We start from the raw sequence: 56549 nt of genomic DNA, 5'->3' as shown, positions 1-56549 counted from the left end.
GCTCTCGCCGATGAGGCCGTGCACGAGCCCCGCTGCAAGCGGGGAGACGCCGAGGATGCAGGCGCTGCCGGAGCCCGCCGACTCCCCTGCCACGGTGACTCGGCCAGGATCGCCGCCGAAGGCGGCGATGTTGTCCTGCACCCAGTGCAGAGCGGCGATCTGATCGCGGAGGCCCTGGTTGCCGCCCTCGTCACCCAGCTCCTCATCCGCGAAGAAGCCGAACACGCCGAGACGGTAGTTGATGGTGATGACGATGGCCTCGCCGCGAGCAGCCAGCGCGGCACCGTCGTAGGCGGGAAGCGCCCCAGACCCACCGGTGAATGAGCCACCGTGCACGAACACCAGCACCGGGAGTCGCTGTTCGGGCTGCGCCGAACTGCTGCGCCAGATGTTGAGCCGCAGCGCATCCTCGTCCGTGGCGTAGCCGCCGAGCAGGGTGTTCTCGAGCGGCACATCCATCACCTGCGTCGCCGCGCGGAGGAAGAACGTCGGCTCGGATTGGACAGCAGAAGGGCCGAAATCGTCCGCGATCAGGGTCTCAGCGTGAGGAGGCGCGGGCTGCGGCGCCGCCCACCGCAAGTCGCCGACGGGAGGGGCCGCGTACGGTATGCCGGCGAATGCCTCGACCCCGGCTTCATCGTCGCGCACCCCGACCACTGCTCCCTGCTCCGTCGTCACGGCGGCAGTATGCGGACCATCGATGGTCCGGGTCACGCTCGGCGGACCAGCCACGATCGCGATCGCTGCAACGAGGGCGGCAGACACACACCACGCCGGCACCTGCACGAACCATCGACGGGAGCCCCATGTGCGTGTCGCGATCGCAACGAGCAGCACGCTGGCACCCACCAGTAGCCATGCCCACCAGAGCCCCTGGTTGAGCCAGACCAGAACCCCGCCGAGAGCCGAGACCAGCACAAGCGGCACCCACCACCGGGCTCCGGACTTCGGAGTTCGCGGAGCGCTCATGATCTCTCGGGGATGATCGGGGCCCCGAGACGCTCTTCGACCTGCATCCAGACTCGTCGGCCGAGCTCTGGACTGAGGCTCGTCGGCACCGGCGTTGCGAGGATCGGCGCCCCGGTCGCTCCCGTGCGCGGTCCGAAATATGCGTCAGCTGGAACCACGGGCGCAGTCATCGCCGCGATCGTTGGTTGCGCAGCCACATCCTTGCCCTGCGCGACCTTCGAGAACACGGGACCCATGAACGTGGCGAGTGCCCGGACGACCGTGGGTCGTTGATGCAGAGGTGGCCGATCCGGCGTCAACGCGTCGATGGCGGAGCCGGGGTGGCTGACGATCGATCTGACCGGAGAACCGCTCCCGCGGAGATGCCTGTCGAGCTCAAAACCCAAGATCTCTGCAGCATGCTTGGAGGCTGCGTAGGCGACTCGAGGGCGATAGGAGTCCGGAGCATGCCAATCCTCTGCATCGAAGGGGATCTTCTTCGTGAGGAAACTGCCTGTGCTGACGATCCGCGCCGCAGGAGCGCGCATGAGCGCGGGGAAGCTCAACCGCAGGAACTCGAGGTGGGCGAGGACGTTCACCCCGACGGTGGACTCCACCCCGAAGGGCCCTTCAACGTAGCTCGGGTGGGCGGCGATGACTCCCGCGTTCATCACGAAGCCATGGACCGGCTGGCCGACGCCGACGCGCGATCCGGCCGCGCGAACGGATGCGAGGTCCAAGAGATTGAGTTCGAGGTGACGGTGGCGGCCGGGTTCTGGTAGGAGCGCAATCGCGGTCTGCGCCCGTTCCGCGGACCGGGCTGCCACGATAATCTGCGCGCCGAGGCGTGCGAGCCCTTCGGCGATGAAGAATCCGATGCCGCTCGTGGCACCGGTAACGACGACCGACTGGCCCTCGAGTCGTGATGTGTTCACAGGTCCGGCTCTCTGTTAGGGCGCATGGGCGAGGCGTTGATTCCTTCAAGTTCTGAAGTTACCCTAGCAGAAACTTCAAGTCTTGTAGCAAGTGCTAGTGTGTGCACATGCAGGACGAACGCGCGCAGAAGCTGTCCGAGGCCCTCTTCGCCGTGTACGACGTCGTCGCGCGCACCAACGACGCCCTCGAACCAGCAATCCAGGAGTTCGCGCTGACCGCTGTCACTGCTCATCTCCTCTGGGTGATCGACCCCGATGCGCCCGCACCATCGATGAGCACAGCCGCCGAACGAACGCACTGCACCCCACAGAACGTGACCTTCATGTGCCACCAGCTCGAGGCCAAGGGGCTCGTGACCCGAAAACCGTCCCCCACCGATCTTCGACAGCGCGTCATCGAGCTGACCACGGAGGGACGCGTGGCCCGCGACGCGATCGTCAAGCTCGCCTCGACCAGCTCACCGTTCGCCGGCGTCGACGAGTCCGACCTGACGAAGATCACGGAGCTCCTCGGAAGCACCCCTTCGCGCCAGGACTGACCCGCCCACACGGAAAGGTACGAACATGCCCCTCCCCTCGCCCCTGGACACGTTCAAGCGCATCGCCGTCGCGCCCATGGCTGGCGGTCCGAGCACTCCCGGCCTCGTCATCGCGGCCGCAAACGCAGGACACTTCGCGCAGCTCGCTGGCGGGTACAAGACAGCGGCGGCCCTGGAGGCGCAGATCGCTGAGGTGACCGAGGCAGGGGTGCCGGTCTTCGGTGTCAATCTCTTCGTCCCCAACCCACACCCCATCGATGAAGCGGGGTACGCCGCGTACTGGGAGCGCATCCGGCAGCACGCGTCCACGCACGACGACGCCGCGACCATGGCGCCCAGGCTGGAAGACGACGACGAATGGGCGGAGAAGCTGGACGCTGTCATCCGCAGTCAAACCCCGGTGGTGAGCTTCACGTTCGGGCTCCCCTCACCGGACGTCTTTCGCAGGCTCCGGACGGCTGGGATCCTCATGATCCAGACGGTGACGTCCGTCGACGAGGCGCGACGGGCTGCAGCAGCCGGCGCCGATGCTGTCACCGTTCAGGGGTACGACGCCGGCGGTCACAGCGGCGTCTGGGATGCAGACATCTACCCGGAGAACGTCCCGCTCGCGACGCTCGTCGAGCGCGTGCGCACGGTCACGGACCTGCCGCTGATCGCGTCCGGTGGCATCACTCGCCGCTACCAGGTGCGCGAAGTGCTCGACACGGGCGCAGACCTGGTCGCGGTCGGAACCGCGGTGCTCCGGTCCGACGAGAGCGGAGCATCCGCAACGCACAAGGCCGCGCTCGTCGACGAGCGCTACACGGAGACGACCCTCACGCGCGCCTTCACCGGCCGCCCCGCTCGGGCGCTCGTGAACGCCTTCGTCGAAAGCCACGCCGATGCGCCCGTCGGGTACCCGGCGCTCCACCACCTGACCCGCGCGATGCGGGCGAACGCGACGGCCGCGGGCGACAGCACGCTCGTCAACCTCTGGGCAGGCCAAGGGTGGCGCGACACCAAGGAAGGCCCGATCGTCCCGATCCTCGACGCCCTGGGGCCATGAGGCGCCACTGAGTCTGACGACCCACAGGAGAAGTCGCTGAGACTACCAGCCGCGCGAGGGGCATCGATCCGACGCGTCGTCACGAGGTGTAGAAGGTGACCTTCGACCAGTAGCGGCCCTTCGCGGCGTCGTATGCGCAGGGCGTGTACAGCGCCGCCCGGTACCCGAAGGACCAGTTTCGGATGTACGACCTCGCCGCCTGAGTGCACGAACCCGGAGTGGAACCCCACACATATTGATAGGAGGTCGCCGCTTCTGCGGCGTGAACACGCCGGTTACTGGAGCCCTGCTGGGTCAGTAGAGCTCGTTAGCCAGTTCCTGCGCCAGCTCCATGCTTCGCCAACGCGCGGGGGAGAAGTCGTACGGCATCATCTGCACGGCCTCGACAAGGCTCGTCGACCCGCGCGTCGCCCCGCCGACGGGAGCTGGATGCGACTCCTCCCAGGCGTCGAACCGGTCGTTGTCGGCCTGCGCCAGGCCGGAGCTCTCGATGACCCCGTTGAGCTTGGCCTCGAATGCGGCCCGCTTGGCGGCCACCTCTGCCACGCGGGGGTCGTCGACGGCGACCGTGTCGTCGAGCGCCTCTTCGGCGGCGTCGACCCGGTCACACTCGTCCCGCAGATCCGGGTGAGTGGCGAGGGCCATGAAGCGTGAGGCCTGGACGGATGCGCCGAGCTCGCCGAAGATCCGCTCGGTGACGAGCAAGGCGTCCAGGTCGTCCTGCCGCAGAGCCCCGTCCGGCAGGTCAGCGAGGCGGTCGCTCACGACATCGGAGAGCAGCCCCAACCTGCTTCCCTGCGCGCGCATGCGCTGCACGGCCATCCGCTGCCGCTCGAGATCGGCCTGCCGGACGACGAGGGACTCCTCCAGTCGCTCCAGGATGCGCGCGACGTCATCGCCGTCGCCGTCGCCGCCGCCGCTGTCGGCGGAGTCGGCCGAGCCCGCGAAGGCGTCCCGGATGTCATCGAGGGCGATGCCGGCCTCAGCCATCCGGCGGATCCACAGCAGCTGGATCATCTCGTCGTAGCCGTAGCGGCGGCGGTCGTCGCTCCCCCGCTCGGGCTCCGAGACCAGGCCGATCTGGTGATAGTGGCGGATCGCGCGCGGAGTGGTGCCGACGAACTCGGCGGCGCCCCCGATCGTGACCTGGCGCGGCGGGATGAACGACGAGAACATGTGCGGCCTTCCTCTGGGTGGGCGGGATTGCATCCACTGCACCACATGACGCTACGGAAGCAGCAAGTCCGCGACTTGCGCGACCCGACGCGGGCGCCTGTCGATTGCGGTTTCCACGAACCACGAGCCGACCGAGCGATATCGTGAACGCATGACAGGCAGCACCCTGCGATGGGCGACCGAAGCGGATGCGCGCAGTGTCGCGGTCGCGCATCTCGACTCGTGGCGGGCCGCGTGCGTGGGCCTTATCCCTCGGACGTGCTGGCTGTGGTCTGAGCGTCGTTCAACGCAGACCGGGGCCGTCGCTGGTGGGACCCGCGCCGGTTAGCTCCACCCCCGCCGCTTGACTGGGATCCTTGCTCGGAATTGTGAGCCCTGCCACGAGGGTCGCCTGGCCCCTCGTGCCGACCGAGCAAGGAGCCGGCCTTGCAGTCGCCCGAAGCGAAACTCACCCCAAGCAGCTAGGTCGCGGTTCGCCGGACGACCAAGGGAGACGGGTGGTTGAGCCGCCGCGGCACGGGCTGAGCGATGCTCGTGACCGGGAGGTGACGAGCATGCTCGGGAGGCTCGAGGGTATCCGGCCGCAAGACATGCCGTGAGCTCGCAGGCGGCAACCGCTTCTTCGGCCGGCCACCCAGTCCCGCCGGGGGGAACATCGAAGGCGGACAGCCCGGCCCGCCGTTCTACGCGCTTCGATCGCTGGTCCGGAGCCAGCCCCTGATGGTGCCAGCGACCTCATCCAGATGAGACTCAAGCAGGAAGTGTCCGCCATCGAAGAGTTCGACGCGAGCGTGCGGAGCGTCGCGGGTGAACGCCTCGGCACCGGCGGCGTCGAAGATCTCATCGTTGCGCCCCCAGACGACAAGAACCGGCACCTGCGACGTGCGGAGCCAGGCGTGCACCGCGGGGTACAGGTCACGGTTGGTGGTGTAGTCACGGAAGAGCGCCAGCTGCACGTCATCCTGTCCAGGCCGGGCGAGGAGCGCGAGGTCATGCTCCCACGCGTCGGGGTCGACGGTCGTCGTGTCCGGCACGCCGTGGGTGTACTGCCATTCGACGGCTTCCCGCCCGAGGGCAGGACGGAGCGCGTCGCGCGTCTCGGCGGTCCGTTCGGCGGCGTCGGCCCAGATCGGGTCCCAGAATCCAGGCACGAAGCCCTCCTCGTACGCGTTGCCGTTCTGGGAGATGACCCCGACCACCGCAGCGGGGTCGGCGAGAGCGAGGCGCCAGCCGACCGGGGCACCGTAGTCCTGGACATACATCGTGTAGTGCGCCACCCCGATGGTCGAGAGGAACCGGCCGGTCACCCGCGCGAGGGCCGCAAAGGTGTACTCGAACTCGTCGACCGAAGGCGCAGCGGAACGGCCGAAGCCGATGTGGTCCGGAGCGATGACGCGGTACCGATCGGCCAGCGCGGGGATGAGGTGCCGGAACATGTGGGAGCTGCTCGGGTACCCGTGCAGAAGCAGGAGCACGGGAGCGCTTGCAGAGCCGGCTTCGCGGTAGAAGACGTCGAACCCATCGACGGAGACGGCGCGGTGGTGGACAGTGACCATGACTAACCTCTTTAACTTGTTTTACTGGTTAGCTGGACGCTAGCATGTCTCCATCGCATCGGAAGGTGCGGGAAAGCGAGGAGAGGTGTTTCGCAACGAGGAACTGCTGCTGAGCCTGCTGAACAGCGCACCGGTCATCGAGGGCACCCCGACCGACAGCCTCGAGGGCGCAACGGGGCGAGACGTCGCTCGCAGCTGGGGCGGGACAGGATCCGCCAACGAGTTGTCGCGCCTCCGACGCGTGCGACAGGCACTGCAGGCCATCATCCGCAGAGAGGACCGAGGCGCGATCGGAGAGCTTGCGGGTACCCTCGACGAAGTCGTGCAGATGCCCCACGTCACCCCGAATGGTGTGGCCTGGGAGCTTCAGGTTCCCGACGACGACCGTCTTGCGGCGGGGGTCGTGCTGGCGTGGTCGAGCGTGATCACGGAGTTCCCCGGGCGCCTCCGCGCCTGCGCGAATGACAAATGCACCCAGTTCCTCGTCGACCACAGTCGCCCTGGTACTGCCAGGTGGTGCTCGATGGCGGTCTGTGGCAACCGGATGAAGGCGCGCGCGCACGCACGCCGCTCCAAGGCTGATGGAGGCTGGCCTGGCGCGATGAGCTGAGAGCACTGAAGAGATGCTGCAGCCGCGCGATGGCGTGGGACGAGCCGATCAGCCTAGGAGATCACCTGCGGTTGAGCTCGAGACGATGCCTGCGATCAGGGCGATGATGTTCTCGCGGTTGCCTTCCAGCCATGAGTCGACGACGTCTTCGCCGGCGGACTTCGACTTGGATGCGGACCAGGCGGTGTTCTCTGCCGTAGGAATGGAGTACTTGATGAACTCGACCGTGGAGAGGACTGGTTCCTTGCCGACGGGCAGCTTGACGGTGCCGTCGTCGCTGCGCACCGCCGCCGCGAGGTGAGCGGCCGTCGCCTCGTCGGTGACGCGCTTGCGGGTCACGACCAGCTCGGGCGCGTGCTCGAGCAGCAGCGCCATCGCCTCGTGGATGCGCTCGGCGTCGATCTCCTGGTACTCCTCGACGCTGTCGGCGTCGTTCTCGAGCGCCCAGGTCAGGTGGCCGGCAGCGTCGTCGATGGACGCCTTCGCGGTGCCCGGGGACTTGTACGAGAGGCCGCCGAGCGGTGTCTCGAGGGTGCTGGCTTCCTTGAGGGCCTTGTTGTACGCCGTCTTCGTCTTGTAATCGGACTCGACGATGCGGGACCGGCGCAGGCGCATGGCCAGCAGCGCCTTACTGCGGTCGGCCGCGATCGGCCCCTGGAGGAGCTTGACGAGCGTCTCCTGGACGGTGACGCGGCGTGCCGCCTCGAGGCCGTCTTGGATGGCGACTTCCGTGGCGCGGGCGACCTCGATGGGGTTGGGTGCCGGTGCGGTGGTGACGGTGGTGGATTCTGTGGTGGCCGTAGCCTCTGCTGTGCTCATGCGGCATCTATGCGGGGACCGCTCCCCGGCACCTACGCGACCCGCTCCAGGGCACCCTTCCCGAGCGGATTCGAGAGCACCGGCGCGGACCAGTGCGGCGTGATGAGGTACTCGGCCCCGACCTTCCCGTGATGCGCGGAGTGCGGGATCTCGAACCGGTCGATGCGATGGCCTCGGTAGAGCTCGGCGACGTCCGGATGCTCGTCGTACGTCAGCGCCCACGGCGCCGGGCACCGATCGAGCGCCGTCGCGAGTCGCTGGTGCAGGCCCGCGTCCATGCCTTCCGCGTAGAGCCGGTTTCCGACGCCGACGTACGGCGGATCCGCGAACACGAACACCTCGTGCTCGATACCGGACCCGGGCAGCTCCTCGATCCGGGAGATGCCGTCATGGCCCCGCAAGATGAGCCGGCGCGAGCGTCCAAGCCCCGCGATCACACGGAGTCGGTCGGCGAGACGGTCGGGGCGCGCGAACCGCGCGTCCACAAGCCACTTCCCGGTCTGCGCTTTCCCGCCCATGGGGCCGACGTTGCCGAGCACCATGCCGCAGCGCGAGCACCGGTTCAGCACGAACGCGGCATACCCGCGCTCGTCGACGGGGATTTGCTCGCCGGCCAGCGATGCGGCGACGAGGTCGCGGCTACGCCAGAACAGGTCGAGCGTCGCCGTCGTCCGTTCGACGCGGTCAGCGAGGGCGTCGCTATCGAGCGCGCACGTCCAGAACGCGTGCAGGGCGGGGTTGAGCTCGCACGCCCACACTTCCGGGATGTCGTGGTCGAGCAGCGCCGTCAGCGCGGCCCCGAGGCCTCCGCCGAACGGTTCGATCCAGACCTCGATGTCGAGCATGGATGGGCTTGAGAGCATCCGATCGGCGAGCCACGACGTCATGCGGGCTTTGCCGCCGGGGTAGCGGAGCGGGCTCGCGTATCGCGTGGTCATGCCCCAGCTATGCGGGGGCTGTCGGATGCCGACCACGGGATACGCCCCACCCACGCATCACCGGGGATGCGCGGGTGGGGCGTTCCGGATCAGGTCCAGGAGATACGGATGAGTCCGGCGTTCAGCCCGGCCGTGCCGGTCCCGACGAGGGTCGTTGCGACTCCAGCGCCGCCGGTGTAGGACGAGCCGCCTCCGCCGCCAGTCGTGTATGTGTGCACGAAGCCACTCGCGGTGTGACGCGCGATCGCGCCGCCGCCACCTCCTCCGCCGGCGTAACCTCCGCCGCCTGCACCGGTGACACCCTGGATCGCGCCCGAGGTCATGAGGAATCCGGCGCCTCCGTTGCCACCGCCATTGGATCCCGTTCCGAAGTTGCCGCCCGCGCCGCCAGTGACCGGCGAAACCGCGGTGAACTCCGTCGGGAAGTTGTTGTACGCGAGTCCTGCGCCCCCGGCGCCGCCAGTACCAGCATTTGCTGCCCTGCCAGGCTGTCCACCAGCGACGTTCGTTCGGGTGAGCGTCGTTCCCTCGTAGAAGTTGGCGGTGCGCCCGCGCCCGTTGCCAGGGGTGGGGCCACCGTTGGAGTTGCCGTACGGCGCGCCGTTCAGAGGGCTTGTCGTCGCCCCATATCCGCCCCAGGTGGGGCCGGATGGGTTGCCGTTGGCGTTGGTCGTGGGGGTTCCGCCGGCTCCACCCGCGACGACGTACGGGGTCGTGCCGATGAGGATGGCCGACCCACCGCCGCCTGCTGAGCTGCCTCGTGCGCTGGGCTGAGCAGAGCCGCCCGCGCCATAGCCTGCGCCGCCGACGGCGCCGACCGTGGTGCTGGACGAGAAACCGCCGTTTGCGCCGACAACGAGTCGCAGCGTCACGCCCCGGCTCGGCAGTGCGAGCGTTCCCTGGATCAGCCCGGCGGCTGCACCCGTGGCTCCGCCGCCGACGACCTCGAAGGTGACGGAGGAGACGCAGTCTGGGAGCGTGAGGTCGTAGACGCCGGGCGCGTAGAGCTCGTTCCCGGGCGTGCCGCAGGACGCCGAAGCGAACGGGGTGGCCGTGGCGACGGCGATGACCGGAATCGACCAGGCGGCTCCGTTCACGAGCGAGCGTCGCGAGACTCCGCGTTTGGCGTGTTCGTTGTTCGTCACGAGTGGCATGTCCTCCAGAAGATTCCCCATCACGGGGAGGCGGCCAGATGTTGGCCACCGAGCGTCGTCGGTTCACTGTTCGAGAGGTCACGTGGGCCCGACGGTGATGAACACTCGCCGATCTGCGGCGACAACGACAACAGGCTATGCGGGGGCCAGAAACGGCTGGTCTTCCCAACCGCGATACGCAATACCCAGGTCGTTTCCCGCAATCGGGCATTCACCAGCACGCACAGTCGACCCCGCCGCTCGAAAGGCGCGTCGGTGAATCACGAGCTGCGCCGCGCGTCCCCGCATAGGGAAGGTGTCAGCTCGTCCTAGCCTGGAAGGCACGCATGTCTCTCTTCTCCACCCTCCGCACCGCCACTGCCGGCGCGTTCCTCGCCCTGACCGCCTCAACCGCCGTCGCCTCCCCCGCGTTCGCCGCACCGGCCGCGACGCAGGCGCCGATCACGCTGGACGTGGCCAAGAGCAACGTCGCGCCGCTGATCGACGCCGGGTTCGCATCTCAGGTCGACGGCGCCTGGTACGTGGACGGTGCCGCGGTCGCAGCTGCCGCTGAGGGGCTGCGGACCGTGAACTCGTCTGCGACGGGATACGACCGCGACCTGTTCAAGCACTGGGCTGACCCGGACGGCAACGGGTGCGACGCCCGCAACGACATGCTCCAGCGCGACCTCACGAACGTCGTCCTCCGCGACGGGAGCGACTGCATCGTCGAACGCGGGACCCTCCAGGACCCGTACACGGGCGAGGCGATCCCCTTCACCCGCGGCGTCGCGACGTCCGGTGCTGTCCAGATCGACCACATCATCCCGCTCGCCGCCGCATGGACCGGTGGCGCGAACGAGTGGGATGCCACCAAGCGTGAAGCACTCGCCAACGACCCGATGAACCTGCAGGCGGTCGAGGGGCGTGCGAACTCGGCGAAAGGCATGCGCCTCGCGTCCGAATGGATGCCGACCAACACCGCCTTCCACTGCACATACCTGGCGCAGTTGACGAGCGTTCTCAAGGTGTACGACCTCGCTGTCACGCCCATCGACCAGGACGCGATCATCAACGGCGGCATCATCAACGGCGTCTCCTTCGCGGGTGTGAGCTCGTGCGCGCTCCCGGCCGGCGCAGTCGTGACGGACCCGAGCGTCACGCCGTCGACCACGCCCATCGAGACGGTGGAGGTTACCCCCGCCCCGGAAGCAACCAGTACACCTGCTCCGGTCGAGTCTGAGACGCATGCTGCCGCCGTGGCGCCCGCCGAGGCCGGGCACGAGGCTGAGACTGGCTCCTCCGTCCTCGCAACCACCGGCGACGCGGCGCTGCCCTGGACGCTGGGGCTGGCAGGTGCAGCGCTCGTCGCGCTGACCGCTCTCGTGCTCCAGCATCGCCGCAAGGCCTAGCGCGCCCAGATCAGTAGGACCTCGAACCCCGTCATGCACCGCGTGCGGCGGGGTTCGTCGTCACTGCCCGCATAGGAGAGGACACCCCCATCCAAACCATGGAGCCTCACATGACCACCACGACGCACCCCCTCCCCGCAGCTTCCTCTCCAATCGAACTCATCCCGATCATCGAGCGCGGACCCGGCGCCGATCGCGGCTACTCCGAGTCAGTGAAGTCCATGCGTGGAATCCTCATCGGGCTGGCTATCGCTGTCCGGTTTTGGAGCGCTGTGCTCGCAGGGGCAACGATCCTCGTCCGCTGACCGCCTTCCCACCAAGCCGCCCCGCACAGAGATGCATCGGGGCGGCTTCGTCGTTGTGCGACGTCACTCGGGGAGCTCGTTCTCAGCATGCTGCTCCGCGACCGTGAACGACCCTCCATCGGCCGGGTCGAAGACGAGGCCGTGCTCTGTAGTGAGCGCCTCCACCTCGCGCTGAGCGGCGACCACATCGACCGACGCGACCGCACGCGTGCTCCAGGACCCATCAGCGGTTTCTCGCAATCTCAGCACGGCGGCCTGCCACTGGGAGACTCGGCTGTTCACCTCATCGCGATCAGACCGGTCGAGCTGGTCGAGGACCTGGCCGCGGTACTTGTCGAGGTGCTGGTGCGCGTATCGCTGCTCCGATGGGAGGTCTTCGAAGTCGCTGTCGCGGTGGATCGCGGCTGTCTTGACGGTCCAGTTGGAGGGGCCCGAGGATGCTGGGTTGAACACGTCGATCTTGGTCGCCTCGAGCTCGTTCAAGTCGGCCTAGCCGTACTCGCCGTCGCCGTGCCCGACGATGCAGGCGTACCCGAACACCTGGCGGGTCTCGGGGTCGTATTCGCAGACCCAGTAGTCGTAGCCGGGGCCGGAGTAGTGCGCGACGAACTGCTTCCCGCCGAGTCCTGACCCTTGCCCTTCGGTGCCGTAGAGGCCGGGCCAGTCGGCGGCGCTGGCGGGCACGAAGTCGTGGTCGCGCACGTTCCGGTTCGTTCCCGGCCATGCCACTGAAGGCGCGGCCGCGGGCGGCGTGTGGTCCTGGAAGCCGAACTGGCCTCCGGTCGTGCCGTTGCCGCGGGCGGATTCGCGGCGTGATTCTGCTGCAGTCGTCATGACGAGCTACTCCTCTTATTTCCGTGGAACTTCGGCGAGTGTGGTCAGCGGGTTCGGGCGGCGATGTTGTCGGGGTGCCAGCGGTGCGCTCGCCACGCCTTCCTGTGCGCGGGCATCCGCACCAGCACCTGGTTGTGCCAGAGCTTCGGGATCAGCACCTACGGCTCCGTCTTCTCTCCCATCTCGCACATCGGGGCCCGGTCGCAGACCTTGCACCCGCCCAGGCCGCCGTGTCGTCAGCTCCTTCCGAGCTCAGCGGCGATCTGCGCGGATCGCAGCAGCGCGGCACGGAACTCCGGCTGCCGGTGCAGATGCCGCACGACCTGGTCGCCGCCGTCGGCGAGACCCGCGAGGTAGCCGGCAGCGTATGCGTCCACGGTCGACGGGTGGTCGCGGTCGGCTTCTTCACGTCGAATGTCGGGGAGCTGGTCGAGGGAGGACTGCGAGGTGGTGGTCATGGTCGATCTATGCGGGTGTAAGGGCCACAGCCGACACTGGGGCCGGTGAAATGTCAAGGGGTGAGAGGGGACTTCCGCCTCCGCGAGCAACGCGCATAGGGTGAGTGCGTCGCGGCTCGCCCCCAAGCGCTGCGACGCCGGGCCTCGCACCTGTTCCCCCGCTGGTGCGAGACCCCTTTCGCGCGCCACGGGAAACCGCTCCCGGCGAGCTTCTACGGCAGATACGCTTCGATGCGCGACGAGATGAGGCGACGCGTCGGGGGACACGGCGCCAGAAATTTCGTCGCCAGCGCCCCTGCATCGTGAGTGACTCCGAGCGGGGGCGCTTTTCTGCTCGGCACCGGGATGGCAGTCTCGCAATCCCTGCCGAAGCCCGCAGGGTCTCGCACGACAAGCATCAGCGATGGCCCGCGGCTCCTACCGTCCAGGTTCCCGGCCGTTCGCCGCCCGCGATGCGCGCCGTCGTCGAAGGTGCACCTGACGTGCATGAAAGCACTCGCGATCGAGGTCGGTCGGGTGCGGCTGCAGCATGGTGCGTGTTGGCCTATACGACAGGATCACAGCCAGCGAATGTGCTTGATCAATACGAAATCCTGCATCTACTCGTCGACATTGCGGGTGGCGCAGCTGCTTCTAGTCCTCGTCTCGGGGCTCGATGCCCGCAAAAGCTGAAGGTGTGCTGCCCACAGCGCCGCGGTGTGCCGACCCCGAACGGATGATCTTCGTGTTCGCGTTCCGCCGGTCTCGCCTGGGACGGCTCGCCCGCGTCTTCTGCGGCGAAACCGACCGGGCAGAGCGCATCGCCGGACAGGTGCCGACGCTACTCCGGACTCGGTCCCGCAGCTCCCGCATGATCGCCGAAAATCGAACCGACCCTGTTGGGCTCGACAAGCACGACGTCTACTGCCCGGACTTGGCGGACGTGCAGTAAGACTGTCCAGGGCGCCGCGTTCGCCGTTATCGGCGCCATACCGGTGCGAAGCCGATGCCTCTACGGCCGGTCCCCTGCCGCCGTCATGAGCGCCTGCAAGGCTCGGTTGAGGAGCACCGCATCTTGCGGCTGAAGTCGCTCCCCCGCAGTGAGCCTGCCGATCACGTAGAGACCGGCGATGGCTTCCTCGCGGACGTACCGATCCTTGATTGTCCCGAACGCGCGCACGGAGGTGCTTCCCACGTTGACGACCAGGCGCGGGCCCCGCGCGGCAGTCGACTCAGCTGGCGTCACGAGATCGCTGAGGAAGTTGCCCCACGCGTCATCACCGTCATCTTCGTCGTCGCCGACTGCATCAAATTCAGGGTCCCCGGAGGCGCCGACGAAGAGCACCGGCACGGTCACGGGTGAGAATTCTCTGAGGTCGAGTGCAACCCCAAGTCGGTGAAGCACCGGACGTGCCTGCTCCTCAAGTAACCGAGCCGCGGTGTCCCCGGGAAGTGGGAGCGGTAGCTCATCAATGAAGCGCCCAGCGTCGAAGGCTCGCAATCGTGCCCCTCGAAGCGGACGGTCGACCAGCCGACGCAGGATTTCGCGTCCGTACACGTAGGAAGCGTTCACGAGGGGCGTGCCGCGCGCGGCGAGAATCGGTGCAAAAGCGGTGAAGTCTGTCATCGAGGTCGTGTAGAGCACCGCCTCTGCGCGCCGCCGCATCTGCGCCAGCGTCTGGTCTCCCTCGTTCGTCTCCCACTTCACGCTCTGCGACACGAGCTCAAGCATGTCGTCGTCGCTGACCGCCATTGCCATCAAGCCCTTGGCATGGACGTCTAGGAACTTGGAGAAAGCGGCTGGATCGTTCGCCGCGAACCGCTCGATGCCTTCCCGAATCTGCGTGCCTATCTGTTCTTTGACGGCGTCGATCGTGATTGAATCTTGGAGTGCTTCCCGTGACGCCGTGAGCGGCAGGTCACCGGCTTCCACGGCGAGGCGCACGAAGTATGCCCACGACGGAACCAGTTGCACGCTGCTGTCCGTGACGAACATGCCCCTCGAGTAGACAGTGTCACCTCGACGCGTGCCTACCTGCCCCGGGCTATCAGCGATGAACGCGAGCCCACGCACTCCGGCACCTGGCACAGCGATCGAGAGGATTGCGAGCGGCCGGAATCCCAACTCCTGGTACGCCCAGTCCTCCATTTCCTGTCCGGTGCCCCGCCAGGGCTGTGTTCGCTGGCTGACGATCTCAGCGGGCAGGAGTGGTCCTCGATGGAGTGCCACTGGCAGGTCGAGAAGTCCCGCGAAGCGCTCGGCCAGCAGTCGCACACGATGCGGTTGCGTCCATTCCCGCTCGTCGGGTCGGGCCTGAAAACGCACCTCCGTGCCCGGCTCGGCGAGGGATTCAGCGGCGGGGCTGATGGTAAACGTGCCGTCCGCACTACCGACCCAGCTGATCGTTGGTGCATTTGCGGTGCGGGCACTCCGGGAGCGTACCTCGATGCGGTCCGCGATCAAGAAGCAGGACAACAGCCCAATACCGAACTGTCCGAGGTACTTGCGCCGGGTCTGAGCGAAGTCGTCTCGTTTGCTCGACGCACCGATTGTCGCCAGTACTTCCCGCATCTCCTGTTCGGTGAGTCCGATGCCCTGGTCTCGGACGGTAACGGCTCCGGAGCTCTCATCGACCGTAATGCTGATTTGCTCAGGTGACTCCGGGTCGATCTCGTGGCGTGCAACCACTGCATCCCGCGCGTTCTGTATGAGTTCACGCAGATACACCCTCGGGCTGGAGTACAAATGGTGGGACAGGATGTCGACGAGTCCGCGGAGGTCGACGAGGAAGCGCTCATCGCTCATGCTCGTGCTCCAAAGACCCGGCCCTTGTCCAGCCAGCGGTCTTGAAGGTGCGTGCTCCACGCGTGATTGCCGTTGCGCTCGTCGAGACCGCGGGCAATCTGTTCCACGTCCTCCCTCAGTTTCGCTCCGCGGGGGTCGTTCGGGGCCCGATCCTGCAGCACCCGGCTCGCGGCTGCGAAGAGCTCGACTTCCGTGCAGTCACCTTCGATCGTCTCCTTGAGAAGCGCATCCACGACCGAGACGAGATCGAGATCCGCGTCTGACAAGGCTTCGAGGAGCGCCCAGCCAGGCAACTGCTCGATCTCGTCAGTCGCACCTCCGACGGACTCGAGGAGCGCAGCGAGTTCGGTTCCGCCGGACCGGTCCCCGTCGCGTGCCCGTATCCAGCACAACCAACCGGCCGCACCGCGCCGCTGCAGTTCGTTGCCTACTTCTGCGACGCGTATCGCCGCTTTCTCGGCGATGTCCGGGAGGGTCAGCGCCGTCTGCCGGACAGCGACGAGGTCGAGAATGCCCCGATCAAAGGGCTCCTCATCAGCAGCGAGGCTGGCAAACATGCGGTCCGTCCGATCGCGCAGCTCCACCAGGTCACCGTGGTGGGCGGCGATCTCCGCTCGCGCGAAGTGAATTCGAGCGTCGGAGCCGCCTGTCCACGGGCGTAGCTGGTCCTCGGCTTCGATGACTTCCTCGATCTGCGACCACGGGACGCTTGGCGTGGACACTCCGTCCAGGAGCGCGAGCAGGAAGGCCGAGGGCGCGTACCCGCGGTATGTCGCGTTCACCGCCGTTGGGTCGGTCACCAGGGAGCGCTGCGCGCGCTGGTAGAGGTCAACGACCTTTCCGTTGGCGCCGAGCATCGACGACTGCATCGAGTGGAAAAGCGGCACACAGAAGCGTGTGGTTGCACAGTGAAGGAGCTCTCCCTCGGCCTCCAGCTCAGCTGCCAGCGCATCCGTTTCTTCCACACTTGTTGTTGCCATGAGCTCACGGAATCGGTCGAAGAGCGCCGTGTATCTGTCCCACAGGGACAAGGGGATGCGGTCTTCGCGTACCGAGCCTTCTCTCGCTAACCACCCAGCGGAGAGGATAAGCAGCGCACGGCCACTCGGGGTGCCCCAGGTCTGCTCGTCCTCGACCACACTCGGCGTGGGGCGGGACTCGACACCCGCCCACCAGAAGTCCTCAAGCTCACGAACGTGTACATCGGTCGCACCGCGCCGGTCAAGGGCGGCTGCAGCCTGATGCGCGAGAACTCGCAGCAGTTGCCCCTCGGTCCCGTCAGGGGCGGCGAGGAGCCGATTGCGTGCCACCGCGGCCAACGTCTCCGCATCGCTCTCATTCATAGACAGATTGCGCAGGACGTCATCGACCACGAAAAGCGCCACGTCAGGACGATGTTCCAATATGGGGATGAGCTGGCTGGCTGCAGCCTCGCGGACAAGGACCTCGATGCCGACGCCGTCGACCAATTGGTCGGCGATCGCTCTAGCCTCGTCGACGTTACCGGAGCGGAGGTGGAAGAAGGCGAGCATGGCGAGCACTGGCATTGCCTCGGTGCGCTGCTGAAGGTCGAGTCGGTCACGGTCGATGCCAACCATCCGCAATCGTTGCTCGAGCGTCTCGGTCGCACGCGGCAAGTCGAAACTTGCGATGAGCGGCAGCTCGATTTGGATCACTCCGAGATCATCTGCTCGCCATTCCTCACTCGCCTCGGAACGCCACCGCTCGATCCAGTTGGCCGTCTCGCGCCCATCACCGCGGGCCGAGGCAACTGCCGCCCTGGCGACGAGTACACCGACTGGGTCGGTACCGCGGGCGCGCACTTGAGCTTCTACCAGATCGATGACTCGGGTGAGTTGCTCGAGTGGCACTGTCGGGTCGTTCAACATGGTGAGGGTACTCGTGGCCACTGCGTTGAGCATGCGGGTGACGTTGCTCGGGTGAACGAGGTCACCATGGCGGTCGAGCAGACGCATGAGTCGAGCGAAGGCCGTCAGTGCTTCGCGGGTGAGACCGCCGTCCCCGTAGGTCATGTGCAGGTTGAAGAGCGCACTGGCGATGAGGGGCGGCAGCTGCGCGCGTTCGCAGTCACCGATGAACTCCTCAATGGCGTCGATTTTGCCCATATCGTCCGGGAGCGCCCAGAGACGGTGGCTGCGATCGTAGAGCGCCTGAATGCGCTCGCGCTGCTCCCCCTGAAGATCCTGCAGGTCCGCGTAACCGATCATGTGGTCCTCCGAGTACGTGTACGTTCCGACGCGTTCGTTGAGTCGAATGAGATTCTTCGAATCAACGTAGTCGTTGTCGACGAGGCCACTCACCATCCGAAACGGTTTGGCCGATCCCCTCGAATCATCGAGCGTTCACGCGAACTCCAGGGCCCACCAACTCCGTCGGGGCGCCGCTCTGCTGTCAGGCACGCTCGTGGCTTGCCGGCGCCGACGTGGCCACTGCCGTGGGGGCGCTCGGCGTTTGTCGAAAGAAGCAACCCCGGGGCTCGAGTTCCGTCGGTTGGCCACGCTGCAAACGGACGATTCCCGGGAGGAACTGAGTTCCTCGGCACCTCACCGGCAGCAGCACATCGACCCAGGACGCGACATGCAGGGGCGGTCGCGGGTCATCTTGGGCGGGCCACGTGCCGGCGGACCCCGGCCACTAGGAGCCGTGATTCGAAAGTCACCTTGGGCGGGCGAGTCTCCCACTGGTCGGCAAGGGCGTGCAACGTCCGTGCAGTGTCCAGCCGAGCACCTCGCGGAGGACGCTCGTCGAGGCGCCAGTCGCCGATGACTTCGCGGTTCGCTACGACGACCCTGAAGAGGCTGTGCAGGTCGATCGCGTCTTTCGTTGCGAGCCGCCCTGCCCAAGCGTAGGACTTGAGGATGACTGCGCCTTCGACAGCGGGGAGCGTTACCCCGAGTTCGAGCTCGCTCTTATTGGAGAGGGTCACGTTCAAGTCCACAGTGAGCGGCCGAGCAAGCGCGAGGTCGAGGCCGGGCATGCTGTCGAACGCTCGCCCGTCGATGCTCTTGCTCGCGAACTTGGAGGAATGGGTGGGCACGAGGAGATCGACCGTCCTGACCGCTCCGTTCTCCTCGACCAGCTCGTAGCGGTTCCCGTCGATGGCTTCGTAGCCCGCGGCGAGGAGGCGTTCGTGCGGAGCTCCGGTGGCGGCGAAGGCCGCTGGCACTCCCCCGTCCGCGTCATTGGTCCGGCGCTCTACCGTCCCCGGGCTCGGAAATCGCGCGCAGAGGATCGAGACCATGTGTCCACCCACGACGCCAGCATTTTCCTCACCATCGAGGGCTTGCGTGAGATCGGCGAGAGCTCGGAACGACGCGTCCTCCGCCGCGGTCCCCGAGACGAGATAGGCGTCAGCCATCAGCGCCCCCTTGGGCTCGGCGGACCACGAGCTCGCGCAGCTTCTCAACCGCCTCGTCGCCGTCACCCGTCGTGGCTGTGCGCTGAACGTCGAAGGCTGTGATCAGCGGGTCCGCGATGTCGGGCTCGCCCCAAGCTTCAGCGGTGGCCCAGAGCGTGGGGTCTTGCGGCACGATCACCATTGCCGTGTAGTCACTCTCGGTGGCGAGCACGAAGCCATCACGACTGAGGTCAATCGGAGCCCGCGCGTAACTGACGGCGCGCTCGGACAGTCGCCACGGCGCCAGCACGTCTGCGGCGAAGTCACCCGAGGTGAGTGTGCCATGGGACCGGAGGACGTCCGCTTGCTCGCGGATGGGACGGTCGCTCCACCAATAGAAGGTCTGCCCGCCTGGCCCGGGATATGTCCGCAGGAGCATGTCGAACCGTTCTGCGGGAGCTGCCGAAGCATCGGTTGCACGGAGCGCCGTCGACACCGAGCCTTGCGTGACCCCTGCGAGTTCGGCGAGGTGATTCTGATCGGTCTTGGATGCGCCGGAGAGCAGCGCTCGGGAGACCGCGTACCGGGCGTACGGTCGCGGACCACGCTTAGGCACGGGAGCCAACGGTGTCTCTTCGAGTGGGAATACCTGGCCTTGGTGGAGCACGAGGGCATCGAGCACCAGCGTCACCAGGTCCGGGCGCCCCAGCACCCACTCCCTCGCAGCTGCCGAAGCTCGCGGTGCGACAACGATCAGCAGCGTGTTGTCCTGGAGCGCTGCCACTTCTGCTGCAGCACGCTCGAGGAGCACAAGCTCAGGAAGGCGCTTTCGCCCAAACAGGAGCCTGGTCGGTCGACCGTCGACCGCGATCACACCATCACGCAGCTCTGCGTGCGCTCCAGCCGAGCGCAGACGACGCAGGAGCGCACTCGCGTCCATGAGGCCTCCGTATTAGATAAAGCAGGGATGCTGCTTATTCTAATACGGCATTCGGAGCCGGCGCCAGAAGACACCACCTGCCCCAGCGCATCGATGCAGAACGCGACGTGCTGGAGCCGGCGGTGAGTGGGGTGGCTAGTGCCCCATCCTGGCCGAGGTCCGAGCGAACCTGTCAAGGATGGCGATCAATTCCGGAACCGCCCACGTTGCCCCGAGAGCTCCATCTCCACCTTCTGCACGGAAGATACCGGCCTCCGTGAGCCGCTCAAGATGGCGATAGGTGGCGGCGCGATTCGTTCCCAGCTCATCGGCGACGATCTTGGCGTCCAGTACCGGGTGCTGGAGAGCTAGGCGCAGGAGCCCCTTGGCCGCCGAGTCTCCGCGGACCCTAAGGTTCACTGTCCAGGTGGGCTTATAGGACAGAACGTGTGTATCGGATCTTGATCTAGGCCCGCCGTTGCAGGCGTGTCGAGGGGTGGTCTTAGTCCGGGACCCTTAGTCGTGGGAAACGACGCCAACACGACGACTTGTTTGGTATGCGGGCAACGGCTCGTGAAGAACGGGAAGACTCCCGCGCGGACGCAACGGTGGCGGTGCTTGAACAGCGGGTCCTCGTCCGTCAGGAAGCGCGCTGACCTCGCTCGCCGCAACGAGCTACGGGAGTTCCTGCAGTGGCTGCTCGGGAAGCACTCCCAGAACGAGCTCGGCGGGCCGAGCGCGCCCGACAACTGAGACGCCGGACAGCGTGGTGCTGGGCGATCGAGCCGACACTCGGCCCGGTCGAGACGCGCCATCGTGTTGTCCTGGTCGATCGGATCTATGTCGGTTCGTGGTGTCTGCTGATCGCGGTCACGGAGGACCTGCAGGTACTGGCATGGCAGTGGTGCGCCCGCGAGTCGGCGGCCGCTTGGACGGCGCTCCTGACACGGATCCCCGCTCCTCTGGTGGTGGTCTGCGACGGCGGAGCCGGGTTCGCTTCGGCGGCTCGCTCCTGCTGGCCGGACACGAAGACCCAGCGGTGCATGTTTCACGTTCAGATGAACGTGCGTCGTCACCGCACGCTGCGCCCGAGAACCCGCGCCGGTCGAGACTTGCTGAAGCTCTCGAGAGCCCTCTCACGCGTCGAGGACACAGACTCCGCGATCGCCTGGCAGATGGGGTTCCACGCCTGGTGGACTCAACACGGGCACCTCACGAAGCAGCGTTCCACGGACGGCTGGTCGAAGTGGTGGACCCACGACAAGCTCCGGAAAGCTTGGCTGCTGCTCAGCCGCCTCTCCGCCAACGGGCACCTGTTCACGTTCGTGACCCACGGCAATGCGCGCACCACGAGCCCGCTCGAGGGCGGCATCAACAACGGCATCCGCACCACGCTCCGCAACCACCGCGGGATGAGCGAGGCACACATGAAACGCGCCGCGGAATGGTTCCTCTACACGCGCGAGCTCACCATCGAGCACGCCTACGCGCTCATCCCGACGACGCTCACGACAGCGACCCTCGAGTCGAGCGCCGCACTTGACGAGACCGACGACTTGGCCCCTCTCGTCGCGTTCCACGACACCACCCTCAGCGCCGAGGAAGGCCTCTGGAGCCGCTCAGGCTGGGCAGGCAGGCCATGACACGCACGAGCTCATACACACGTTTTGTCCTATAAGCCCCTGATTCGGCGTGTTCTGAGCATAAAAGAAACCCCCGTACTTCGGCGGAAGTACGGGGGTTTGACAGCTCCCTGAGATGGACTCGAACCATCAACCTGCCGGTTAACAGCCGGCTGCTCTGCCAATTGAGCTATCAGGGATTGGCAACTCGAAGAGAATAGCAACACCTTCGCCCGAATGCGAAATCGAGTGGCTGGCGTGTCGCGCGGGCCCTGCGCAGGCCGTCCCAGAGCGCGCTTCAGTAGCCTTTGATCGGGTCCGCGACACCCACGAAACGGCCCGTGGACACGAACGCTTCGATGTTCCGGCGCACGCGTTCCTGCAGCAGGGGCCGCACCATCTGAGGGGTATCTGCCGTGTGCGGCGTGATGATGAGGCGCGGCGTGGTCCACAGGGGGTGGCCGTCGGGCAATGGTTCCGGCGAAGTCACATCGATGCCCGCTCCGGCGATCCACGAGCCCTCCAGAGCCGCCTGGAGGGCCGCAGGGTCCACAAGCGGCCCCCTAGCGATGTTGACAAGTACGGCCGACTCCTTCATGGCACGAAGGCGCTCCTCATTGATGAGGCCGCGCGTTTGGGCAGTCGCGGCCGCGGCCAGGACCACGACATCCGCCTGCGGGAGCACTTCGTCGAAACGATCTGCCGTAACGGTGCGGTCCGCGCCGTCGACCGGTCGGTCGCTTGCCCGAACGATGGTCGTCGTCACACGGAAGGGGCTGAGTAGGTCAAGGAGCTCAAGAGCGATACCGCCCGCCCCCACGATCACGACGTGCCTGCCGTACAGCGAGGTGCCCGAGCTCTTCTCCCATGTGCGAGCGGCAAGCCGTCGCGGGAACTCGCGGAGGAGCGCGAGCGTCAACGCAAGCGCGTGCTCGGCAACTGGCTCGGCGTATGCACCCTTCGCCGAGGTGAAGACCACGCCACGCTCGGCGTAGGGCCTGAGTTTGGCGGCGAAGTTGTCGATTCCAGCGAACGGCAGCTGAACCCACGTGACCTGCGGGTTTGCTTCCAACGCGTCGATGAGCCCCTGGACCTTGGATGCAGACAGGTAGACGATCCCGCGCGTCTCCGGCCCGAGCTCCACAAGCGTGCCACCGCTCGAAACCACTGCTTCTTCGAACGGCTGGGCAAGGTCGGCAGGCAAGAGCGTCACGGCGCCCGGCTCGGGCCGCGCCTCCCCCACCAACAGCGTCGATTCCTCCGCCAGCCTCGCCTGGTGCTGAACCTGTTCGCTGCTTGCGCTCATCCGCTGCTACTCCTTCTCGCTGCCGTCTTCGTCAGTCTGGAAGCGCGCGAACTCCGCACGCTGGGAGACGAGCTGCTCGCGCGCAGAACGCTCGGCCTCGGCGTCGAGCCGATCCAGATCAGGGTCGCCGAATAGACCGTCGGCAACAAGGTCCATGGCGGCGAGCGTCTCACGTTCGACAAGGCCAGGCAGCGGCGTGAGCGCATACTCTCGCGCCTCGCGCATCCGCTTCAGGTAAGCGTGGTGCGGATCGGCGAGGACCTCGTCGATGGTGCCGCGCGCGAGCACGAAGCCTCGGTCGAGGACCAGCACATTGTTCGTGAGGCGCTCGATGGCGCGAAGGTCATGACTCAGGAGGATCATCGTGCAGTTGCGAGCGACGTTAATGCGCTCCAGCAGACTGAACAGCGCGGGCCTCGCGATGATGTCGACGCCCTGGGCGGGCTCGTCGACCACAAGAACGCTCGGCTCGACGATGAGGGCCTGAGCGAAAGCGACTCGCTGTCGCTGACCGCGGGAGAGCTCGAACGGGAACTTGCCGAGCATGCCGAGCTCGAGATCAACCGCGTCAATGAGCATCGCGGCGGCCCGCCCGAGTCGCTTCCTGTCGAACGTGCGGTCACGCGACAGGATGGGCTCCGCGATGTTCTCTGCGACGGTCAGGTCGTTGCGAAGCTGGTCACCGGAGTCCTGAGCCAGGTAGCCGATGTCGAGGTCGATGCGACGGCGGTCGAGCCGCGACGGGTGGCGCAGGTCCATGCCGACCACTTCGAGCGTGCCACCCGTGATGAACGGCCACTCCCCCTTACCAGGCCTGCGGCGACCTGAGAGGATGCGCCCCAGGGCAGACTTGCCCGACCCCGCGGTGCCGACGACCCCGAGGATCTCACCCGGCTCGAGCTCGAAGGAGATGCCGCTGACGGCCTCGTGCTTGCGATTCGACCCGTGCTCGATATAGGAGATCGACAGGTCGTCGGCGACGACGGCCCGCTGATGATCTGCACTGGTTGCCATGCCTGGTCTCCCCTTTGTTCTCTGAGCCCACCGGAACGTTCGCGAAGTTCATCCCCCGCAGTTCCGAGCCCACCGTGCGAGCCTAGCCTTCGCGCAGCTCGCGCTTCTGATTCTCGATCGACATGAGCTGCTCGTTGAGGGAGCGGAACCGGTCAGGTTCCGTCCTCCCGTCTGTGCGCTGCAGTGCCCCGAGCAGCTCGGCCTTCCTGCGCAGCAGGTCACGCTCGACCAGCGAGGCGCTCAGCGATCGAACGTAGAGATCGATCTGCTCGTCCTTGCTGCCCGCCGGGATGGACGCCATCGCCAGCTCGGTGACAAGCGTCGTGAACGCCTGGGGGACCTCCTCGCCGATGCGAGTGAGCCACTCCATCGACCCGAGGGAATCACGCGTCGCGACGATGCCGTCACGCACGGTGGAGAGGGACGCGTTCGTGAACCCGGCGGCCATGACCTGCTGGAAGCGCTCGTCCGAGAGACGGCGTGGATGCTGGAGGACCGCCATGAGCGTGTCTCGCTCGAGCCTGGTCACCGGGTCGTTCGGCAGATCGCTCATGCGAACCGAACGCACGGCCCCGCCGCCGAAGTCACTGGTGTCCGGCGGGAAGTCGTACCCCTCCCCGTCCGGGAACGGCGGTTCCTCCTCAAAGTGACCTCTCGCGGGTGTCTGCCCCGCGGGGACTCGGGAACGCTGATCTGGGACTCGAGCGGGCTGGCGCGTCTCCGGCTGCCGCCTCGGCGCGTTCTTACTGGTGCCCCGTGCCGCCCGAACCGCCTGCTCAACCTGCACGAGGTCGATGCCGAGCATCCCGGCGAGTCGCCTCGAGTAACCGGGCCTCATGGCGGGGTCGCGAATGCCGGCGACGACGGGGGCCGCCTGGCGAAGTGCCGCGACCCGACCCTCCACCGTGTCGAGGTCATGCCCGAGGAGCTGCTGGGAGATGACGAACTCATACATGGGCGTTGGGTGGTCGATGAGATCGCGCACCGCAGCGTCTCCGCGTGCCAGGCGGAGGTCGCAGGGATCGAGTCCGTCGCGCGCGACGGCGACAAACGTCTGGGCGACGAAGCGCTGCTCTTCGGCAAACGCACGCATGGCCGCTTTCTTACCGGCTTCGTCCGGGTCGAAGGTGAAGATGACCTGTCCCCCGGCGGATTCGTCGTCCATGATGCGGCGCAGCACCTTGATGTGGTCCACGCCGAACGAGGTTCCGCACGTCGCCACGGCCGTCTGCACCCCGGCAAGGTGGGCGGCCATCACGTCGGTGTATCCCTCGACCACGACGACCTTGTGCTGCTTCGCGATCTCGCGCTTCGCGACATCGAGCCCGTAGAGCACCTGGGCCTTATGGTAGATCGGCGACTCGGGCGTGTTGAGGTACTTCGGCCCCTTGTCGTCGTCATAGAGCTTGCGAGCGCCGAATCCGATCGTCTGACCCGAGGTGTCCCGAATTGGCCACATCACGCGACCGCGGAAACGGTCGTAGCTTGACCCGCGTTCGTTCGTCGAGAGGAGACCTGACTCCTTGAGCTCCGGCATCGTGAAGCCCAACCCGGTGAGATGCTTCGAGAGCGAGTCCCACCCTTGCGGGGCGTAGCCAACGCCGAACATCGCCGCGGCATTCGGATCGAACCCCCGGCCACCGAGGAACTCACGAGCAGCCTCCGCTCCTGGCGCCTGCAGCTGTTCGCGGTAGTAGGTCTCCGCGGCGGTGTGCGCCTGCAGCAGCCTGAGGCGCTTCGAATGGTCCGGGGCGTGGCCGCCGTCCTCGTACGTGAGGGCGAACCCGAGGCGACCGGCCAGCCGCTCGACGGCCTCCGAGAACGTGACGTGGTCGATCTTCTGCAGGAACGTGAACACGTCGCCCGACTCACCGCACCCGAAGCAGTGGTAATAGCCCAGCTGAGGGCGCACATGGAAGCTCGGCGTACGCTCGTCGTGGAACGGGCAGAGCCCCTTCTTCGACCCGATCCCCGCGTTCTTGAGGGTGACATGGTCGCTGACGATCTCGGAGATGTCTGTGCGAGAGCGAACCTCCTCGATATCGCTCTTGCGGATCAGTGCCATGAAGCCACCCTAGACGGCACCTCCGACGCTGCAGCGAGCCGGTCGTGCCAGACGAGAGCGCCCTTGTCGGTGAGGTTCGCGACCTGGTCGACGACGACGCGCTTACGCGCGGTGTCATCGTTCGCGGCACGGAAGTCTGCCGCGAACGCGGCGTCGAGGTGCTGGTCACCCGTCTGCCAGAACATGTCGGAGAGCTCGACCAGGATCTTGCGCTGATGCTCGTAGATCGGCCGTCGAGCGTCGAGCGACATGACGAAGCCAGCGACGATGCCCTTCAACAGGGCGATCTCTGCGCGGATCTCACGCGGCACCACAAGCGAAGCACGGTAGCGGATGAGCGACTCGCCAGGCTGCGCAGCCCAAGTCGCGGCCGTCGCGGCCTTGGCGAACCGCCCGATGAGCTGCGATGTGAGGTTCTTGAGTCCAGCTTGGGCGACTCTCGATCCGTCGTACTCGCGCATCCAGTAGGCCTGCAGCTGCAACCTGGTGAACGCTTCGTCGAGCTCTTCTTCGGAGAACTTCGAGCCTGACCAGTCAGCGGCCGCGTACAGGATCGCTGGCCTGTTCGCGGGGTCCTCAAGCTCGGGGAGCGACACGAATGACTCCACGATGGCGTCCTCCAGGTCGTGCACGGAGTACGCGATGTCATCGCTCAGGTCCATGACCTGTGCCTCGATGCTCGTCTGCCCCTCAGGGGCGCCCTGCCGCACCCAGTCGAAGACCGCGCGGTCGTCTGCGTAGACGCCGAATTTACCGGTGCCGCGCTCTGCGCCGACCTCTCGCGTCCAGGGGTACTTGCAACTCGCGTCCAGGCTCGCGCGCGTCAGGTTGAGGCCGTAGTGCTGGCCGTCGGGGCCGAAGACCTTCGGCTCGAGGCGAGCCACGATACGGAGGGTCTGCGCGTTGCCCTCGAAGCCGCCGATGTCCTGCGCCCACTCGTTGAGTGCCTTCTCACCGTTATGCCCGAACGGTGGGTGGCCGAGGTCATGAGCGAGGCAGGCCGTGTCCACGATGTCGGGGTCGAGTTCGAGCGTTCCAGCAATCTCACGGCCCACCTGGGCGACTTCGAGCGAGTGGGTCAGCCGGTTTCGGGCGGCGTCGATGCCGGCCGTCGGCGAGAGCACCTGCGTCTTGGCGGCCAGGCGCCGGAGCGCACTGGAGTGCACAAGGCGGGCTCGGTCTCGAGCGAAGGTCGAACGACGCCGGTTCTCGTGGTGTTCAGGAAGGAACCGCTCGCGATCGTGGTCGCCATAGGGACTCCGGTCGATCGGCTCCGGGGGAAGTACCACCCTCAGCCTCCCGAATGCGAGAGCTCGGCGGCCGCGATGTTCGCCTGCTGGTCCTCGTTGAGTTCGCGTGATTCGAGCCAGCGATCGGGTAGCGAAGGGCGCTTCGGGGTGCCGGCGCGACCGCGCGGACCCTCCGCGTCGTGCCCCGGGTACGGCTGATCGCGGTCGAGCTGCGCAAGCAGCCCCTCAAGCTCTTCGAGGGTCGACATGAGCGCGAGCCCTGAACGCACGTCGGAGCCAACCGGGTAGCCCTTCAGGTACCAGGACATATGCTTGCGCATCTCGCGGCAGGCACGCGCTTCCTCTTGGTGGAACTCGGCGAGCAGCTCGGTGTGCCGACGGATCGCGTCCGCCACTCCCCCGAGCGTTGGCTGGATACGCGCGGGGTCGCCTCGGAACGCGGCCATGAGATCGCCGAAGAGCCAGGGGCGCCCAAGGCAGCCCCGACCGACAACAACACCGTCGCATCCTGTCTGCTCCATCATCCGCAGAGCGTCCTCGCCTGCCCAGATGTCGCCGTTGCCAAGGACTGGGATGCTCGTGACCGTCTCCTTGAGCTTCCCGATGGCGTCCCAGTCGGCTTGACCGGAATAGAACTGCGAAGCCGTGCGCCCGTGGAGCGCGACGGCAGCCACCCCTGCGCCTTCAGCGATGCGGCCGGCTTCCAGGTAGGTGAGGTGCTCATCGTCGATGCCCTTGCGCATCTTGATGGTCAGCGGGATGTGCCCTGCCGCCTCCGCTGCGCCTTCCACGATGGACCGGAAGAGCGACGTCTTCCATGGGAGGGCTGCCCCTCCCCCTCGCTTCGTCACCTTCGGCACCGGGCACCCAAAGTTGAGGTCGATATGATCGGCGCGGTCTTCCGCCACCAGCATGGTGACGGCTTCACGCACGGTCTTCGGGTCGACGCCGTAGAGCTGGATGCTCCTGACGTCCTCAGACTCGTGGTGCTCGATGAGACGCATCGTCACGGGTGTTCGCTCGACGAGCGCCCGTGACGTGATCATCTCCGAGACGTAGAGTCCGGCACCGTACTCGCGGCAGAGGCGCCGGAAGGCGGAGTTCGTGATACCTGCCATGGGCGCGAGCACCACTGGAACGTCAAGAACCAGGGGTCCGATGCGCAGCGGCTTCGAGTCGAGTGCAGTCAAGGTCATAACCGAGTAATTCTCGCAGGTCGAGGCGACTTTCGCACGCCAAGAGCGGCGGGCTGGGGACGAGTCGCGATGAAGAGGGTCAGATGGTCATCTCGAGTTGCGCCGTCGGCGCGAATCGCACCTGCATCCGGCCTGCGGCGTCCGTCGGCACATCGAAAACGAGATGGATGCGCGTCGCCGAGTCACGTGCGAGCTCCGCCAGACTCGGGGGCCCAGGTGGCAGGTCCGTCCAGTAGGCCGTGAGCTGCTCGTGGGCCACGGTGACCGTTCCGTCACCGTCGATCATCTCGAACACGCTCGGGGCAATCGGCAGGGGAGTCTCATTGCCGTTGTCGAGCAGGATATCGACGACGCAGAACTGACCTGATGCGCGTGCAGTGCCGCCCTGCCAGTCGTGGGAAGGCAGGCCGCACTGCACCTCGCCCGCGGTGAGCTGCACGCCACCGACATCGATCACGCCGCGTGTCCCCAGCTCTGAGTCCGGGCCTCGCCAGGACGGCGTCGCCTCGACGGCGCCAAGTGTGTCATTCCCTCTGTCCGTGGCACGCGTGGACACCAGAACGTAGCCGATGACGGCGAGGGCCACGCTCACCGAGGCGACCACAACACCGGCGAAGCGCCACCAGCGGCCCGACCGCGAACCCGCGGCCGGGCGCTCAGCGTCGCTTCTGGTCTGGCTCACGTCAGAGTTGCGCTCAGGCCCCGAGGAGACGACCCGCGAGGTAGCCCTCGAGCTGGTCGAGCGACACGCGTTCCTGCGCCATCGAGTCGCGTTCGCGAACCGTCACGGCGTTGTCGTCGAGGGTGTCGAAATCGACTGTGACGCAGAACGGCGTGCCGATCTCGTCCTGGCGGCGGTAGCGCCGTCCGATCTGACCGGCGTCATCCACGTCGATATTCCAGTGCTTGCGCAGCTTGTCGCCGAGTTCGCGTGCGACCGGGCTGAGGCGCTCGTCACGGCTCAGGGGCAGCACTGCGACCTTGATGGGCGCAAGGCGCGGGTCGAGGCGCAAGACGGTACGGATGTCGACGCCGCCCTTCGCGTTCGGAGCCTCCTCCTCGACGTAGGAGTCGACGAGGAACGCCATCATTGAGCGGGTCAGGCCGAAGCTCGGCTCGATCACGAACGGCGTGTACCGCTCGCCGGAAGCCTGATCGAAGTAGTTCAGGCCCGTTCCGGAAGCTGTCGAGTGCGACGTCAGGTCGTAGTCGGTTCGGTTCGCGACACCCATCAGCTCACCCCAGCCAGTTCCCTTGAATCCGAACTGGTACTCGAAGTCGATCGTGCCGGCCGAGTAGTGCGCCCGTTCTTCCTTCGGGACGTCGAAGCGACGCATGTTGTCCGGGTTGAGGCCAAGATCGGTGAACCAGCTCCAGCAGGCTTCGACCCAATCCTCAAACCACTTCTGCGCCTCGCCCGGGTGCACGAAGAACTCGATCTCCATCTGCTCGAACTCGCGGGTGCGGAAGATGAAGTTGCCTGGGGTGATCTCGTTGCGGAACGCCTTGCCGACCTGGCCGATGCCGAACGGCGGCTTCTTGCGCGAGGTCGTGAGCACGTTGTTGAAGTTCACGAAGATGCCCTGAGCTGTCTCGGGGCGCATGTAGTGCAGGCCTGCCTCGTTGTCGACCGGGCCGAGGTAGGTCTTCACCAGACCGGAGAACAGCTGCGGCTCGGTCCACTGCCCCTTGGTGCCGCAGTCGGGGCAGACGATCTCCGACATGCCCTCGGGCGCTCGGTTCTTCTTCGCCTCAAACGCCTCGATGAGGTGGTCCTGGCGGTGGCGCTTGTGGCAGCTGAGGCACTCGACCAGCGGGTCGGTGAAGGTCGCGACGTGGCCTGAAGCCTCCCAGACGGCCTTGGGCAGGATGATCGACGAGTCGAGCCCCACCATGTCCGCGCGTCCTCGGACGAACGTCTGCCACCACTGCTTCTTGATGTTCTCTTTGAGCTCGACGCCGAGGGGGCCGTAGTCCCACGAGGCGCGGGTGCCTCCGTAGATCTCGCCCGCCTGGAAGACGAAGCCTCGTCGCTTCGCGAGAGCGATGACCTTATCGAGCGTGGATTGCACCATTGAGAGAAACTCCTGCTGAGGGTGTCGAAGGCGAACCCAGGGTCGTGCTCGCCGCAAGTCGCCAGTCTAGTCAGCCGTCGCCCTCGCGACTGGCTCCTGGCCGACCCGCGCGTGGCAAGTTATCCACAGAGTCTGGCCAGCAGCGCATCCGCGTGTGCTCGATCTGCGACTATGACCCGAATCACCCACCACTCGAATGACGTAGTCCCCCAGGACGTCGGTCATCCGAAGGACTCTCAGTGACGAACCCTCCCGGCCCAGACGCGCACCAGTCGCAGCTACCCGACCAGCGACCATCAATGCGCGAGCAGAATCTCGCCCCCAAGGCGCCCGACTACGGACCGAGGCAGAACCTCGGCCCGCTCGCCGAGGGCCACTGGGATGGACAGCCCCTGACGCCATCACGAGCTCGGTCGTTCCAGCTCGACACGAGCTTCCTCACGACCAGCGCGCTTCACGGCGCTCGCACGGCGGTCGCCGCCTTCCTGAGCGGTGCCGCCCTGCTTGGAGCTGTCGCGTTCTTCCTGAACGCGGGGGCGTCAGGCGGATCAGCGCGCACGACATACGGCTTCGATATCTCCGAGGCCCTCTGGCAGCTCTTCCTCGTACTGACCTCGCTTCCCTTCAGCGGGCAGTTGCATGCGGGATTCGAATCGGTCGGCGGGTTTTTCAACACGGGCGACCAGGGCTTCACGCTGGGAGTCTGGCCGCTCGCCTCCCTGGGCTTCGTCGCGATCTCGAGTTTCGCGGCGGCCCTCGTGCTCGAGCGAAGCAGGCCGATGCGCACGCGCGCACGCCGCGCCGGTGGCGCCGCGGCCGCGGCCGGCGCTTTCGCACTGCTGATGCTGCTCGTCGCTGCCCCTGGGATGCGCATCGATTCGATGGGGGCCGCCTTCACCGTCTCATCCCTGACCCCGTCGCTGGCGTTTGTCGCGTTCATCGTGGTCTTCGCAAGCGGATGGCTTGGGCGCTCCGTCGCTGCGAGGAAGCAGACACAGCTTGGCCCCTCGGCCGTGCACTCCTCGACGCGGGCGCACGGACTTGCCGGCTTCCTCACCGAGGTCGGCATCTACGCCGGGTGCCTTGCGGTGACAGCGTCGCTGCTCGGCGGCATCTTCGTCGTCGTCGTCTTCGTCCAAAATGGGAGCCAGGGAGCCGCCCTTCCCGCGCTGCTCGCAGCCGCGCCCCACGGAGCCCTCGCGGCCCTTGTTCTCGGACACTTCGGCACCGTCACTGTCAACGTCCCTTTTGCCGCGAGTGAGACGATTTCGGTCTTTTCGCCTGAATTGCCCCTCGCCTGGCTCGCTCCACTACTGATTCTGCTGACCTCCCTTGGCGCATCTCTCATCATCGGAGTCGGACGAGCTCCCACTCGGTTCCCTGAATGGTCGAGAGCCTGGCGATTGCCCGCGCTCACGCTGCTCACGTGGATCGTCTCCGCGTCCGTGCTCCTCCCGATAACCCTGAACGGGTCCGCTTCGGTGTTTGGCCTCCCCGTCGGAGACGTCGGGTTCGGAGCTCGGCCAGCCTTCTGGACCCCGGCGCTGTTCGCCCTCTGGGCGGTCGTCGTCGAGCTCGGAGCGTGGATTCTGCCGAGATACGCAGCATTGCTCGCGCCTGGGCTCCACGCCAGCGCAGTTCGACTCCGCCGTCGGATGGGATCGGTCGAGAGCGAAAGGGGCCAGACGTGGGGAGCAACCGGGCCGTCGGACACCACGGCTCCGCCGAACCGGCCACAAATCGTCGAGGCGCGACCGCTGAGCGCTCAGGCCAAGAGACGACTTCGACTTGCGGGGATCCTGACCGTGGTCGCCGTCCTTGTCGGCACGGGCGCGGCCATCGCCGTCACGACGGCCAACACGCAGCGAAGTGCTGTGGCCCAAGCGCGCGAATACATGGATGCCATCGCCGCCGGAAACGCGACTCGAGCCAACGGGTTGGTTGACCCGAATGTGGAGACCTCGCTCCGCGACTACGTCAGCGACGAGATGCTCGCCTCCGCCACGGAGCGCATTACCGTCCTGGATGTCGTCGAGACAGAGTTGCGTCCTGCAGATTCCGACGCCGGCTGGTTCGGTGAAGCCGTCGAGCAGACGCCCGCGACGGGACGCGAGACGCAGAACGTGCAGGTCACCTACCGGCTCGGGGGAATCACCGAGACAGCCGTTCTCGTCGCGGAGCGCGTCGACAACGAGCTGCTTGTACTCGAGCGATGGCGGGTCATCACACCGCTGGTCTTCGAATCGGCTGCCGGCTCGAGCCACGCGGTCGACATGACCATCGGCTCGGTCACGGTCACTCCTGGCCGCGTCGAATCATCAACCTGGGAGGGAAACCAGCCCGTCAGCTGGGTACCGTTCACCGCGTACCCCGGCATCTACCCGGTCACCGGAACGGAGTCGACCTTCTACTCTGTGGCATCAGAGCCGGTGCGAGTCGGCCAGCCAGTCGAACAGTTCGTGCCCGACCGCAACGTCGTCTACACGCCTACTGAATCGCTTGAGACTGCCGTCCAGGCAGCGGTCACTCAGAAGATCGACGAATGCGCGGCATCCACCGCGGCGTCGACGGAAGGCTGCCCGTTCGGCACATACATCTACAACTCGAGCACGACCGTGACGTGGTCGGTCGCAAGCTACCCGACCGTCACGATGAGCAAAAACTCGAACAGCTTCGAAGTCGAGGACGGGATGGCGAGCTACAGCTATTCCGGGAGCAGCGGCCGGGCCGTCACCGGTTCTGACACCATTTGGGGCACCGGCACGTTCACGGTCGACGGCGACGTCGTCACGATCGAGTTCCGCTGACCCGAGGCAAGCACCAGCCCCGGCGACGATCTACTCGACGCCGTCGGGGCGGGCGGAGTCTGGCCCCGTAGGCGAGTCCACCGCGCCGCCAAAGCGTCGGTCTCGTCCCGCGAAGCGCTCGATGGCTTCCCACAGGTCTGTGCGAGAGAAATCAGGCCACAGCGTGTCGAGGAAGCACATCTCCGCGTAGGCGGCCTGCCAGAGCAAGAAGTTGCTGGTGCGCTGTTCACCGCTCGAACGCACGAAGAGGTCGACGTCTGGCATCTCGGGGTCGTAGAGGTGCTTGGCGATGGTCTGCTCTGTGACGCGCTCAGGCCGCAGCCTGCCGGCGCGAACCTCTTCGGCGATGCTCTTCACGGCGTCCGCGATCTCGAGGCGTCCGCCGTAGTTGACGCACATCGTCAGCGTCATCCTCGTGTTGTCCTTCGTCAGACGCTCGGCCAGCTGAAGGTCCTTGATCACTGACTTCCACAGTCGCGGCTCGCGGCCCGCCCACCGGATGCGCACACCCCACTCGTTCAGCTGGTCTCGCTGCCGATGCAGCACATCCCGGTTGAATCCCATGAGGAAACGCACCTCTTCGGGTGAGCGCTTCCAGTTCTCCGTCGAGAATGCGTAAGCGCTGAGGTGCTTCACTCCGACCTGCAACGCACCGGCTACGACGTCGAGCAGGGCGGCCTCGCCAGCCCTGTGCCCCTCGATTCTCGGAAGACCCCGCTGGTTCGCCCACCTCCCATTGCCGTCCATGACGACGGCCACATGCGATGGCACCTCGGACGCTTCGAACTCCGGCGGGTACACGCCGGTCCAGTCGACCGGCTTGAACTCCTGCGCCTGCCTGCTGCGACTCATGCTTTCTCCTCACTGCCGGGCTCCGCGCCCTGAACGCTGACGGATGCGCTTGTGCTGGCCGGCTCCAACCTGCCAAGCAGGCGATCATGCTCGAGCACCTGCATCGATCGAAGCTTCTTGTCGAGGTACTGCTGGGAGTACGCCGAGACGATACCGCTTGCGCGTGCGCGCGGAGGAGCCTCGATGGCGTCCAACTTCTCCCAGTCGCCCGAGAGGAGGGCGCGCACCGCGTCGATGGTCGGCGTGTCGACCCTCATCACGCCAGCAGGCGTGCACCGCGCGCAGACCACTCCCCCGAGCTGCACGCTGAAACGCTCGTGCGGACCAGGAGCACCACACCTCGCGCAGTCGTCCAGGGCCGGTGCCCAGCCCGCCAACGAGAGCGAGCGGAGCAGGTATGAATCGAGGATGTCCTGCGGCACACGCGCGCCGAGGGTGAGCGCGCGGAGTGCTCCGATGACCAGCGTGTACTGCTGGGGTGAGGGCTCCGCCTCGGCGATGCGCTCGGCGGCCTCCACGATCACGGACGCGGCAGAGTAGCGGGAATAATCCTCGACGAGGTCTCGACCGTAGGCGGCGAGCGTCACTGCCTGAGTGACGGTGTCGAGGTTGCGGCCGGCGTAGCACTGCACGTCGACGACCATGAAGGGTTCGAGCCTGGCGCCGAACTTCGACGATGTCCGCCTGACCCCCCGAGCCACAGCCCGCACCTTGCCACGCTCCTTGCCGAGCAACGTCACGATACGGTCGGCTTCGCCAAGGCGCTGAGTGCGAAGGACAACCGCCTCGTCACGATAGGTGGGCATCCACCAAGTATGGCCCTCAGATCATCCAGAGCCGCGAACCACGCGTGACCCGGCGGATCACGGCGCTGTGCGAGCATGGGGACCATGGATTCGCCCGCCACGACGCTCCCCCTCTGGCTGGACCTCACCGCCATCGCGATCGGAGCGATCACGGCAGCCATGGTCGCCGAGCAGTTCCGAGACAAGAAGCTCGATTGGCTCGGTGTCGTGATCATCGGCATCACCGTAGGCCTCGGCGGCGGCATCATCCGCGACCTGCTCCTCGGCATCCGGCCTGTCAGCATGGAAACCGAGTGGTTCCTCTTCACCGCCGGGACCGCGGCGCTCGGCGGGATGCTCCTCCAGCGCCTGCTTCGCCGCATGGACGGCCTCGTCTCGGTGCTCGATGCCGCCGCGCTGGGCTTCTTTTGCGCTGTCGGCACCCTGAAGGCGATGAACTTCGAGCTCCCCATCCTGCCGACGCTGCTCGTCGGCACGGTGACGGCCGCAGGCGGTGGGGTCGTCCGCGACATGCTCCTTGGGATGCCGGTGGGGATCTTGTTCGTCGGCTCGCTCTACGCCATCGCAGCCACTGCGGGCAGCGCGGCGTTTGTGCTCGCCGACTACGCCGGGGTCTCGCAGATCATCGGCATCGCGATCTGCGTCGCAGTGACCTTCGCCGTGCGCATGGCCAGCGTCTGGTTCGGTCTCAGCCTTCCGGAGCAGATAGCCCTGCGGATGCCCCGCTTCCGACGATCGGCTCGCACTGGCAAGCAAGAGCGAGAGCAGCCCTTCACCGACCAGGAGATCCTGGAGGCGTCCGGCTTCCACGCCCTCGATACTCGACCGATCGCTGTGCTTGAAGAGAAGCGAGCGAACCGGGAGCAGAAGAGGGCGGGCGACCCGAAACCGGAGTGACCTCCGGTCGAGCGCCCGCCCCCTCCCTCGTGCGGTTCCTCTGCGCGCCTAGGCGACGGTCGTCAGCTGCGCTTCCAGCTCGGCCTCTGTCTGTCCGCGCAACGCACGGTTGACCCCGGAGACGATGGCCTTGAGCGATGCAGTCGAGATGTCGCTGTCGATTCCGACGCCCCACAGGCGAACGCCTGCGACGTCGAGTTCGATGTACGCCGCAGCTCGGGCGTCGCCGCCAACGGAGAGCGCGTGCTCCACGTAGTCCAGCAGCTCGACCTGGAGCCCCTGTTCCCCCAGCAGCTTCATGAAGGCGTCGAGTGGACCGTTGCCCTTCGAAGCGTGATCGGCGACGTCAGCCCCGTCGCGCAGCGAGACGCTGAGGTCGACGGCCCCGTCCAGCGCTGAGCTGGTCGCGGTGCGGAACAGCTCGAAGCGGCCCCACTTGTGCTGCTCGCTCGCGGCGGGCAGGTATTCGTCGTTGAAGATTCGCCAGATCGCGTCGGTCGAGACCTCGCCACCCTCGGAGTCCGTCTTGTTCTGCACGACGCCGGAGAACTCGATCTGCAGCCGGCGCGGGAGATCCAGGTTGTGGTGCTCCTTCAGCAGGTAGGCGACGCCACCCTTGCCGGACTGCGAGTTGACGCGGATGACCGCCTCGTAGCTGCGGCCGAGGTCACGGGGGTCCACAGGCAGGTATGGGACCTCCCAGGTCAGCTCGTCGACGGAGACGCCGAGTGCCTCGGCCTTCGCGGCCATAGCCTCGAAGCCCTTCTTGATGGCGTCCTGGTGCGAGCCGGAGAAGGCCGTGTAGACCAGGTCCCCGCCCCACGGGGCGCGCTCGCCGACGGGGAGCTGCGTGCAGTACTCCACGGTGCGGCGGATGCCGTCGATGTCTGAGAAGTCGATCTGCGGGTCGATGCCCTGCGTGAACATGTTGACGCCGAGCGTCACCAGGTCGACGTTGCCGGTGCGCTCGCCGTTGCCGAACAGGCACCCCTCGATGCGGTCTGCGCCGGCCAGGTAGCCGAGCTCGGCAGCCGCGACGCCGGTGCCGCGGTCGTTGTGCGGGTGCAGCGAGATCACGACGCTGTCGCGGCGCGTGAGGTTGCGGTGCATCCATTCGATGGAGTCTGCGTAGATGTTCGGCGTCGACATCTCGACGGTCGCGGGCAGGTTGATGATGACGGGCCGCTCAGGGGTCGCGTCGAAGCCTTCGATGACCTGGTTGCAGATATCGACCGCGAAGTCGAGCTCCGTGCCGGTGTAGCTCTCCGGCGAGTACTCGTAGAAGATCTCCGTGTCCGGCACGATGGCCTCTGCCTCACGGCACAGGCGCACTCCCTCGAGCGCGATGTCGATGATGCCCTGGCGGTCCTTGCGGAAGACGACCTCGCGCTGCAGGACGCTCGTCGAGTTGTAGAGGTGCACGATCGCCCGCTTCGCGCCCTTCAAAGACTCGAAGGTGCGTGTGATGAGGTGGCCGCGGGCCTGCGTCAGCACCTGGATCGTCACGTCTTCGGGGATGACGTTCTCTTCGATGAGCGAACGAACGAAGTCGAAGTCGGTCTGGCTGGCCGACGGGAATCCGACCTCGATCTCCTTGTACCCCATGCGGACAAGGAGATCGAAGAGCGCCCGCTTGCGCTCAGGTGACATTGGGTCGATGAGGGCCTGGTTGCCGTCGCGCAGGTCGACAGCACACCAGCGGGGTGCGCGCTCGATGCGCTTGGACGGCCAGGTGCGGTCGGGCAGTTCGACGGTGATCTGCTCGTGGTGCGGGATGTAGCGGTGCGCTGGCATCGACGACGGCTGCTGCATGTTCTTCATTTTTGGCTCCGAGATTGGCTTCGAGACGTGCTAAGCCGACAGCAGACTCCGCGGCGAGGTGGGCTTAGAGCGAAGCCTCGCCGCGGCAGCGAAGAAGGAGGGTGCCGAACAGCATTGACACAGCGTAGCACCGAGGCCAGCGTTCACTTGCGGTCAGTTCAGGCCGTGTTCGTAGGCGAAGACGACCAGTTGCACTCGGTCTCGCAGGCCGAGTTTCGCGAGCACGCGGGAGATGTGGGTCTTCACCGTCGCCTCACTCAGGAACTCTTGACGCGCGATCTCGCCGTTCGACAGGCCCCGGGAGGCGAGCGCGAACATCTCCCGCTCGCGTTCCGTGAGTGTCGTGTATCGCTCAGGGACCGCCCTCGTCGCTGGCACAGCCGCCGAGTATCTCCTGATGAGGTCCGCCGTCGCCTGGGCGGCGAAGACCTCCGCACCGGTAGCGACCGTCCGCACCGCTGCCAGGAGGAACTCCGGGTCGGCGTCCTTCAGGAGGAAGCCGCTGGCGCCAGCACCGACGGCCCTCGCCACGGCCTCGTCGAGATCGAAGGTCGTGAGCACGAGGATGCGCGTGGCAGAGCCGCTCGCGACGATCTGCTTCGTGGATTCGAGGCCGTCCTGCCCCGGCATGCGCACGTCCATGAGCATCACGTCTGGCTTCAGCGCTTTCGCCAACGAGACCGCCGCGACGCCGTCGCTGGCCTCCCCGATGAAGCGCATGTCTTCCTGGCTGTCGATGAGCATCCGGATTCCGCTGCGGAACAGCGGCTGGTCGTCGACGAGCGCGACGGTGATCTGACTGCTGGTCACAGTGCTTGCCTCTCGATTGTGCTGCGAGCGGGTTCGCCCTTGAGTTCTTCGGTCGTGGTCGGCTGCGCTGAGGCGAGCGGCAGCCAGGCGTGAACGCGGAACTGGTCGCCGAGTCTCTCTGCCTGCACGTTACCGCCAGCTATGCCGATGCGCTCGGCCATTCCGATGAGGCCGTGCCCGCTCTGACCTCGGGAACCCGCAGCCTCCGCGATGGCGTTCACGATTGTGACCTCGAAAACCTGGCCCCAACTGACCCGCACGACGACGTGCTGCGTCGCGTCACCGTGCTTTAGGACGTTCGTGAGTGACTCCTGCACGAGGCGGAACACCGCGCCCTGGGCCTGTGTCGTCAGCGCCCGAGGCTCGCCTTTCGTCTCGAGTTGCAGATCGAGTCCTGCCGCGCGCATTCGCGAGTAGAGCGCGGGCAGCTCCTCGAGACCCGGTTCAGGTCCGGCCTCCTGGCTGTGGCGCAGCTGCCCGAGGAGGCCACGCACGTCGACAAGCGCGCTGCGCGCCGTCGACGAGATCGTCACGAGCGCCGCTTCCGCCGTCTCTGGGCTGCTCTTCATGGCGTACCTGGCGCCGTCCGCCTGCGCGACTACGACGGCGAGCGAGTGCGCCACGACGTCGTGCATGTCCCGGGCGATCTGAGTTCGCTCCTGCTCAGCAGTCAGCTGCTCTTTGGCGCGGATGCGCTCGAGCTCGATGATCGCCGCGCGGTTCTTGACCTCCTGCGCCCGAAGGTGCATGCGGCGCAGCAGGCCGGCCAGCCAGGCGACAACACCCGCGCCAACGAACAGGAGCCAGATGAGCGCCGCCGCGACGAGGAACTCGTCCCTGCTGCCCTCGGTGTTGGAGGCGATCGCGTCCCAGGTAAAGCTGCTCGGGTTCCAGTGCGGGATGAGGGCGACGATGACCGTCGGCGCGACTACCCCGTAGAGCCCCGAGGTGACCAGGAGCGCCCGGCTTCCGTACGCGACAGCCGCGTAGATGCTCAGGTAGATCGCCACATCCTGCGGATGCGGTCCGAACGCGAAGATCGACTTCAGCAACGCCGCGAGAACGACGATGAGGAAGCTCGGCCACGGCGCGTAACGCCGAATGATGATGGCGACCGTGAAGAGTACCCAAGACGGCAGGAGCAGCCAGGTCAACGTCGTCTCATCGACGGCGTTGTAGTCGAGCGGCAGCCCGAGCGTGATCGCGAAGAGCAGGCCGAGGATGATGTCGGTCACCCACTGGAGCCAGGTCAGGCGATGCGTGTGGTCTCTCCAGAGATTCGCTACCGCAACAAGAAATGACCGTCGAGGCCGCACGTCTGCGGGAAGGTGGCCCCGGCCCAGATCAGAAGCCGAGACGACCGAGCTGCTTCGGGTCACGCTGCCACTCCTTCGCAACCTTCACTCGGATCGAGACGATGACTCGCCCCTCCGTGATCTGCGAGATCTCTCGCTGCGCCTGCTCGCGGATGCGCTTCAGCCGCTCTCCGCCCCGCCCGATGATGATGCCCTTCTGACTGTCACGCTCGACCACGATGTTGACGTAGAGCTCGCGGGTCACGCCGTCATCCCGGGTCACCACTTCCTCGACGGTGACGGCGATCGAGTGTGGCAGCTCGTCGTGGACTCCCTCGAGGGCGGCCTCGCGCACAAGCTCAGCCGCACGCTGCTCGAACGATTCCTCGGTCTTCATGTCGCTCGGGTAGAGCTGCTCCGACTCAGGCAGGAGCGCCAGGATGATGCCGGTCAACGTGTCGAGCTGGATGTCCTCCGCGGCCGAGACGGGGATGATGTCGTCCCACTCGCGGAGCCCCTGCACGTCGACGAGGCGGGATGCGAGCACGTCGCGGCTCACGGTCTCCGCCTTCGTCACAATAGCGATCTTGCGTGCCTTTGGCGCCTCTTCGAGCTGCTCATTGATGAAGCGGTCACCTGGGCCGACAGGCTCGTTCGCTGGCACACAGAAGCCGATGACGTCGACCTCTGCGAGCGTCGCGTGCACAACGTCGTTCAGACGCTCGCCGAGCAGCGTGCGAGGGCGGTGCATGCCAGGCGTGTCGACGATGATGATCTGCCCGTCCTCGCGGTGGACGATGCCTCGCACGGCCCGGCGGGTTGTCTGCGGCTTGTCGGAGATGATGGCGATCTTCTCGCCGACCAGCGCATTTGTCAGAGTCGACTTGCCCACGTTCGGGCGACCAACGAAGGTCACGAATCCTGCTCGGTAGTTCGTCATGCTTCGATTCCTGACTCTTGAAGTGGTTCCAGGCGACGCGCCAGGACGGTGAGGATGCGCTTGCGGGGACCGACTCGCTCCGCGACGAGTTCGATGCCGTCGACGACCGCCCGGTCCCCGCGCTCGGGGATCTTCGACAGCGATTTCGCAAGCAGGCCGCCCACGGAGTCGACGTCATCGAACTCGAGCTCGATGTCGAACAGGTCGCCGAGTTCGCCGGTCGCTAGGCGAGACGAGACCCGGTACCTTCCGTCGAGCAGCTTTCGCGGCTCGTCATTCGGTCGATCGTACTCGTCGCTGATCTCGCCGACGAGCTCCTCAATGAGATCCTCGAGTGTCACGAGGCCAGCGATGCCGCCGTACTCATCGACAACCATCGCGAGGTGTGTCGCGGACGCCTGCATGCGTCGCAGCAGCAGGTCGGCTCGGAGCGACTCCGGCACGAAATCCGCGGGTCGCGCCAGCTCGACTGCTGGCTTGGGCTCATTCGAGTCATGCAGCGAGTGGCGGACGAGGTCCTTGAGGTAGAGCACCCCGAGGATGTCGTCGCTGTCGCGGCCCACCACGGGAGCTCGCGAGATCCCGGTCTCGAGGAACTGCTCGAGCGCCTCGCGGACGCCCTCGTCACCGTCGACGGTGACCATATCGGTCCGGGCGACCATGACCTCTCGCACGAGCCGGTCGGAGAACTCGAACACTGAATGGATCAGCTCGCGGTCACCGTGCTCGAGGACCTTGAGCTCAGTGGCCTCGTCGACCATGTTGAGGAGCTCCTCCTCGCTCGACACGGAGCCAAGGCGCTGCGGACGCCCCGGCGTCACGCGGTCTCCGAGCACAACAAGCAGGTCCGCGACCGGACCGATGACGAGCCTGACGGCACGCGCGATCGGCGCCGCGAAGCTCATGACCTGCTGAGGGTGAGCACGAGCGACGCTTCGTGGGCTCGTCCCCGCGATGATGAACGAGACCAGGATCATGATGACCACCGACACCAGGAACGCCTGCCACTTGACGTCGAACAGGTCGGTCAGGATGAGCGTGACCAGGACCGCTGACATGCTCTCGAAGAGCACGCGCGCGAAGTTCAGCGCGTTGCTGTGAGCCCCAGGATCGGCGGCGATGGCTTCTATCGAGCGCCTCGCGCGGCTGTCGAGCGCTATCTGCTCGAGCTCCGGCCGGGAAAGACGCGCGATGACCGCTTCCGTCGCGGCAAGCAACCCGCTCATAGCCACCATCAGGACGATGGCGGCAACAAGCAGAGCCGCTGTCATCTGGAGCGCTTCCTCTCCTGAAGGTGGAAGCCAACGAGGATGTCGCGTTGGAGACCGAACATCTGCTTCTCCTCTTCTGGCTCAGCGTGGTCGAAGCCGAGAAGGTGCAGGACGCCGTGCGTCGTGAGGAGCAGCAGTTCGTCCATCATGGAATGACCCGCCGCCTTGGCTTGGTCGGTTGCCACCTGAGGGCAGAGCACGATGTCGCCGAGCAGCCCGGGAGGGGTCTGCCGGTCGACGTTTCCTGGCCTGAGCTCGTCCATCGGGAAGCTCAGCACGTCTGTCGGGCCGGGCTCCCCCATCCACTGCACGTGCAGCTCTTCCATGGGGCCCACCTCGACGAGCACGATCGCGAGCTCAGACTCGGCGTGCACGTGCAGCTGGTCGAGCGCGTACGCAGCTACCCGCTGCAGGGCGCCCTCGTCGACCTCGTAGCTCGCCTCGTTATTGACCTCGATGCTCATCGGCTTGCGTTCCTGTCCCGGCGGCCGTGATCGTCCGCCTGCTTCTTCTGGTCGTACTCGGTATAGGCGTCCACGATGCGCGCCACAAGTGTGTGCCTGACGACGTCGTCGCTGGTCAGGTGAGAGAAGTGGACCTCTTCGATGCCGCCGAGCACGTGGGTGACGAGCTTCAGGCCTGAAGCGCCCATCGGCAGGTCGAGCTGCGTGATGTCGCCCGTCACGACCATCTTCGAGCCGAAGCCGAGCCTGGTGAGGAACATCTTCATCTGCTCGGGTGTCGTGTTCTGCGCTTCGTCGAGCACCACAAACGCGTCGTTGAGCGTCCGCCCGCGCATGTATGCAAGCGGTGCGACCTCGATGGTGCCGCTCGCCATGAGCTTGACGACCACCTCAGGGTCGAGCATCTCGTTGAGCGCATCGAACAGGGGGCGGAGGTACGGGTCGATCTTGTCGTTGAGCGTTCCCGGCAGGTAGCCGAGCCGCTCGCCCGCCTCGACCGCGGGGCGGGTCAGGATGATTCGCGTGACTTCCCGGCGTTGCAGGGCCTGCACGGCCTTCGCCATCGCGAGGTAGGTCTTGCCAGTTCCAGCCGGACCGATGCCGAAGACGATCGTGTTGTCGTCGATCGCGTCCACGTACTGCTTCTGGCCGAGCGTCTTCGGACGGATCTTCTTGCCGCGGGACTGCACGATCGCCTGCCCGAGCACATCGGTCGGGGTCTCCTCGCCACGGTCGATGAGGCGCTGCGAGCGCTCGATCTGATCGGGCTCGAGGTCGACGCCACTCCGAGCCATGGCCGTGATCTCGCGGAGGAGCGCTTCGGCGGCCTCGACGTCACTGCGCTGCCCACTGAAAGTGATCTCGTTCCCGCGCGCCAGGATGCGGACCCGTGGGTGCTCTTGCTCCACGGACTTCAGCAGTCGGTCGCCTGGGCCGAGGAGGCGCACCATGGCGACGCCCTCGACTGTTGTGGTCTGCTCGACGAAGTCGCCCTCGGCACCCGAGTGCTCGGTCCCGCTTGGCGATGAACTGTCTTGACTAGGCAAGGGATCCTTCCGTGAGTCCTCCGCCGAGGACGTGAGCGTGTACGTGGAAGACGGTCTGGCCAGCAGCCGCCCCCGAGTTGAAGATGAGGCGGAACTCGCTGTCGGTGTGCTGGTCAGCGAGCCCCTGCGCGACCGCGATGACCTCGGCAAGAAGCGCCGGATCCCCGGCCGCTAGCTGCGCCACGTTCACGTACTCCTGGGTCTTGGGAACAACAAGGAGGTGCACGGGTGCCTTAGGGCTGATGTCCTTGAACGCGATGACCCTGTCCGACTCGAACACGATGTCGGCTGGGATCTCGCGGTTGATGATGCGCGTGAAGATGGATGGCTCTGAACTCGACATGCATCCAGCCTACGACTCGGCACCGTCGCGGAACCGCGAGTCCCACGAGCCGCTGAGCGCCAGGATCGCGGCGATGGCCGCGGGCGCCGCGCTCGAGGTCCTCAGGACGGAGGCACCGAGATGCACGCGCCTCGCTCCTACCGCCTCGAACTGGGCGAACTCGCTGCCGTCGATGCCGCCTTCCGGACCCACGACCAGCGTCAGCCCGCCGTGGTTGGGTGCCAGACCAGCACCGAGCGCTTCGCGCAGCGAGGTGTCCCCAACGGGGTCGAGCACCAGCATCGGGCCGTTCGCGGCCAGCCTCGCGACCTGCGCGGTCGAGTGCAGTTGAGCAACCTCAGGCACCCACGGCGACAGGCTCTGCTTGCTCGCCTCCCTCGCCACCGACGCCCAGCGCTCCCGGCCCTTGTCGGCCTTCTGGTCCCACCGGCTGACGCTTCGCTTCGCCTGCCACGGTACGAAGGCCGACGCACCGAGCTCGGTCGCAACCTGCACGGCGAGGTCGTCGCGTCCGCCCTTGGCAAGAGCCTGCACCACGGTGACCCTCGGCTCGGGCTCCGGCAGGCGCCTGGCGCCGAGCACGCTCACGACGGCACGATCGCGTTCGAGAGCAAGCAGCTCGCCGTCGACGACATAGCCGCGGCCGTTGCCGAGCTGCACCCGCTCCCCGACGCGCATGCGCGCGACCCCCATGTGCTTGGCCTCCCCGCCGCGGACCTCGGTGACGTCACCGACTCGAAGCGCCTCGTCGAGGTCTTCAGCGAGGTACAGCCACGCCATTTCAGCGGCCGAATCGGTCGCGGAGCTTGGAGAACATCCCCTGCTTCTCTCGCGCGAGGCGCGGAGCTTCGTGACGATGACGTGCAGCGAACTCCTCGATCAGCTTGCGCGACTTGCCGTCGAGCTTGGCGGGAGTCACGACCTGCACGGCGATGTCGAGGTCGCCGCGGTGCGTCGAGCGCAGTCTGGTGATGCCGCGGCCTCGCACCGTGAGCACCTCGCCGGACTGGACGCCGGCCGGGATCTGCAGGTCGACGTCGCCATCAAGTGCGCCGACAGTCGTCGAGGTCCCGAGGATCGCGTCAGCCATCGACACCTCGATGATGCACTGCAGGTCGTCCCCATCGCGCGAGAAGACCTCGTGAGGTCGAACCCGGATCTCGAGGTACAGGTCGCCATTGGCGCCCCCAGCCGGACCTGCTTCGCCACGACCTGGCAGGTGGATGCGCAGGCCCGAGTCGACGCCAGACGGGATGTCGACGGGGATGCTCACGTTGGAGCGGACACGCCCCTGACCGTGGCAAGTGTCGCAGGGGTGCTCGATGACCGTGCCGTAGCCGCGGCACTGCGCACACGGCTGGTTCGTGACGACCATGCCGAGGATCGATCGGACCTGGCGCTGCACCGAACCGGCGCCGCCGCAGGCCGAGCACGTCGTTGGCGATGTGCCCGGCGCGCAGCACGTGCCCTGGCAGTTGTCGCAGGCGATGGCCGTCGTGACCTCGAGGTCCCGGTGAGTGCCGAACATGACCTCGTCGAGGTCCAGCTCGACTCGCACGAGCGCATCCTGGCCGCGCTCGGCGCGCGACCGAGGCCCACGAGACCCCTGCTGGCCGAAGAACGTCTCGAAGATGTCGCCGAAGCCGCCGAACGACTGCCCGTCGGGTCCTCCCTGGTCGTACTGTCTGCGGCGCTCGGGGTCGATGAGCGTGTCGTAGGCATGCGTGACGGACTTGAAGCGCTCCGCCGCGTCCTCGGACGGGTTGACGTCCGGGTGCAGCTGGCGCGCCAGCTTGCGGTAGGCCTTCTTGATCTCGTCCTGGGAAGCCTCGCGGCTCACGCCGAGCACGTCGTAGTGGTCTGCCAAGAGTGGCGACTCCTTCTTTGCATCTGTGAATTTCGCGCCTGAGTTTCCAGGCGCCGGGTGCATCCGCCGGCGAGCCGGACGGTGTCGGTCAGTCGTCCAGGTGTCTGTCGTCGAGGACGCGCGACAGGTAACTCGCAACGACCCGGACGGCCTGGATATTCCGCGGGTAGTCCATTCTCGTCGGCCCGACCACGCCGAGGCGCGCATCGCTGCCGGAGCTCCGATAACCGCTCGTGAGGATCGCGGTCTCGCCGAGCCCAAGGTCAACGTTCTCCTGGCCGATGCTCACGGAGTACGCCTCCGGGCTCGAGTGGAGTTCGTCGAGCAGACGAAGCAGCACGACCTGCTCCTCGATGGCTTCGAGCACCGGCAGGATGCTCGAGGGGAAGTCGCGCTCCGTTCGAGCCAGGTTCGCGGTACCGGCCATGACCAGGCGTTCCTGTCGGTGCGCGAGGACAAGCTCGAGGAGGTTTGCCACGACGGGGGCGAAGAGCTCGGCGTCCTGCTCCCCCATGAGACCGCTCACGTCCCGCAGCTCGGCCGATGCCTGAGCCACGGTCCTGCCGACGATTCGTCCCGCCAATCGATCCCGAAGCACCTGGAGCTGCTCGACGCTGACCTCGGCGCCAAGGTGGCCGATCCGCTGTTCGACGCGGCCGGAGTCGGTGATGAGCACGGTGAGGACGCGCCTGCTCGAGAGCAGCACGAACTCAACGTGCTGGATAGAGGCATTCGCAAGCGACGGGTACTGCGCGATAGCCACCGAGTTCGTGAGCTGAGCGAGCAGGCGCACTGAGCGTCCGAGCACCTCGTCGACATCTTCGCTGCCCTCGATGAAGGTCTCGATCGCCCGGCGCTGCGCACCGGACAGTGGTCGAATCTCAGCGAGCCGGTCGACGAAGAGCCGGTACCCCTTATCGGTTGGGATTCGCCCCGAGGAGGTGTGGGGAGCGACGATGAGCTCTGCATCCTCGAGCTGCGCCATGTCGTTGCGGATGGTCGCGGCTGAGACGCCGAAATCATGACGGTCTGCGATCGACTTCGAACCCACGGGCTCGCGACTCGTCACATAGTCGGTGACGATCACTCGGAGCACCTGCATGCTTCTGTCTGAAACCACGATGCTCCTCCCTCTTCGACCACCGGGAGGCCTGTTGGCACTCCGAACCTGAGACTGCCAATCCTACCGCGTTCGGGCCCCCGCACCAGCGGAATGCCAGCCCCTCCCCGACCAAGCGGACTAGCCTGAAGCGAAATCGTCGAGAGGAATCCCGTGTCAGACCCCTTCGCGCCGACTCCGCAGTCCGAGCCCCAGGACCCGAATCAGCAGCAGCCGTACAGCCAACCGGGTCAGTACGGACAGCAAGCGCCGTTCGGACAGCAGCCGCCATACGCACAGCAGGCACCGTACAGCCAGCAGGCGCAGTACGGGCAGCAGGCGCAGTACGGGCAGCAGGCGCAGTACGGGCAGCAGGCGCAGTACGGGCAGCAGCAACAGGGACAGTACCCAGGCGCTCAAGCTCCGGCCCCTGGCGAGCCACCGCTCACCGCGGATGGAGACCGACTCGTCGCGACCTTCGACCACCTGCTCAACATCGTCGCGCCCGCGGTTGGACCCCTCGTTCTCTGGCTCATCACGAGGAAGCGGGGCCCGCTCGCCGACAGCGAAGGACGTGAGGCGCTCAACTTCGGCATCACGGCCGCGATCGTGTACGTCGGGATCGGCGTGATCTCGCTGCTCTCACTGTTCGGCGGCCCGTTGGCGCTGCTCGTCTCGATGCTGTACCCCCTGCTCTGGGTCGGCATCGTCGTCTACGCGATCCTCGGAGCGATCCAGGCGAACCAGGGACGTCCGTATCGCTATCCGGTCACGTTCCGCTTCGTGACCTGACACCGCCCGAGGACCGCTCTCGGTGCAGACGGATCAGACCGCGATCCGCCTGACGATCGCGTCAGCCATGAGGCGTCCTCGCAGCGTCGGGACGAGCCTGCCCCTGAGCGCCGCTCGACCATCCACCAACGACTCGGCGATGAGTTCCGCCACGACACTCGAGTCATCGAGTTCGGAGATGGCGAGCCCCTCTCGGAGCCGTGAGCCGAGCATGATCCGCTCGAACCGCTTCGTGTCCTCGTCCAGCACCTCGCGGCCCATCGCCGGAGTCTCGCCAGCCGCGAGCCTGGCCGCGTATGCGCTCGGATGCTTGGCGTTCCACCAGCGAACTCCACCGACGTGGCTGTGCGCGCCCGGCCCGAAGCCCCACCAGTCGGCGTCACGCCAATAGGACAGGTTGTGGCGAGATGGATGCTCGCCTCGGAGCGACCAGTTGCTGACCTCGTACCACTCGAACCCGGCCGAGGACAGACGCTCCTCGGCCATCTCGTACATGTCTGCCTGGAGATCGTCGTCGACAGCCGGGACCTCCCCTCGGCGAATCTGCCTGGCGAGCTTGGTGCCGTCTTCGATGATGAGCGCGTAGGCGCTGATGTGCAGCGGCTCCTGCGCAAGCGCCATATCGAGCGAGCGGCTCCAGTCCGCAAGCGACTCCCCCGGCGTGCCGTAGATGAGATCGAGGCTCGGCTCGAGTCCGACCCGCTTGGCGGCTGCGACGACGATCGGGATGCGTGCCGGGTCGTGCGTCCGCTCGAGAACCGCGAGCACGTGGGGAACCGCAGACTGCATGCCGAAGCTGACCCGGGTCACCCCCGCCTCTCTGAGCTCCGCGAGTTCTCGCTCGCCGACGGAGTCGGGATTCGCCTCGACAGTCACCTCGGCGTCAGGCGCGAGACCCCAGCGTCTCCGGACGCCCTCGAGCATCGCCGCGAGGTCGCTGACAGGAAGGAGCGTGGGCGTTCCTCCACCGAAGAACACCGTGGAGACAGGGCGGGGCGAGCCACTCAGGACCCGCTCGGCGATCTCCATCTCCTTCTCGACCTCGCCTGCGTAGCTCGAGCGGGAGACCCCGCCGAGCTCCTCAGCTGTGTACGTATTGAAGTCGCAGTATCCGCACCGAACTCGGCAGAACGGCACGTGGATGTAGACGCCGAAGTCGCGCGACTGAGCGCCTACCAGAGCCTGCTCGGGGAGCTCGCCACTCGGGGGCACGGGTTCGCCGAGCGGCATCGCGCTAGGCGCCAAGATGGCCGTTCGGCTGGGCCCAGCTCGGGGCTCGAGTCACGTGATGCACCCGCACAGCCTAGGCGCAATCGGACGTCAGGTGAGCCGAGGACGGCCGGGCGTTGCGCTCCCGCCCAACTGGGAGGACTAGCGTCAGACTCATGAGCACCAAGGCGACCTCCCCAAAACACGTACTCGTCTCCGGAGCATCCGGCATGATCGGCCGCAGCCTCATCGACGAGCTTCACGCACACGGTCATCGCGTCACGAGGCTCGTTCGACGCGAGCCGAAGGATCGCAGCGAATTCAGATGGAACCCCGCGCAGCGCACTCTCGACGCGAAGGTACTCGACGGGGTCGACGCGGTTGTCAACCTCTCGGGGTCACCGCTGAGCAAGCTGCCGTGGACCTACAACGTGAAAAAGGAGATCCTGCGTTCCAGGGTGAACGCGACACTCACGATCACTGGAGCCATGGCGGCCTCGGCGAACCCGCCTGCCGTGCTCATCAACGGCTCGGCCTCCGGTGCATACGGCGATCGACCCGGACAGGTTCTCGACGAGGACTCCGCGCTCCCAGAGACCGATGAATTCTTGCCACGCGTCGTCGACCGGTGGGAGCGGGCGGCGCAGACCGCACCGGACGGGACCCGCGTTGTGCTTGCGCGCACGGGGCTGGTCCTCGGTCGCGGTGGAGTGCTGACCGTCCTCAAGACACTCGCGAGCGTTGGTTTGCTCTCTCAGCTCGGCGACGGCACGCAGCGCTGGCCCTGGGTCAGCCTGCGAGACGAGGTCCGGGCACTCCGGCACCTGCTCGAATCCGACGACGCGGAGGGCGCCTACAACCTCGTCGGCCCGACTCCCGCCACGGCAGACGAGATCCAGCAGCAGCTGGCGACCGAGCTCGGTCGTCCCTACAAGCTGAAGGCACCATCCACCCTCATCGACCTCACTCTGCAGAAGGCGGGACGAGAGCTGTTCCTCGCCGACCAGGAGATCCGGCCCAAGCGCCTCCTCGAGGCCGGGTTCTCGTTCAAGGACCGCACGGCGGGCCACGCCGTGGAACTCGCCCTGAAGTCGCCCGAGTTCGTGCCGGAGCCCGGCGCAGGCGTCTGAGCCGGAAGGCCCGCTACGCCCGCTCGGGGGAAGCCTTCTCGAGGCGGATTCCCTCACGGAGCGCTGCCCGCGCTCGCTTGCGATCACCCGAGGCCGAGTAGGCGAGGCCAAGGCGCATCCAGACGCGCCAGTCGTCTGGTGCCGCCTCTGCTTCAGCCTTCCACCGAGGGAAGTCCTCGTCGGCGGCTTCCCGGACAACACGCCCGCTTGGCCGCTTCGGGAGATCATCCTCCGGAAGATCCCCAGCTTTCGCGAGGCGCTTCAGGAGTCGCTCCGTCTGCAGTCCGAACAGCAGCTCCCGCGCGACGAAGACAACCGCGAGAATCGGGAAGACGATGAGAGCGGCACCCATCACCTTCGCGACGATATCCCCGGCGAACAAGGAGACCGCCATTCCCGCGACGAAGACGACATAGAGCAGGAGGAGGACGGTGACCGCCGCCACTCCGAGCTTCGTCGCCAGGTTGCTTTTCACGCGCGACCGAGCAGATCGCTGAGGCCGAGCACGCCATCGAGGCCGACCGTCGTGCCGTTCGACGAAGTCGCGTGTGCGATAGCCAACCTGATTCCCTGCACGTAAGCCTCCTGGGAGATCGTCTCGTGCCGGATGGTCAGCACCTCCCCCGCACCGCCGAAGAAGACCTGCTGGTCGGCGACGACGCCCCGCAGCCGCATGCTGTGAATCGGCACACCAGCGACAAGCTGCCCTCTGGCCTCCTGCTCGGAGTTGGGAGCGGACAGCGGATGCTCGCGCGCTTGGGCTATCCGCTCGGCCGTGCGGACCGCCGTGCCGGAAGGGGAGTCGACCTTCTTGTCATGGTGAGCTTCGAGGATCTCGATTGAATCGAAGAACCGGCCGGCAACGCTGGCCAGGGCCGTTCCGAGCACGGAGCCGAGCGAGAAGTTCGGGACGAACACAAGTGCTCGGTCAGCTGGCACGAGTCCGGAGACACGCTCGATGCGCTGCTCGTCCCATCCGCTTGTGCCGACGACGACGTCGAGGCCGTGTTCGAGGGCAAAAGGCACGGCTGCCTCGGACGCTTCTATTCGCGATACATCCACGAGCACGTCGGCGCCGAGCATCTCTTCGAGCGACGACGAGCTGGTCAGTCCTGCATGCAGGACCAGGCCCTCCGTCGAGTCGAGGATGCGCTCAAGAAGGGTTCCCATGCGACCGGATGCGCCAAGCACGGCGACCTTAGTTTCCATGCAGACAAGCGTACGGCCAACCACCGACGCTCAAGGCGAGCTCGTCGCGGTGCGGACGCCGCACAGTTCGGCACTCAGACCGCGACTGACGTGCTGACTCCCGTGCGCAGCTCGGGAGTGAGGTGCGACTGGTCGTTGAAGAGCAACAGCTCCGCCGGCTTCCTCGTGCGCACACGCACGACGGTGAGCCCCGTGTTCACGGAGTTGAGGCCGAGCCACCTCCACTCCGGCGCCTCCACGACGCGCCGCACGAACTCGCCGATCACGAAGTTGTGGGTCACCAGAAGCGTGTGCCGGTCCTCCCGGCTCTTGCTGAAGAACGTGTCGTAGGCATCACTCATCTGTGCCATGCCTGCCTCGACAACCTCATCGCCGATGCCACCGAAGAAACCGTCGTAGATCGACGGCGCGCCGTCCTGACCCGTAGGAATGCAGTCGAACAGCAACGTCGATTCCAGCGCGGCCGGCCCACTCGTGTACTGATCGATGACGGCGCTCGTCTCGACGGCACGATCAAGAGGCGACGTATAGCTCTCGCTGAGCGGAACAGCGGCGAGACGGCGCCCGATCAGATGAGCCTGCGCCCGACCTCGCTCGGAGAGCGGGCCGTCGTTGATGCCGTGCTCCGCGTTCTCCTGCTCGCCGTGTCTCACGAGGTAGAGGTAGTGCGACATCAGCGGCGCTCCAGTTCGGTCCTTGCTTCAGATGAGAGCTTACCGACAGCCGAGGCGACGAGCTCGCCGCTGAACATGTCGGCCGCGACAGTCTGCACCTCGTCGAGGGTCACAGCGTCGACGCGAGACAGTGCGGCCTCCAGGTCGTAGAAGCGGCCCGTGTGGATCTCGGCGCGGCCGAGGCGCGACATCCGCGTGTCCGCGTCCTCGACGGCTAACGCGGATCCCCCGGCGCTTGCGCTCTTCGCGTCAGCGAGTTCCGTGGCGGTCACTCCGTCCTGCACGAGCTTCTCCGCCTCCTGGCGGAGCACCCGGACCGTCTCGAGGACGTTGTCCGGAGCGCATCCGGCGTACATCCCGGTCACACCAAGATCAGAGTGGCTTCCACCGAAGGAGTACACGGAATAGGCAAGCCCTCGCTTCTCGCGGATCTCCTGGAACAGACGAGACGACATGCCCCCGCCGAAGATCCGGTGCATGAGGCCGAAGGCCTCCCTGCGTGGGTCGAGCTGCGTGATGCCCTGCCCGCCGATCACCAGCGCCAACTGCTCGAGGGGCCGGTCGGTGGCAGAAAGAGGGCCCGTCGGTACGGCCGATCCGGCCTGCAGCGTCGTCTGCCGGCGGGAGACCGGGACTGCCTTGGCATCGAGATCCCATCCCCCGGCGCGCAGGTTGCGCTCAAGCTGCTCACGGACCTCGTCGTGCTTGACCGCTCCGGCGATCGTCACGACAAGCTCCTCTGGACGGTAGTGATGCCTGTAAGAGCTCCAGACGGCGTCGCGGTCTGCTGCCCTAATCGAGGCAGGGGTTCCCCCGATGGGCCTTGCGAGCGGATGCGTGCCGAGGAGCGTCTCGTAGAAGCGCTCCCACACGACGTCGTTCGGGTCGTCGTCGGCCATCGCGAGTTCCTCGATGATGACACCGCGCTCGATCTCGAACTCCGCGGCGTCGATCATGCTCGAGGTAATCATGTCGCTCAGCACTTCGACCGCCATCGGCAGGTCGGCGTCCCGGACCTTGGCATGGTAGAGCGTGTGCTCCTTGGCGGTCTGCGCGTTCACCTCGCCGCCGACGCGCTCGAATGCTGCGGACACCTCGAAGGCCGTGCGGGAAGGCGTTCCCTTGAAGAGCAGGTGCTCCAGGAAGTGCGTTGACCCGTACTCGTGGGGAAGCTCGTCGCGTGAGCCGACGGGCACCCACAGCCCGATGCTCGTGCTCGCCGCGCCGACCACTTCCTCGGTCAGCAGGCGCACTCCGCTTGGCAGCACGGATCGGCGGAAGAGACCGCCGTTCGACACACGTGCTTCGATCTCGGGAAGGTCTAAAGGCAGTTCAATGGCATCGCGCATAACCAGTCAAGCCTAGAGCGTGTTGGCGGTGCAGGCGTCAGCGACGTGGCAACTCCCAGCGTCGCGCGGCCTCCGGCACGAAACAGAACTGGCCCCGTGCGTGAAACGCACGGGGCCAGCCTGCTGGTGAAGGAGTTGAACTACTCGGCGCTTGCCTCGAGAGCGACGCCCTCTTCGGCTGCGGCTTCCTCGATCACGGGAGCGAGCGACAGCTTGCCGCGGTCGTCCACCTTCGTGATCTCGACGAGGATCTTCTGTCCGACACCGAGTACGTCTTCGACGTTCTCGACGCGCTTGCCACCGGCGAGCTTGCGAACCTCGGAGATGTGCAGCAGGCCGTCCTTGCCCGGGAGCAGGGAGACGAACGCACCGAACGACGCGATCTTGACGACCGTACCGAGGTACTGTTCGCCGACCTCGGGGTTCGTCGGGTTGGCGATCGCGTTGACGGCCGCGCGAGCGGCTTCAGCGGATGGGCCATCAACTGCACCGATGTACACGGTGCCGTCGTCCTCGATCGAGATGTCGGCGCCGGTGTCGTCCTGGATCTGGTTGATGACCTTGCCCTTTGGCCCGATCACCTCGCCGATCTTGTCAATCGGCACGCGGACCGAGATGATGCGCGGAGCCGTGGCTGCGAGCTCGTCCGGCGTGTCAATGACCGCGTTGATCGCCTTGTCGAGGATCTGGATGCGAGCATCGCGAGCCTGCGTTAGTGCGCCATCGAGGACCGAGGTCGGGATGCCGTCGAGCTTCGTGTCGAGCTGGATAGCCGTGACGAACTCAGCGGTACCGGCGACCTTGAAGTCCATGTCGCCCAGGGCGTCTTCCGCACCGAGGATGTCGGTGAGTGCCGCGTAGCGCGTCTCGCCATCGATCTCGTCGGAGACGAGGCCCATGGCGATTCCCGCGACGGGTGCACGCAGCGGAACACCGGCGTTGAGGAGCGAGAGCGTGGACGCGCAGACGGAACCCATCGACGTCGAGCCATTTGAGCTGAGAGCCTCAGACACCTGGCGGATCGCGTAGGGGAACTCCTCGCGGCTCGGCAGAACCGGGACGATAGCGCGCTCGGCGAGGAAGCCGTGCCCGATCTCGCGACGCTTCGGCGAGCCGACGCGTCCGGTCTCACCCGTCGAGTACGGCGGGAAGTTGTAGTGGTGCAGGTAGCGCTTCGACGTGATCGGCGAGAGCGAGTCGATCTGCTGCTCGAGCTTGAGCATGTTCAACGTGGTGACGCCGAGGATCTGCGTCTCGCCGCGCTGGAAGATCGCCGAGCCGTGCACGCGTGGCACGACGTCGACCTCAGCATCGAGCTGGCGGATGTCGGCGACGCCTCGTCCGTCCATGCGCTTGCCCTCGCGGAGGATGCGCCCGCGGACGACATCCTTCGTCACGGACTTGTACGCAGCCGAGACCTGACCTGCTACGGAAGCGTCAAGCTCGCCGCTCTCGATCTTGCCGGCGATCTGCTCCTTGACGGTCGCCTTGAGGGCGTCGTCGGCGTCCTGTCGCTCGATCTTGCCGGCGATCTGGTAGACGTCGACAAGGCCGTCGTGCGCGAGCGCGGTGACGGCGTCGAGCGCCTCCTGCGTGTACGGCAGGAAGACGGGGTACTCGACGACAGGCTTCGCGGCCTGGTCTGCGAGCTCCTGCTGTGCCTTCACGAGCTGCGTGAGGAACGGCTTCGCGGCCTCGAGGCCCTGCGCGACAACCGCTTCGTCCGGCTTCTGAGCGCCTGCCTGGATGAGGCCCCACGCGTGCTCGGTGGCCTCAGCCTCGACCATCATGATGGCGATGTCTTCGGTTCCATCAGACTTCGTGACGAGACGGCCTGCGACGGTGAGGTCGAAGACCGCGTCAGCGAGCTGCTCGAACTTGGGGAACGCAACCCACTGGCCGTCGATGAGCGCGAGGCGCACACCGGCGATCGGGCCGGAGAACGGCACACCGCTGAGCTGCGACGAGAGCGAGGCCGCGTTGATTGCGAGCGCGTCGTAGAACTCGCCAGGAGCGATGGAAAGCACCGTGACGACGACCTGGACCTCGTTGCGCAGGCCCTTGACGAAGGACGGGCGCAGGGGGCGGTCGATGAGGCGGCAAACGAGGATGGCCTCGGTCGACGGGCGGCCCTCACGACGGAAGAAGGATCCGGGGATCTTTCCTGCGGCGTAGCTGCGCTCTTCGACGTCGATCGTCAGCGGGAAGAAGTCGAAGTTTTCCTTCGGGTTCTTCGAGATGCTCGTGGCGGAGAGCAGCATGGTCTCGTCGTCGAGGTAGGCGACGGCAGAGCCCTGCGCCTGCTGGGCGAGACGCCCTGCTTCGAAACGGATCTTGCGCTGGCCGTGCTTGCCGTTGTCGAGAACGACTTCAGAGAACTTGATTTCGGGACCTTCCAAGAGGTCTCCTCCTTATGCGTGTGCACGCGAAGGGAAAGCGCGACCGGGTCATCCCGGGCTGATCGTCAGTAGAAGACCTCTGTCTTGTTCGCGCTTCAACACGAAGCCACGACAGGAACCCACCACCGAGGACCAGCTACTCGCCGCCCCGCGTATCTTGAGTGATTGCGACATCGACTCTACCAGCGGAGTGTGACGAGCAGCTGGAACCCGTTCGGCGATTGCCGAACGGGGTGTTCCTACTTCTTCCGTGACGCGCGAGGGAGCTCTTTCACGAGCGGGAACTCGCCGGTCGGCTTCTCCCCCTCGTCGTAGAGCTTGCTCGGCGACCCGACGATCTTCTTGTCGGCGGCGTGCGCGACGCTCTCGTCCTTGGACGGGTAGTCGAACTGGGAGAGCACGTAGCGCATGGCCTCGAGCCTGGCTCGCTTCTTGTCGTTGGATTTGACGACGGTCCAGGGAGATTCAGCGGTGTCCGTGTAGAAGAACATTGCCTCCTTGGCCTCGCTGTACTCGTCCCACTTGTCCAGCGAGGCGAGGTCGGTCGGGCTGAGCTTCCACTGGCGCACTGGATCATCGCGCCGAGCCGCGAAGCGCGCGAGCTGCTCGGCACGTCCGACGGAGAACCAGAACTTGATGATGGTGGTCCCCGAGTTCACGAGCATCCGCTCGAATTCCGGGGCAGAGCGCGTGAACTCGAGGTATTCCGTCGGGGTGCAGTACCCCATGACCCGCTCGACGCCCGCGCGGTTGTACCAGGAGCGGTCAAGCAGCACGATCTCTCCGCCGGATGGGAGATGCTCGACGTAGCGCTGGAAGTACCACTGCGTCTGCTCCTTCTCCGTTGGCTTCTCCAGCGCAACAGTGCGCGCACCACGAGGGTTCAGGTGCTCCATGAAGCGCTTGATGGCCCCGCCCTTGCCAGCGGCGTCCCGCCCTTCGAAGATGATGACGACCTTCTGCCCCGTCTCCTTGACCCAGGTCTGGAGCTTCAGCAGCTCGATCTGCAGCGCACGCTTCTGCTTCTCATACTCTTTGCGCGGCAGCTTCGTGTCATAGGGGTAGCCGTGGCGCCAGGCCTCGCCAAGCGGATCTTCATCTCGCAGCTCGGCGAGCTCGTCGACCTCCGGAGTCATATCCGGGATACCCGCCCGATTGAGACGGTAAG

The 56549-nt window shown here is 66.3% G+C and carries 54 protein-coding genes and 1 tRNA gene (2 of these 55 running past the window's edge); 13 read left to right on the top strand and 42 right to left on the bottom strand.

Features of this window, described 5'->3' with window-relative positions; all coding sequences use genetic code 11:
• Positions 1-969 carry the 5' portion of a carboxylesterase/lipase family protein gene (locus C5B85_RS02675; RefSeq protein WP_104284500.1) on the bottom strand. It extends 834 nt beyond the left edge of the window, so only the first 969 of its 1803 coding nucleotides appear in the window; its start codon is at positions 967-969; its stop codon lies beyond the left edge, outside the window.
• Positions 966-1883, bottom strand: coding sequence for an SDR family NAD(P)-dependent oxidoreductase (locus tag C5B85_RS02670; protein WP_104284499.1), 918 nt, complete (start codon positions 1881-1883; stop codon positions 966-968). Before C5B85_RS02670 ends, C5B85_RS02675 begins: the two co-directional genes overlap by 4 nt.
• Before the next feature lie 107 nt (positions 1884-1990).
• On the opposite strand from C5B85_RS02670, the gene C5B85_RS02665 reads away from it, so the two are divergent.
• Both C5B85_RS02665 and C5B85_RS02660 read left to right on the top strand, forming a co-directional pair.
• Positions 1991-2422 carry a MarR family winged helix-turn-helix transcriptional regulator gene (locus C5B85_RS02665; protein ID WP_104284498.1) on the top strand — a complete coding sequence of 144 codons (432 nt, stop codon included), beginning with the start codon at positions 1991-1993 and terminating at the stop codon, positions 2420-2422.
• Positions 2423-2447: 25 nt separating this feature from the next.
• Positions 2448-3470 carry a nitronate monooxygenase gene (locus C5B85_RS02660; RefSeq protein WP_104284497.1) on the top strand — a complete coding sequence of 341 codons (1023 nt, stop codon included), beginning with the start codon at positions 2448-2450 and terminating at the stop codon, positions 3468-3470.
• Positions 3471-3764: 294 nt separating this feature from the next.
• Here C5B85_RS02660 and C5B85_RS02655 read toward each other — a convergent pair whose 3' ends face one another.
• Entirely contained in the window at positions 3765-4646 is an 882-nt protein-coding gene (locus C5B85_RS02655) for a MerR family transcriptional regulator (RefSeq protein ID WP_104284496.1), read from the bottom strand.
• Between the two features lie 151 nt (positions 4647-4797).
• Between C5B85_RS02655 and C5B85_RS19080 the strand changes: the two genes are divergently transcribed.
• Positions 4798-4974 carry a hypothetical protein gene (locus tag C5B85_RS19080; protein WP_181064240.1) on the top strand — a complete coding sequence of 59 codons (177 nt, stop codon included), beginning with the start codon at positions 4798-4800 and terminating at the stop codon, positions 4972-4974.
• 355 nt (positions 4975-5329) lie between these two features.
• On the opposite strand, the gene C5B85_RS02650 is transcribed toward C5B85_RS19080, so the two are convergent.
• The gene (locus C5B85_RS02650; RefSeq protein ID WP_104284495.1) at positions 5330-6202 is read right to left on the bottom strand and encodes an alpha/beta fold hydrolase; all 873 of its coding nucleotides are present in this window, start codon (positions 6200-6202) and stop codon (positions 5330-5332) included.
• 85 nt (positions 6203-6287) lie between these two features.
• On the opposite strand from C5B85_RS02650, the gene C5B85_RS02645 reads away from it, so the two are divergent.
• Entirely contained in the window at positions 6288-6812 is a 525-nt protein-coding gene (locus C5B85_RS02645) for a CGNR zinc finger domain-containing protein (protein WP_104284494.1), read from the top strand.
• A 48-nt stretch (positions 6813-6860) separates the two neighbouring features.
• On the opposite strand, the gene C5B85_RS02640 is transcribed toward C5B85_RS02645, so the two are convergent.
• From C5B85_RS02640 to C5B85_RS02630, 3 genes are all read right to left on the bottom strand, one after another.
• On the bottom strand, positions 6861-7631 hold the full coding sequence (locus tag C5B85_RS02640; RefSeq protein ID WP_104284493.1) for a hypothetical protein: 771 nt from the start codon (positions 7629-7631) through the stop codon (positions 6861-6863).
• 32 nt (positions 7632-7663) lie between these two features.
• Positions 7664-8569, bottom strand: coding sequence for a DNA adenine methylase (locus tag C5B85_RS02635; RefSeq protein ID WP_104284492.1), 906 nt, complete (start codon positions 8567-8569; stop codon positions 7664-7666).
• An 89-nt stretch (positions 8570-8658) separates the two neighbouring features.
• Positions 8659-9714 carry a hypothetical protein gene (locus C5B85_RS02630; protein ID WP_146077817.1) on the bottom strand — a complete coding sequence of 352 codons (1056 nt, stop codon included), beginning with the start codon at positions 9712-9714 and terminating at the stop codon, positions 8659-8661.
• 335 nt (positions 9715-10049) lie between these two features.
• Between C5B85_RS02630 and C5B85_RS02625 the strand changes: the two genes are divergently transcribed.
• Both C5B85_RS02625 and C5B85_RS02620 read left to right on the top strand, forming a co-directional pair.
• The gene (locus tag C5B85_RS02625) at positions 10050-11114 is read left to right on the top strand and encodes an HNH endonuclease family protein (RefSeq protein ID WP_104284490.1); all 1065 of its coding nucleotides are present in this window, start codon (positions 10050-10052) and stop codon (positions 11112-11114) included.
• Between the two features lie 110 nt (positions 11115-11224).
• Positions 11225-11419 (top strand): hypothetical protein, encoded by a 195-nt coding sequence (locus C5B85_RS02620; protein ID WP_104284489.1) that lies wholly within the window; start codon positions 11225-11227, stop codon positions 11417-11419.
• 63 nt (positions 11420-11482) lie between these two features.
• Here C5B85_RS02620 and C5B85_RS02615 read toward each other — a convergent pair whose 3' ends face one another.
• The 3 genes from C5B85_RS02615 to C5B85_RS02605 all read right to left on the bottom strand — a co-directional run bounded on the left by C5B85_RS02615 (position 11483) and on the right by C5B85_RS02605 (position 12711).
• Positions 11483-11902 (bottom strand): hypothetical protein, encoded by a 420-nt coding sequence (locus tag C5B85_RS02615; protein WP_104284488.1) that lies wholly within the window; start codon positions 11900-11902, stop codon positions 11483-11485.
• A gap of 6 nt (positions 11903-11908) precedes the next feature.
• Positions 11909-12253, bottom strand: coding sequence for a hypothetical protein (locus tag C5B85_RS02610; protein WP_104284487.1), 345 nt, complete (start codon positions 12251-12253; stop codon positions 11909-11911).
• A gap of 236 nt (positions 12254-12489) precedes the next feature.
• Complete coding sequence (locus C5B85_RS02605) at positions 12490-12711, bottom strand: hypothetical protein (RefSeq protein ID WP_104284486.1); 222 nt, start codon at positions 12709-12711, stop codon at positions 12490-12492.
• Positions 12712-13366: 655 nt separating this feature from the next.
• On the opposite strand from C5B85_RS02605, the gene C5B85_RS19345 reads away from it, so the two are divergent.
• Positions 13367-13642 (top strand): hypothetical protein, encoded by a 276-nt coding sequence (locus C5B85_RS19345; RefSeq protein ID WP_219819322.1) that lies wholly within the window; start codon positions 13367-13369, stop codon positions 13640-13642.
• A 60-nt stretch (positions 13643-13702) separates the two neighbouring features.
• On the opposite strand, the gene C5B85_RS02595 is transcribed toward C5B85_RS19345, so the two are convergent.
• The 4 genes from C5B85_RS02595 to C5B85_RS02580 all read right to left on the bottom strand — a co-directional run bounded on the left by C5B85_RS02595 (position 13703) and on the right by C5B85_RS02580 (position 19794).
• Complete coding sequence (locus C5B85_RS02595) at positions 13703-15496, bottom strand: HSP90 family protein (RefSeq protein WP_104284484.1); 1794 nt, start codon at positions 15494-15496, stop codon at positions 13703-13705.
• Entirely contained in the window at positions 15493-17820 is a 2328-nt protein-coding gene (locus C5B85_RS02590) for a hypothetical protein (protein ID WP_104284483.1), read from the bottom strand. Before C5B85_RS02590 ends, C5B85_RS02595 begins: the two co-directional genes overlap by 4 nt.
• 293 nt (positions 17821-18113) lie before the next feature.
• A complete protein-coding gene (locus C5B85_RS02585; RefSeq protein WP_104284482.1) occupies positions 18114-18875 on the bottom strand; it encodes a hypothetical protein in 762 nt (253 codons plus the stop codon).
• Positions 18868-19794, bottom strand: coding sequence for a hypothetical protein (locus C5B85_RS02580; RefSeq protein WP_104284481.1), 927 nt, complete (start codon positions 19792-19794; stop codon positions 18868-18870). The genes C5B85_RS02585 and C5B85_RS02580 overlap by 8 nt, the downstream gene beginning before the upstream one ends.
• 597 nt (positions 19795-20391) lie before the next feature.
• Here C5B85_RS02580 and C5B85_RS19485 point away from each other — a divergent pair.
• Both C5B85_RS19485 and C5B85_RS18905 read left to right on the top strand, forming a co-directional pair.
• Positions 20392-20526, top strand: a complete 135-nt coding sequence (locus C5B85_RS19485) for a hypothetical protein (RefSeq protein WP_258070581.1) — start codon at positions 20392-20394, stop codon at positions 20524-20526.
• Entirely contained in the window at positions 20466-21416 is a 951-nt protein-coding gene (locus C5B85_RS18905) for a transposase (protein WP_146077816.1), read from the top strand. The genes C5B85_RS19485 and C5B85_RS18905 overlap by 61 nt, the downstream gene beginning before the upstream one ends.
• A 106-nt stretch (positions 21417-21522) precedes the next feature.
• Here the strand turns inward: C5B85_RS18905 and C5B85_RS02565 are convergent.
• From C5B85_RS02565 to C5B85_RS02530, 8 genes are all read right to left on the bottom strand, one after another.
• Positions 21523-21595 (bottom strand) — tRNA-Asn (locus C5B85_RS02565).
• A 98-nt stretch (positions 21596-21693) separates the two neighbouring features.
• Entirely contained in the window at positions 21694-22701 is a 1008-nt protein-coding gene (locus tag C5B85_RS02560) for an NAD(P)-dependent oxidoreductase (RefSeq protein WP_104284478.1), read from the bottom strand.
• A 6-nt stretch (positions 22702-22707) separates the two neighbouring features.
• Complete coding sequence (locus tag C5B85_RS02555; protein ID WP_104284477.1) at positions 22708-23715, bottom strand: ATP-binding cassette domain-containing protein; 1008 nt, start codon at positions 23713-23715, stop codon at positions 22708-22710.
• Positions 23716-23797: 82 nt separating this feature from the next.
• Positions 23798-25780, bottom strand: a complete 1983-nt coding sequence (gene dnaG / locus C5B85_RS02550) for a DNA primase (RefSeq protein WP_104284476.1) — start codon at positions 25778-25780, stop codon at positions 23798-23800.
• The gene (locus tag C5B85_RS02545; protein ID WP_258070546.1) at positions 25771-27069 is read right to left on the bottom strand and encodes a deoxyguanosinetriphosphate triphosphohydrolase; all 1299 of its coding nucleotides are present in this window, start codon (positions 27067-27069) and stop codon (positions 25771-25773) included. The genes dnaG and C5B85_RS02545 overlap by 10 nt, the downstream gene beginning before the upstream one ends.
• Positions 27070-27071: 2 nt before the next feature.
• On the bottom strand, positions 27072-28226 hold the full coding sequence (gene dusB / locus C5B85_RS02540; RefSeq protein ID WP_104284474.1) for a tRNA dihydrouridine synthase DusB: 1155 nt from the start codon (positions 28224-28226) through the stop codon (positions 27072-27074).
• 79 nt (positions 28227-28305) lie between these two features.
• Positions 28306-28908 (bottom strand): DUF4352 domain-containing protein, encoded by a 603-nt coding sequence (locus C5B85_RS02535; RefSeq protein WP_104284473.1) that lies wholly within the window; start codon positions 28906-28908, stop codon positions 28306-28308.
• Between the two features lie 13 nt (positions 28909-28921).
• Positions 28922-30301 carry a glycine--tRNA ligase gene (locus C5B85_RS02530; protein WP_104284472.1) on the bottom strand — a complete coding sequence of 460 codons (1380 nt, stop codon included), beginning with the start codon at positions 30299-30301 and terminating at the stop codon, positions 28922-28924.
• A gap of 239 nt (positions 30302-30540) precedes the next feature.
• Between C5B85_RS02530 and C5B85_RS02525 the strand changes: the two genes are divergently transcribed.
• A complete protein-coding gene (locus C5B85_RS02525) occupies positions 30541-33108 on the top strand; it encodes a hypothetical protein (protein ID WP_146077815.1) in 2568 nt (855 codons plus the stop codon).
• A gap of 30 nt (positions 33109-33138) precedes the next feature.
• On the opposite strand, the gene C5B85_RS02520 is transcribed toward C5B85_RS02525, so the two are convergent.
• Positions 33139-33960 carry an isoprenyl transferase gene (locus tag C5B85_RS02520; RefSeq protein ID WP_104284470.1) on the bottom strand — a complete coding sequence of 274 codons (822 nt, stop codon included), beginning with the start codon at positions 33958-33960 and terminating at the stop codon, positions 33139-33141.
• Complete coding sequence (recO, locus tag C5B85_RS02515; protein WP_104284469.1) at positions 33957-34766, bottom strand: DNA repair protein RecO; 810 nt, start codon at positions 34764-34766, stop codon at positions 33957-33959. Before recO ends, C5B85_RS02520 begins: the two co-directional genes overlap by 4 nt.
• Positions 34767-34850: 84 nt before the next feature.
• Between recO and C5B85_RS02510 the strand changes: the two genes are divergently transcribed.
• The gene (locus tag C5B85_RS02510; RefSeq protein WP_181064239.1) at positions 34851-35663 is read left to right on the top strand and encodes a trimeric intracellular cation channel family protein; all 813 of its coding nucleotides are present in this window, start codon (positions 34851-34853) and stop codon (positions 35661-35663) included.
• Between the two features lie 48 nt (positions 35664-35711).
• Here C5B85_RS02510 and leuA read toward each other — a convergent pair whose 3' ends face one another.
• The 11 genes from leuA to hrcA all read right to left on the bottom strand — a co-directional run bounded on the left by leuA (position 35712) and on the right by hrcA (position 46640).
• Positions 35712-37484 carry a 2-isopropylmalate synthase gene (gene leuA / locus C5B85_RS02505; protein WP_104284467.1) on the bottom strand — a complete coding sequence of 591 codons (1773 nt, stop codon included), beginning with the start codon at positions 37482-37484 and terminating at the stop codon, positions 35712-35714.
• 153 nt (positions 37485-37637) lie between these two features.
• The gene (locus C5B85_RS02500; RefSeq protein WP_104284466.1) at positions 37638-38294 is read right to left on the bottom strand and encodes a response regulator transcription factor; all 657 of its coding nucleotides are present in this window, start codon (positions 38292-38294) and stop codon (positions 37638-37640) included.
• On the bottom strand, positions 38291-39529 hold the full coding sequence (locus C5B85_RS02495; RefSeq protein ID WP_104284465.1) for a sensor histidine kinase: 1239 nt from the start codon (positions 39527-39529) through the stop codon (positions 38291-38293). The genes C5B85_RS02500 and C5B85_RS02495 overlap by 4 nt, the downstream gene beginning before the upstream one ends.
• A gap of 109 nt (positions 39530-39638) precedes the next feature.
• A complete protein-coding gene (gene era / locus C5B85_RS02490) occupies positions 39639-40529 on the bottom strand; it encodes a GTPase Era (protein WP_104284464.1) in 891 nt (296 codons plus the stop codon).
• Entirely contained in the window at positions 40526-41800 is a 1275-nt protein-coding gene (locus tag C5B85_RS02485) for a hemolysin family protein (protein WP_104284463.1), read from the bottom strand. The genes era and C5B85_RS02485 overlap by 4 nt, the downstream gene beginning before the upstream one ends.
• Positions 41797-42264 carry an rRNA maturation RNase YbeY gene (gene ybeY / locus C5B85_RS02480; RefSeq protein ID WP_104284462.1) on the bottom strand — a complete coding sequence of 156 codons (468 nt, stop codon included), beginning with the start codon at positions 42262-42264 and terminating at the stop codon, positions 41797-41799. Before ybeY ends, C5B85_RS02485 begins: the two co-directional genes overlap by 4 nt.
• Positions 42261-43310 (bottom strand): PhoH family protein, encoded by a 1050-nt coding sequence (locus C5B85_RS02475; RefSeq protein WP_374953076.1) that lies wholly within the window; start codon positions 43308-43310, stop codon positions 42261-42263. The genes ybeY and C5B85_RS02475 overlap by 4 nt, the downstream gene beginning before the upstream one ends.
• Positions 43303-43653 (bottom strand): histidine triad nucleotide-binding protein, encoded by a 351-nt coding sequence (locus C5B85_RS02470; RefSeq protein ID WP_104284460.1) that lies wholly within the window; start codon positions 43651-43653, stop codon positions 43303-43305. The genes C5B85_RS02475 and C5B85_RS02470 overlap by 8 nt, the downstream gene beginning before the upstream one ends.
• A 9-nt stretch (positions 43654-43662) precedes the next feature.
• Positions 43663-44433, bottom strand: coding sequence for a 16S rRNA (uracil(1498)-N(3))-methyltransferase (locus C5B85_RS02465; RefSeq protein WP_104284459.1), 771 nt, complete (start codon positions 44431-44433; stop codon positions 43663-43665).
• Between the two features lies 1 nt (position 44434).
• On the bottom strand, positions 44435-45520 hold the full coding sequence (dnaJ, locus tag C5B85_RS02460) for a molecular chaperone DnaJ (RefSeq protein WP_104284458.1): 1086 nt from the start codon (positions 45518-45520) through the stop codon (positions 44435-44437).
• A gap of 88 nt (positions 45521-45608) precedes the next feature.
• Positions 45609-46640: a heat-inducible transcriptional repressor HrcA gene (gene hrcA / locus C5B85_RS02455; RefSeq protein ID WP_104284457.1), complete on the bottom strand. Its 1032-nt coding sequence runs from the start codon at positions 46638-46640 to the stop codon at positions 45609-45611.
• A gap of 153 nt (positions 46641-46793) precedes the next feature.
• Here hrcA and C5B85_RS02450 point away from each other — a divergent pair, with 153 nt between their 5' ends.
• On the top strand, positions 46794-47411 hold the full coding sequence (locus tag C5B85_RS02450; protein WP_104284456.1) for a DUF4870 domain-containing protein: 618 nt from the start codon (positions 46794-46796) through the stop codon (positions 47409-47411).
• Positions 47412-47444: 33 nt separating this feature from the next.
• Here the strand turns inward: C5B85_RS02450 and hemW are convergent, their stop codons facing one another.
• Positions 47445-48641 carry a radical SAM family heme chaperone HemW gene (gene hemW, locus C5B85_RS02445; RefSeq protein WP_104284455.1) on the bottom strand — a complete coding sequence of 399 codons (1197 nt, stop codon included), beginning with the start codon at positions 48639-48641 and terminating at the stop codon, positions 47445-47447.
• Between the two features lie 155 nt (positions 48642-48796).
• Between hemW and C5B85_RS02440 the strand changes: the two genes are divergently transcribed.
• The gene (locus C5B85_RS02440; RefSeq protein ID WP_104284454.1) at positions 48797-49750 is read left to right on the top strand and encodes a TIGR01777 family oxidoreductase; all 954 of its coding nucleotides are present in this window, start codon (positions 48797-48799) and stop codon (positions 49748-49750) included.
• Between the two features lie 13 nt (positions 49751-49763).
• Here the strand turns inward: C5B85_RS02440 and C5B85_RS02435 are convergent, their stop codons facing one another.
• The 6 genes from C5B85_RS02435 to ppk2 form a co-directional block, all read right to left on the bottom strand.
• Positions 49764-50225, bottom strand: coding sequence for a hypothetical protein (locus C5B85_RS02435; protein WP_258070545.1), 462 nt, complete (start codon positions 50223-50225; stop codon positions 49764-49766).
• Entirely contained in the window at positions 50222-50959 is a 738-nt protein-coding gene (dapB, locus tag C5B85_RS02430) for a 4-hydroxy-tetrahydrodipicolinate reductase (protein WP_104284453.1), read from the bottom strand. Before dapB ends, C5B85_RS02435 begins: the two co-directional genes overlap by 4 nt.
• Positions 50960-51033: 74 nt before the next feature.
• Entirely contained in the window at positions 51034-51633 is a 600-nt protein-coding gene (locus C5B85_RS02425; protein ID WP_104284452.1) for a histidine phosphatase family protein, read from the bottom strand.
• Positions 51633-52982, bottom strand: a complete 1350-nt coding sequence (locus tag C5B85_RS02420; RefSeq protein WP_104284451.1) for a pitrilysin family protein — start codon at positions 52980-52982, stop codon at positions 51633-51635. The genes C5B85_RS02425 and C5B85_RS02420 overlap by 1 nt, the downstream gene beginning before the upstream one ends.
• Positions 52983-53122: 140 nt before the next feature.
• On the bottom strand, positions 53123-55381 hold the full coding sequence (locus C5B85_RS02415; RefSeq protein ID WP_104284450.1) for a polyribonucleotide nucleotidyltransferase: 2259 nt from the start codon (positions 55379-55381) through the stop codon (positions 53123-53125).
• A gap of 239 nt (positions 55382-55620) precedes the next feature.
• Positions 55621-56549, bottom strand: partial view of a polyphosphate kinase 2 gene (gene ppk2, locus C5B85_RS02410; protein WP_258070544.1) — the 3' portion only. It continues 154 nt past the right edge of the window; the window shows 929 of its 1083 coding nt (coding positions 155-1083); the start codon falls outside the window, past its right edge; it ends in the stop codon at positions 55621-55623.

The organism is Pseudoclavibacter sp. AY1F1, assembly GCF_002931075.1.
In the GTDB taxonomy this organism is placed as follows: Bacteria; Actinomycetota; Actinomycetes; order Actinomycetales; family Microbacteriaceae; genus Pseudoclavibacter.
Note: the sequence above shows the minus strand (reverse complement) of the source record. Positions and strands in the feature narration are given on the sequence as shown.

What these genes read in the sequence shown, in the direction of transcription:
- C5B85_RS02590 (WP_104284483.1), bottom strand. Translation starts at nt 17,820, where the DNA reads ATGGTGAGTGGCCTCGTCGACAACGACTACGTTGATTCGAAGAATCTC.
- C5B85_RS19080 (WP_181064240.1), top strand. Translation starts at nt 4,798, where the DNA reads ATGACAGGCAGCACCCTGCGATGGGCGACCGAAGCGGATGCGCGCAGT.
- C5B85_RS02580 (WP_104284481.1), bottom strand. Translation starts at nt 19,794, where the DNA reads ATGGACGCGAGTGCGCTCCTGCGTCGTCTGCGCTCGGCTGGAGCGCAC.
- C5B85_RS02555 (WP_104284477.1), bottom strand. Translation starts at nt 23,715, where the DNA reads ATGGCAACCAGTGCAGATCATCAGCGGGCCGTCGTCGCCGACGACCTG.
- C5B85_RS02530 (WP_104284472.1), bottom strand. Translation starts at nt 30,301, where the DNA reads ATGGTGCAATCCACGCTCGATAAGGTCATCGCTCTCGCGAAGCGACGA.
- dapB (WP_104284453.1), bottom strand. Translation starts at nt 50,959, where the DNA reads ATGGAAACTAAGGTCGCCGTGCTTGGCGCATCCGGTCGCATGGGAACC.
- ybeY (WP_104284462.1), bottom strand. Translation starts at nt 42,264, where the DNA reads ATGAGCATCGAGGTCAATAACGAGGCGAGCTACGAGGTCGACGAGGGC.
- C5B85_RS02625 (WP_104284490.1), top strand. Translation starts at nt 10,050, where the DNA reads ATGTCTCTCTTCTCCACCCTCCGCACCGCCACTGCCGGCGCGTTCCTC.
- C5B85_RS02655 (WP_104284496.1), bottom strand. Translation starts at nt 4,646, where the DNA reads ATGTTCTCGTCGTTCATCCCGCCGCGCCAGGTCACGATCGGGGGCGCC.
- C5B85_RS02620 (WP_104284489.1), top strand. Translation starts at nt 11,225, where the DNA reads ATGACCACCACGACGCACCCCCTCCCCGCAGCTTCCTCTCCAATCGAA.
- C5B85_RS19345 (WP_219819322.1), top strand. Translation starts at nt 13,367, where the DNA reads ATGCCCGCAAAAGCTGAAGGTGTGCTGCCCACAGCGCCGCGGTGTGCC.
- C5B85_RS02440 (WP_104284454.1), top strand. Translation starts at nt 48,797, where the DNA reads ATGAGCACCAAGGCGACCTCCCCAAAACACGTACTCGTCTCCGGAGCA.
- dnaG (WP_104284476.1), bottom strand. Translation starts at nt 25,780, where the DNA reads ATGGCACTGATCCGCAAGAGCGATATCGAGGAGGTTCGCTCTCGCACA.
- C5B85_RS02610 (WP_104284487.1), bottom strand. Translation starts at nt 12,253, where the DNA reads ATGACGACTGCAGCAGAATCACGCCGCGAATCCGCCCGCGGCAACGGC.
- recO (WP_104284469.1), bottom strand. Translation starts at nt 34,766, where the DNA reads ATGCCCACCTATCGTGACGAGGCGGTTGTCCTTCGCACTCAGCGCCTT.
- C5B85_RS02485 (WP_104284463.1), bottom strand. Translation starts at nt 41,800, where the DNA reads ATGACAGCGGCTCTGCTTGTTGCCGCCATCGTCCTGATGGTGGCTATG.
- C5B85_RS02595 (WP_104284484.1), bottom strand. Translation starts at nt 15,496, where the DNA reads ATGAGCGATGAGCGCTTCCTCGTCGACCTCCGCGGACTCGTCGACATC.
- hemW (WP_104284455.1), bottom strand. Translation starts at nt 48,641, where the DNA reads ATGCCGCTCGGCGAACCCGTGCCCCCGAGTGGCGAGCTCCCCGAGCAG.
- C5B85_RS02425 (WP_104284452.1), bottom strand. Translation starts at nt 51,633, where the DNA reads ATGTCGCACTACCTCTACCTCGTGAGACACGGCGAGCAGGAGAACGCG.
- C5B85_RS02660 (WP_104284497.1), top strand. Translation starts at nt 2,448, where the DNA reads ATGCCCCTCCCCTCGCCCCTGGACACGTTCAAGCGCATCGCCGTCGCG.
- C5B85_RS02665 (WP_104284498.1), top strand. Translation starts at nt 1,991, where the DNA reads ATGCAGGACGAACGCGCGCAGAAGCTGTCCGAGGCCCTCTTCGCCGTG.
- C5B85_RS02520 (WP_104284470.1), bottom strand. Translation starts at nt 33,960, where the DNA reads ATGAGTCGCAGCAGGCAGGCGCAGGAGTTCAAGCCGGTCGACTGGACC.
- C5B85_RS02560 (WP_104284478.1), bottom strand. Translation starts at nt 22,701, where the DNA reads ATGAGCGCAAGCAGCGAACAGGTTCAGCACCAGGCGAGGCTGGCGGAG.
- C5B85_RS02640 (WP_104284493.1), bottom strand. Translation starts at nt 7,631, where the DNA reads ATGAGCACAGCAGAGGCTACGGCCACCACAGAATCCACCACCGTCACC.
- era (WP_104284464.1), bottom strand. Translation starts at nt 40,529, where the DNA reads ATGACGAACTACCGAGCAGGATTCGTGACCTTCGTTGGTCGCCCGAAC.
- C5B85_RS02635 (WP_104284492.1), bottom strand. Translation starts at nt 8,569, where the DNA reads ATGACCACGCGATACGCGAGCCCGCTCCGCTACCCCGGCGGCAAAGCC.
- C5B85_RS02585 (WP_104284482.1), bottom strand. Translation starts at nt 18,875, where the DNA reads ATGGCTGACGCCTATCTCGTCTCGGGGACCGCGGCGGAGGACGCGTCG.
- C5B85_RS02605 (WP_104284486.1), bottom strand. Translation starts at nt 12,711, where the DNA reads ATGACCACCACCTCGCAGTCCTCCCTCGACCAGCTCCCCGACATTCGA.
- C5B85_RS02465 (WP_104284459.1), bottom strand. Translation starts at nt 44,433, where the DNA reads ATGGCGTGGCTGTACCTCGCTGAAGACCTCGACGAGGCGCTTCGAGTC.
- C5B85_RS02470 (WP_104284460.1), bottom strand. Translation starts at nt 43,653, where the DNA reads ATGTCGAGTTCAGAGCCATCCATCTTCACGCGCATCATCAACCGCGAG.
- dusB (WP_104284474.1), bottom strand. Translation starts at nt 28,226, where the DNA reads ATGACCTTGACTGCACTCGACTCGAAGCCGCTGCGCATCGGACCCCTG.
- C5B85_RS02650 (WP_104284495.1), bottom strand. Translation starts at nt 6,202, where the DNA reads ATGGTCACTGTCCACCACCGCGCCGTCTCCGTCGATGGGTTCGACGTC.
- C5B85_RS02420 (WP_104284451.1), bottom strand. Translation starts at nt 52,982, where the DNA reads ATGCGCGATGCCATTGAACTGCCTTTAGACCTTCCCGAGATCGAAGCA.
- leuA (WP_104284467.1), bottom strand. Translation starts at nt 37,484, where the DNA reads ATGAAGAACATGCAGCAGCCGTCGTCGATGCCAGCGCACCGCTACATC.
- C5B85_RS02510 (WP_181064239.1), top strand. Translation starts at nt 34,851, where the DNA reads ATGGATTCGCCCGCCACGACGCTCCCCCTCTGGCTGGACCTCACCGCC.